The following is a 57671-nucleotide window of genomic DNA, read 5'->3' as shown; positions in this document are numbered from 1 at the left end:
TGACGCGAATGCGCTCGAGCACCCCGTTGACGAAGCGGACCATGTCGTCCTGCCCCTTGGGAATCCCGACGCCGTAGAACTCCTCGCCGAGGCTGGGACCGACGACCCGGACCCATGGGTCCTGCGCGGCGAGGCCCGCGAGGATCGCGTCGTCCGACGTCACCGCATCGATCTGGCCCTGCTGCATGAGCACCAGGCAGTCGGCCCAGGTGGTGGTGCTGACCATGCGCGCGCGTGGCTGGATCGACTGGATGCGACCGATCGAGGTCGTCCCGCGCGCCGCGCAGACGCGTTTGCCCGCGAGTTGATCCGGACCGGAGACGTTCGAGTTCCGGAAAGACAGAATCCGCTGCGAGGCAACGTAATAAGGGGCGGAGAAGCTGATGTCGCGCAATCGGTCGCAGGTGATGCTCATCGTCTTGATCACCACGTCGACGGTCATGTCCCGCAGCGCGTCGATGCGCTGCGCGGAACTCAGGACCTGGAATTCGATCCGGCGGTCGTCCCCGAAGATGGCCCCGGCGATCTCGTGCGCGATGTCGACGTCGAAACCCTGGATGTCGCCGGTGATCGGATCGCGGAAGCTGAACAGGTTGGAGCCGATGTCGAGGCCGACGATGAGCCGGCCGCGTTCCAGGATCCCGGCCATCGTCGAATTAGGTGGCATCTGACGGGCAAGCGGCATCTGGGCGGGTGGCCGCAGGGTCAGCGTCGCGTTGCATGCCTCGGAACTCGGTGGGGGTTCGACGGGCACGTCGACCTGCACGCCGGGCAGCACGGGCGACCCGGCGGTGGCGGTCGGCGGCGGTGATTCGGGTGCGGGAAAACGCACGCATCCCGTCGCGACCAGACCGGTGAGCGCGAGCACGACCACGACGGTCAGCAGGCGGCGAGCCGAGCGCGTGGTCGTCATCGGTACTCCCGGATCCGGGGGATGAGACCGCCCACGACCGCGACGCCGGCGAAGACGGTGAGCAGCAGGATGCCGGTACCGGTGAACCCGAGTACGCGCTGCGCGGTGTTGATGTCGTCCCGGAACGAGTTCCGGGCGGTGGTGATCGCATCGACCAGGGCGGTGTCGACCGCGGTGTAGGCGCGCGCGGAACTGTCCGGCCCGTCGCCGACGGTGTGCAGGCGCGCGAGCCCGAAGTTCCCGGTCTGGATGTAGCGGCGGACGGCGGCGTCGGTGCGCCGCCACTCCGTCAGCGCCGCGGTGACCGTGTCCAGCTGCTCGGGGGTGACGGCGCTGTCACCGTCCTCGGTTCCCTCGCGCACGTCGTCGACGATGGTGCCGATCTCGCTCGTCGCGACGGAGAAGCTGCGTTCCAGACCGCCCTGGTCGCCGCGGCGGATGAGGGACAGCGTCTCGGCCGACCGTGCCTGCTGGGTGAGGATGCGCGCAGCGGTCAGGTCGCGGAGCGGGTCGGCTCCCTCGGTGCGGGCGTCGCTGGTCGCGGCGACCGACATCAGGCCGGAGGCGAGCAGCCACAGGGTCCCGATGCCGAGGGCGAAGACGGCGGCGACGACCCCGACGTTGAACCGTCTGCGGGTCCGGCGCGCGAGATAGCGGGACGTCAGCACCAGCGCGGCGAGCAGGAACAACAGCGGTGCGTAGACGGTCCAGGGCGGACGGGTCAGCGTCTGCTGTGGATCGGCGATGGCCATCGAACGTCGTTCGTAGAGACGCTGCGCGGCCGGCAGGATCTGATCCTGCATCATCGACGACGCCTGTCCGAGATACGCCGACCCCACCGGATTGCCGAGCCGGTTGTTGGTCCGCGCCGTCTCGATGAGTCCGCTGTACACCGGGATCGACGTCGACAGCGTCTCCAGATCGGCGCTGACCGCCTGCTCCGACCGGTCCGACGTCATCCCGGAACCGGGCTCGCTGGAGGTACCGGTCGCCAGGATCAACGACGACGACGCCGTCGCCAACGCATCCGAGTAGCGCTGCCGCAGATCAGGGGTCTCGAGTCCGCCGGAGATGAACGCCGCGTTGGCCGAGGCGTCGGCGATCGACAGTGAGCTGTAGAGGACCTGGGCGGCCTCGGCGAGCGGCTCGGTCCGATCGATGAGGCGCTGCAGGGTCTGGGTGCGGTCTTCGAGAACCGTCGATGCGTACAGCCCGGTGCTCAGACAGCCCAGCGCCAGGATGCCGCAGATGATGATGAGTTTGCCAGGGGTCGTGACCGCGAAGTGGCGGATGGTCTGGAAGGGCGACTGGGCGCGTTCCCGGGCGGTGGCGACGAGTTCGCGACGGTCGGCGAGCACCTGGCGGATCGGGGGCGAGGCCTGCGCCGGCCGGATCGTGCGACCGCCACGCGTCAGCGCCGTCCGCACGGAGGACGCGTCGCCGGTCACCTACCTGATCCCTTCTCAAACGCTGGATCGTCTCCGGTGCGGTCGTACGGTCACCGGTTCCCCGTTCCGGATTCGCGTGGCCGGGCGATCAACGCCAGGTGTTGTGTCACTTGGGTCATCGTTCACCGGGTCGTGCGTGTTTCACCCTATGCCATCGGGCAGGGTTCCTCCGGGTTGACCGACGCCGCGTCGCCGACCTCGGTCGTTCGGCTCGCGCTGCGTGAAACCGGCGTCTCCGCACGGTTCTCGCCCCCGTGGTCGGCACCGGTTTGCGATGTTCCTGGCAGGTGGCGCGCGTCTCACTTACGGTGGAGGCACCCGGTCGAGGCGATCGGGATGCGAGGAGGCGTGGTGCGCGGCGACGGCGACGGCTGGGTGATCGATCCCGACGGTTCACGATATTGGGGAATCCACGGAGCGGCAGGCCTGTTGTTGCGGGCGCCGCTGCCGGAGGGAACGACCGGTGTACTCCTCCAGCACCGCGCCGCGTGGTCGCATCAGGGTGGCACCTGGGCGCTGCCCGGCGGCGCCCGCGACTCGCATGAGGGCGCCATCGACACGGCGATCCGCGAGGCCCAGGAGGAAGCCGGTATCACCGGGGACGACCTTCGCGTCGTCGCGGCGGTCGTCACCCACGAGTCGCCCGGCGGATGGACCTACACGACCGTCATCGCCGAGACCGACACGCCGGTCCGCACGGTCGCCAACTTCGAGTCCACCGAGCTGCGGTGGGTCGACGAGAAGCGGGTGGACCAGTTGCCGCTGCACCCCGCGTTCGGGCTCGCCTGGCCCACCCTCCGCGAGCGCATCGCGATGCTGGACCCCCAGAGCTGAGCTGAACTGACTGGGGCGGGACCCTTCGAGGCTCGTCGCTAGCGCTCCTCGCACCTCAGGGAGCGGAGGAGGTCACGCCCCGACCCCGTCCGCCGTCCAGGAGCCGGTTCGCGCCCGCGACCAGCGCGTGGACGTTCGCCTCGTCGCTGCTCGCACCCTCGCCGGCGGCCCAGGCATGGCGGCCGTCGTTTTCGCACAGCAGGAACGTCGTGACCACGCCGTCGACGACCCGCTGATGCAGACGGACGATCTGAACGGGGGCTCCGACGTCGTGGAGGATCGACGTCATCGCACCGACCGGGCCGGCGGCGACGGCGCTGCAGGATCTGATGCGGTCGGCGATCGCGAGCGTCGCCCGGCACTCGACCAGGTCGCCCGAACACGACGCGACCGACCATGACCCGAGCCGGATCGTGCCGCCGCGGGAGTACTCGTCGGTGAATTCCTGCCAGGTCATCCCGGTGGCCTCCTCGTGCATTCCAGGGGGAAGCGGACGGCCGTACCGCTCGGTGAACAGATCGCCACCGCGCCGGTCGTCGCGCTCATGCCACGAACAGGATCGATGAGTCAGATGAAGAGGGTGCATCTCGGTAACCGATTTCGGTCGAAGAACGGGTGACCGACACCAGAGCGCAACCGACCCGCAGCGGGGGGTCGGTCAGATTCAGACCCCGCTGCGGCGGGTTACGAGAATGCTCGTGATGCACAACATGATCGGTCCACCATAGACCCGCGACACCGACCGGGCAAACCTGTTTCGTCCCCGACGACGACTCGCTACAGCATCCCGGCGAGTTCCCGGGCCGCGGCGGTCGGGTCGGCGGCGGCGGTGATGGCGCGCACCACGACGATGCGCCGTGCCCCGAGCGCGGTGACCTCGCCGACGCGGCCGGCGTCGATCCCGCCGATGGCAAACCACGGTTTCGCCGATTGCGTTGCCCCCGAAAGCATTTTCGCAGTGGCGGACACGAGGTCGAGGCCGGCGGCGGCGCGGCCGGGTTTGGTGGGCGTGGTCCAGCACGGGCCGACGCAGAAGTAGTCGACGTCTTCGTCGGAGATCGCGGCGGCAGCCTGCTCGGGGTCGTGGGTCGAGGCGCCGATGACGACGTCGCGGCCGACGATCCGGCGGGCCGCCGACGGCGACAGGTCGCCCTGTCCCACGTGCAGGACGTCGGCGCCGGCGAGCGCCGCGATGTCGGCGCGATCGTTGACCGCCAGCAGCGCACCGTGCGCGTCGGTGATCGCCCGCAGTCCCGCGAGGATCTCGAGCTCCTCCCGCGCCTCCAGCGTCCCGAACTCGCGTTCACCCGGCGAGTTCTTGTCGCGGAGCTGCACGATGTCGACGCCGCCCGCCAGCGCGGCGCCGACGAAATCGAGGAGGTCGCCGCGCTCGCGTCGGGCGTCGGTGCACAGGTAGAGGCGGGCCGAGGAGAGCCGACGACGACGGTCTGTCGCGTGGCCGGAATCCGCGGACCCTGACCTGGTGTGGTTCGGGGTCGTCACGCCGACCAGGCTAACCGGACACCTGACGCCCCCGCGTAGGGTGGACCGCACGAACACACGGGAGCCCGGACCGGCCGGGCTGAGAGTGCGGACCGATCCGCTGACCGTCGAACCTGATCCGGGTCATTCCGGCGAAGGAAGGTGATTCCAGCGTGAATTCCCCTCGGAAGACTGCTCACCGCACTCTGACGGTGGTGGGCGGCGGCGTCATCGGGCTGACGTGCGCACTGGCCGCGGCCGACGCCGGGTGGCGGGTTCGCGTACTCGACGCCGGAACCGACGAGCGCGCCTCGTGGGTCGCGGGTGGCATGCTCGGCTCGCTCGGCGAGGGACATCCCGGCGAAGAGGCGTCGCTCGCCCTGTCGGTGGAGTCGGTCCGGCTCTGGCCCGCGCTCGTGAAGCGGCTCGACGACCCCGCCGTCGTCACCGCCACCGACTCGCTGTTCGTCGCGGCCTCGGCCACGGACATCGAGTACCTGCGGCACCTCGCCGACTTCGTCTGGGCCGGCCAGCCCCGCACCGACTCGGCGCTGCAGCCGGTGACCGGCCGCGACATCCGGGCACTCGAACCGTCGCTGAGTTCTCGTCTGGTCGGTGGCTACCGCGCGGTCGGGGAGTGGTCCGTGGACAACCGGCGCCTCCTCGAGGCGTTGCGTGCCGCGGTCACGACGGCCGGCGTGGAACTGGCCACCGCCCGCGTCGGGTCCCTGGCCGATCTCGACGACCCGGGCTCCGACGGGCAGATCCTGCTCGCCGCCGGGCTCGGCACCACGGCCCTCTGGTCCGGCGCCGACCTGCATCCGGCCAAGGGCGAGATCCTCCGGCTTCGTCGTACCCGCTGGTCCGTGCCCCCGCCCGCCCACGTCGTCCGGGCACGCCTGCACGGCCGGGCCGTCTACCTGGTGCCACGCGACGACGGGGTCGTCGTCGGCGCCACCCAGTACGAGGCCGAGGGGATGACCGACCGGGCGCCGCAGGCCGGTGGCGTCGCCGACCTGCTCGCCGACGCGATCGAGGTCCTGCCCGGACTGCGGACGTATGAACTGACCGAAGCGGCCGCGGGTCTGCGGCCGTGCACCGCCGACGGGTTGCCGCTCGTCGCCCGCGTGGACGCACGCACGGTCGTGGCGACCGGGCACGGGCGCAATGGGATCGTCCTCGCCCCGGGTACCGCCGAGCGCGTGCTGTCGATCCTGGAAGGAGTCGAGGAATGAGTATCACGGTGAACGGCGAGAGCATGGATGTCGACGACGACGCCTCGGTGCGCGACGTGGTCGCCGGGCTCGGGATGCCGGACCGCGGGATCGCGGTCGCGGTGGACGGCGCGGTCGTCCCGCGCGGTCGCTGGGACCGGTACACCATGACCGACGGCGCCGTCGTCGAGATCGTCACGGCGGTGCAGGGTGGCTGACCAGTCGACACCGGACCCGTTGCGGATCGCGGGCCGCGACTTCTCGTCCCGGCTCATCACCGGCACCGGCGGCGCGTCGAATCTCGCGACCCTGGAACGCGCACTGGTCGCCTCGGGCACCGAACTCACCACCGTCGCGGTCCGCCGCGTCGACGCCGCCTCGGGCACCGGGGTCTTCGATCTGCTGCGCCGGCTCGACATCGCCGTGCTGCCCAACACGGCCGGCTGCCACACCACCGCCGAGGCGGTCCTGACCGCACAGCTGGCGCGCGAGGCGTTCGAGACCGACTGGGTCAAGCTCGAGGTGGTCGCCGACGAACGCACCCTGATGCCCGATGCCATCGAACTCGTCGACGCGGCCGCCGCCCTGGTCGGCGACGGGTTCGTCGTGCTGGCCTACACCAACGACGACCCGGTTCTGGCCGCGCGACTCGCCGATCTCGGGGTGGCCGCGGTGATGCCGCTCGGGTCACCCATCGGGACCGGTCTCGGAATCCTCAACCCGCACAACATCGAGATGATCGTCGACGACTGCCATACCCGCTTCGACGACCCGCTGCCGGTCATCCTCGACGCCGGCATCGGCACCGCGAGCGACGCGGCGCTGGCGATGGAACTCGGTTGCGACGGAGTGCTTCTGGCGACCGCGGTGACCCGCGCGGAGAATCCCGAACTGATGGCGACGGCGATGCGGCACGCGGTGATCGCGGGCCGGCTGGCCGGGCGGGCCGGCCGAATTCCCAAGCGCTTCTGGGCCCACGCGTCCTCGCCCGGCCGCGATCCGGGCTGACGGGCGCCTGCGACAGGCCGTACGAATGACAGACCGGGCCGCTCCGGATTCGACGGTTATGGTCGAGGCGTGTTGCGGGTAGCGAATCTGACGAAGGACTTCAGCGGTCAACGCGCGGTCGACGACCTCACCTTCGAGGTCGGGCCGGGACGGGTGACCGGCTTCCTGGGACCCAACGGTGCGGGCAAGTCGACGACCATGCGCATGATGCTCGGTCTCGATCGTCCGACCTCGGGCACGGCGACGATCAACGGTCAGCGCTACCGGGACCTCGACCATCCGCTGCGTCAGGTCGGTGCGCTGCTCGACGCTCGGTGGGTGCATCCGAACCGCAGTGCGCGCTCACATCTGCGGTGGCTGGCGGCGAGCAACCAGATCCCGGCCGCCCGCGTCGACGAGGTGCTCGAGACGGTCGGGCTCACCTCGGTGGCCAAGAAGCGCGCCGGCGGCTTCTCGCTCGGCATGTCGCAGCGGCTCGGGCTGGCGGGTGCCCTGATCGGCGATCCGCACACGCTGTTGTTCGACGAACCGGTCAACGGCCTCGACCCGGAGGGCATCGTGTGGATCCGCGGGTTCATGCGCAAGCTCGCCGCCGAGGGTCGGACGGTGCTGGTGTCGAGTCACCTGCTCACCGAGATGTCGCTCACCGCAGATCATCTCGTCGTCATCGGGCGGGGCCGCCTGATCGCCGACTGTTCGGTCGCGGAGTTCACCGGGCGGGCACGACAATCGGTCCGGGTGCGCGGCCCGCAGCTTGAGCAGCTGCACGCCGCGCTCGCGGCGGCGGGGTTGAACCCCGCCCCGGGTGACCCGGACGGTCAGGGGCGTCCGGTGATGCGCGTTCCGGACACCACGACCGATCACGTCGGCGATCTCGCTGCCGCCGCGGGCATCACCCTGCATGAACTCTCCGCCGAGTCGGCGTCGCTGGAAGAGGTGTTCATGTCGATGACGGCCCACGCCGTCGACTACAGCGCCGTGGACAACCGCGCCGTTGACAAGCACGCCGTTGACAACCACAGGGGAGTGAACCGGTGATCGCCGCGATCGACGCCGAGCGGATCAAACTCGCCAGCACCCGATCGCCGTACTGGTGCCTCGGGGTCGTCGTCGTGCTGGGACTGGGCCTCGCGGTGCTGCTCGGTGCCGTCGCCGGAACCTCGTACGGAAGTCCCGGGGAGGCCGACACCCTCACCGACGACTTCCTGATCGGCGTCGACCAGTTCGGGGTCGCGGTTCTCGCGATCATGGCGATCCTGGGTGTCACCACGGAGTATCGCTTCGGCACGATCCGCCCGACCTTTGCCGCAATCCCGCGCCGCCCGCGGGTTCTCATCGCGAAAGCGGTCGTGTTCGGCGGACTCTCCTTCGCGGTGGTGGCGATCCTGTGCGTCGTCGCGGTGGTGGTCGCACAGGTGCTGTCCGGCGTCGGGGTCTCGCTGACCGGCCCGGAGACCGTCCGGCATCTCTGGGGCACACCGGTTTTCGCGATGCTGTGTGCACTGATCGGTCTCGCCGTGGGTGCGCTCGTGCGGCATTCGGCCGGCGCGGTGGCGATCATGCTCGTCTGGATGCTGGCGCTGGAACGCATCGTGTCGGTGCTCCCGCGCGTCGGTGAGCACATCGTGTCGTTCCTGCCGTTCCTCAACGGCTGGAACTTCCTCGCCGGCGGCAGTGACACCTTCCACTGGAACGCCTACGGTTCGTTGCTCTACTTCGCGGGTTTCACACTCGTCCTGCTGGCGGCCGCCGTGGCGGTCACCAACGCCCGAGATGCGTAGTTCGCGTGGTTTTCCTCCGTTGGAGCTGCACGCGGAATCCGCTGAGAGCCGGTCGTTGCCATCCGGTCGGACCACATTGATGCGTCGGCGCGGCCCATTGTAGGGCCCGGCAGACTAAAATTCGCGAATATGTCCACGAATTGGCCGCTTGTCGAGCGCGATCGGGAGTTCCGCACGATCCAAGCGGCGCTCAGGGGTGAGACGACCGGTTGTGGTGTGGTGCTGACCGGTGACTCCGGCGTGGGCAAGACGACCCTCGCCCGCCACGTCACCGCGGAGTTGCCGACGGGGGTGCGCTGGGTGGCGGGCACGGAGTCCGCGCGGTCCATCCCGCTCGGAGTGTTCGCCCACCTCGTCGGCCCGGCGACGTCGAGCGATCCCGTCACCTACCTTGCGGCAGCGCGTGAATCGCTGCTCGCCGACGGCGATGTCGTCATCGGTGTCGACGACGCCCACCTCCTCGACGAGCTGTCGGCGACCCTCCTGCACCAGCTCGCGATCGACCGCGCGGTGCACATCGTGGCGACCGTGCGCAGCGGCGAGACCGTCCCGGACGCCGTGACGTCGTTGTGGAAGGACAATCACCTCACCCGGATCACATTGTCCCCGTTCACCAAAGATCAGAGCGTCGAGCTCGTCGAATCGGTGCTCGGCGGTCAGCTCGAGGAGCACTCCGCGAATCTCATGTGGGAGGCCTCCGGTGGGAACGCGCTGTTCCTCCGGCATCTCGTGGACGGCGCCCGCCAGGCCGACACACTGCGCCAGGTCAACGGCGTCTGGCAACTCCGCGGCCGCGCCGCCATCACCTCGGAGCTGGCGTCGTTGCTGGAAGGACGGATCGAGCAACTCGACGGCCCGGTCCTGGGTGCGCTGAAGTACCTCAGTCTGTGCGAGCCGCTCGACATCGACGTCCTCTCCGAGCTCGCCGGCGAAGAAGCCGTCGAGGAGGCCGAGATCGCCGGGTTGGTGCGTATCACCCGCGACGGACGCCGCCTCGACGTCGCGTTCCACCATCCGCTGTTCGGCGAGGTGATCCGACGCCGCCTCGGTCAGGTCTCGTCGCGACGGCTGCGCGGCCGGCTCGTCGAGGCCCTGCAGTCGCGGCCCACGAACACTCCGGCCGAGCGGATTCGTCTCGCCGACCTGGCGATCGAGAGCGACGTCGAGATCGATCTGACGCTGGTGCGGACAGCTGCCCGCGACGCGCTGAATCTCGCGCAGACGCCGCTCGGCGAACGATTCGCGCGGGCGGCGCTCGACGAGGGCGGGGGACTCGAGGAGGCCGAGCTGCTCGCGCGGGCGGTCATGTGGCAGGGCCATCCCGACGAGGCGCGGGACATCCTGGCGCGATTCTCGCCGGACGACCTCGACGAGGGCCGACTCGTGCTGTGGGGCAACTCGATCATCGGCAACACCTTCTGGGCCCTCGGCGACGCCGACCGGGCCGACGAGATCCTGCAACTGCTGACCGAGCGCGTCACCCACCCCGCGCTCAAGCCCATCGTCACCGGCATCGCCTCGGCCTGTGCTCTTTTCGAGAACCGGATAGACGAGGCGATCACGCTGTCCGACACCGTGTTGGCCGAGTCCAAAGTGCTGCCGTGGGCGGTGGAATGGGCGGTGTTCGGCGGCAGCCTCGCCCGTGCGGTGGCCGGCCGCGGCGCGGAGGTCCGGGCGTTGGCCGAACACTCGCGGGAGGTCGAGGTCGACGGGCTGCTCCGGTTCCCCACCGGCTTCGGGGAGACGCTCGCATTGACCCTCACCGGCCGGCTCGACGACGCGGATGTCGCCTCCGGGCGTTTCGTGTCGGCCGCGCAGACCGCCCAGTACCTGGGCTGGGCGATGTCCGGAATCCTGGTCGCCGCAGTCGAACTCGCACGTGGATCGTGCGGGTCGGTGACCCGGCGGATGGAACAGACGCTCGCGATCCTCGACAGCGGCCGGTTCTCCGACTCCTGGAACTTCCCGGCGCACATCTTCCTGGTGCAGGCGCTCAGTGCGCTGGGGCAGGCCGAACGCGCCGCCGACGCGCTGGCCAAGGCGCGGGAGAAGTCCGGCAAGCATGTGGCGGTGTTCGGCCCGATGCTCGCCATCGCGGCGGCGTGGCAGGCGGCGGCGGCCGGAACCGTCACGCCCGCCGTCGAACTCGCCCACTCCGCGGCGTCGGCCGCCCGTGCCGCCGGTCAGTTCGCGGTGGAGGCCGAGGCGCTGCACACCGCTGCGCGCTTCGGTGACGAGGGCGTCGCCGATCGGCTCGCCGAACTGGCGGAACGCATCGACGGTCCGCTGTCGGATCTGTACGCGCGGCACGCCGCAGCCCTCCGCGACGGTGACGCGGTCGAACTGGATCTGTGTTCGGCAGCCTTCGAGGACTCCGGGGTGCGTCTGTCCGCCGCCGACTCCGCGGCGCAGGCCAGTGTCCTGCACGACGCGGCGGACAAGCGGTCGGCGACCGTGGCGTCGGCCGCGGTGGCCAACCGCCTGGCGTCCGAAAGCGGTGGCCTGCGGACACCGGCGCTGATCTCGGCCGCGCAGCCGTTGCCGTTGACCTCGCGCGAGCGCGAGATCGCCAACCTCGCGGCGGCCGGCCTGTCCAACAAGGACATCGCGCAACGCCTGACCGTGTCGGTGCGCACCGTCGAAGGGCATCTGTTCCGCGCCTACACCAAGCTCGATGTGGGTGACCGCACCGAGCTGGCCGCCCTTCTACTCAAAGACGCACGGCCGCAGGCCCACTGAGAACCGCCCGGAGGAAACGGGCAGTCGACGATATGTCGGCGGTGTCGCCCGGACGGGTCGTTTTCGGGTGCGGTTCTCGGCTCAACCGCCCGGCCGGTCGAGGGCGGCGATCACCTCGTCGTCGTCGACCTGGGTGAAATCCTCGTACGACAGTCCGACGGCGCGGAACGGTTCCGGCATCACGAGGACGACGACCTCGTCGACGCCCCGATCCTGGAGTCGGCGAACCGAATCCGACGGGGCTGTCGGTGCGGCCACCACCAGGTGCGCGGCGCCGGCGGCCCGGACGGAGTCGACCGCCACGGCCATGCTCGAGCCGGTGGCGAGACCGTCGTCGACGAGAATGACCGTCCGGTGGGAGAGTTCGGCTTCCGGACGGTCACCGCGGTAGCGTCGCTCGCGTTCGCGGAGGACCCGCCGCTCGCGGTCGGCCGACTCCTCGAAGCCGGTGCGGGACACCCCGAGCCGACGGGGTACATCGTCGTTGACGACCAGGTGGTGGGCGGTGAGTGCGCCCATCGCGAACTCCTCGTGGCCCGGCGCCCCGATCTTGCGGACCACCAGGACGTCCAGCCCGCACCTGCCCGTCGCCCGGGAGATCGCGTCGGCGACCTCCCGCGCGACGGGGACCCCGCCGCGGGCGAGGCCGAGGACAACCGGTGCCGACACCGGTGTGGCCGCGGTGTTCAGGACCGCGACGACCCGCGCACCCAGCAGGCGACCCGCCTCGCGGCGGTCGGCGAAAGTGCGCGGGCGCATCGTCAGACCTCAGACCCGCACTGCGGGACCGACCTTCAGAGCGAAACTCGGCAGGTCGGCGAGACCGATGGTCGCCTCGTATGTCCGGTCGTAGCCGGTGCTGCTGATGCGCCAGCCGTCCGCGGTGCGGCGGTAGGTGTCGTCGTAGAACGCGGCGCCGATGAGCATGAACGAGAACTCGGCGACGATGACGCGGTCCTGGAGGTACCAGCGTCCGCGTGCGGTGTCGCCGTCGATCTCGATCTCCGGATGCGCGACGCGATGTTCGGTGATCACTGCGGGACCGACGTTCTCCCGCATGTATCCGACCAGCTCGTCCCGGTTGGAAAAAGCCAGTCCCTCACCGTAGTTGCCGGTGACTTCGGCGGTGAGAGTCGACGAGAACGTCGCCCAGTCCTTGGTGTCGAGGGATCTCAGATAGCGGTACTTGAGGTTCTCGATCGCCCGTAGGTCCTCGAACCGTCCGTCGGGTGCGCTCACTTCGATCTCGTTCCCGGCAGTATCCCTGCGTCGATGACAGCTTTCACGACGGGCCTCGTGCGCTCCAGCAGATCATCGGTGCCGACCCAGATGGACTCTCCCACAGCGTCGGTGGTGGCCTCGATGTCGTCGTAGGTCGCCGCTCCGGAGGGGGTGAGCCGGTGCCCGTCCTCGACACGCTCGACCAGCCCGGCGTCGACGAGGCGGTCCACGCTGTCCTCCCACTCCTCTTCCGACCACCCCCGGGTCAGCAGCAGGATGCGCTTGCCCAGGGTGCGGCGGCGGACGGTGGGATCGGGGAGTTGCGACTCGTGGAAGACGGCCGCGTCGAATCCGTTCAGGCCGTGGAGTGCGAGAGCGGCGATGTGGTTGTCGCCGCGCCATTCTCGCAGAATCGCGACGGCGTGCCACAGGCGGAGCCGCGCGGTGTCCGGCTTCGGGGCGGTCGACCAGGCGGCGGCGAGCGGGCGGCCGCCGAGCGGTAGGCCGGCCGCGAGATCGTAGTAGGCAGAGGCGAGTTCGTCGAGGCTCGCGTCGTCGACGGAGTCGCCGAGGATGTCGCGGAGCGAATCGTCGAGCATTTGGTTGCGCCGCTCATGGACGCGGTCGAGCCCGGCGTCGACGGCTGCGGCCCAGCTCTTCGCGATGAGTTCGACGTTGAAGTTGTAGAAGGCAGAGGCGATGACCGACGACGTGCACGGGCCGAACGGGGCACCGCGCGCACCGACGTAGAAGGAGTATCCGTTCAGCCCGGTGTCCTGCTGCGCGCTCTTCAGGCCCGGATTGAAGTAGGCGATGATGTGGAAGGGTTCGAGGGTCTCGTAGGCGAGCCGTGCCGCGGAGCCCGTGCTGGTCGATGTCATCAACCCACCCTCGTCACCCGAAACGCGGGTGTCAACCACCTGGTGAGCAGGGGAAGCGGTCAGTTGCGGCGCGAGTCGCGAGCGTCGAAAACGGAGTTGTCGTCGACCTGCCATGAGTCGGCATCGGGCGCCGTATCGACGTCTCGCCGGGCGTCGTCGGCCTCGCCGCGGAACCCGTCGGTCTCCGCGGGGGAGTCCGCCCGCGGCTCCTCGGACTCGGGCTCCTCGCGGCCACGGCGCCACCCGCCTTTCATCGGCGGGGCCTCACCCAGGTGATCCGGGTCCACCGAGCCGTACCAGGCCACCAGCACGGCGCCGATCACCGCGCCGACGAAACCGAGGATCGCCAGCCACCCGAGTCCGGGTTTGGCCGTGTCCTCGAGGAACACGACCCCCACGAGGCTCGGGCCGGCCGTCTCGCCGACGACGAGCACGGCCGTCACCCCGTTCACCGCGCCGAGCTGCAGGGCAACGGTCTGGACGTAGAAGCCCACCGCGCCCGCGGCGGCGATGGTCCAGGCCGCCGGATCGGTCAGGAGGGCGACGGGATCGAACGGCTGCACTCCGTCGAGGATGCGGACGGCGATGGCGATGATGCCGAACAGCAGACCGGCCGCCGCCCCGCCGACGATGGCACCCGCCGGGCCGAGGTTGTACACGCCAACCAGGGCCAGGGCGCACAGGGCGAGGGTCGCGACGAACAGGCCCCAGTGGAATCCGACCTCCTCGCCGCCGCCGGTGTGATGGGACGACGCCACGCCGAGCAGGCAGAGCGACATCACGACCAGCCAGATGGCGACCCATTCGCGGGTGTGCAGCGCGATGTTGAGGATGATCGTGCCGAGCAGCGCGGTGATGACGAGGTTCGCCGAGACGATGGTCTGGGAGAGGAACAGCGGCAGGAATCGGGCGGCGAGGGCGCCGCCGGCGAATCCGAGGACGACCAGCGTCGTGCCGAGGATGAAGGCCGGGTCGACCAGCGTCGACATGGTCGACGAGAGCGTCGGTGCGCCGTTCTCGTTGGTGATGCCCTCGCCCTCGTCGGCGGCGGCCTCGGCCACGCGGCGCGCGCCGAGTGCACGCAGGACCGTCGACATCCCGTAGGCGACTGCGGCGAGGCACGCGGCGATCACGCCGATGACGAACAGCTGCATGCCTCCTCCAACTCGGTCCGGATGAGCCCCACAGGCTCGGACCGCCGACCACCCCGACTGCGTACACGCGCGATCGGCCGCCGGCGCTCTGCTGCAATGGTGCTGGTCGCAGAACTGCAGACATCGACGTGCCTGCCGATCGTGGAGAAACTAACAGGACGAACCGACAGGACGGTATCGAATATTCCCGCCCCCGGCCGAATCACACCGGGAATCCTCGGCCCCGGCCGGCCGAACGCCTTTCGCCGTCGGCACTACACTCGCTCGGGTGAACAGCGCCGGACGAGCCCATGTCCTGATCACATTCGGCAGGTCCTTCCTGACCCTGGAACTCGCGCGGCTCATGGCCGCGGCCGGTCATCGTGTCAGCATCGTCGATTCGATCCCGGTCGGGATCGGTCGATTCTCCAACGCGGTGAGCGACTTTCATCGGGTGCCGCCGCCGAAGTTCGAACCCCTCGCGTACTGTCACGCGCTCGCGCGGATCGTGGCCGAGAACGATGTCGACATGGTCATCCCGGTGCACGAGGAGACCGACATCATCGCGATGCTCGCCGACGTGTTCCCACCCGGATGTCGGCTGTTCCTCTCCGATTTCGCCACCGAGAACCGGCTGCACAACAAATACGATTTCCAGGAACTGCTCGTCGAACTCGGTATTCCGACGCGCAAGTTCGCGCGGGTCACCGGACCCGAGGACGTCGGATCGCTCGATTTCACGCAGCCGTTCGCTCTCAAGCGTTGTTACTCGCGTGGTTCGCAGAAGGTCCACAAGGTGACGCCCGGTGATCCGCTCACCTGGCTCGAACACGACGAGCAGAACCCGTGGATCGCCCAGGAATGGGCCTCGGGAAGCAACTACTGCACCTATTCGGTCTGCCACGAGGGTCGCGTCTACGCGCACGCAACCTATCCCGTCGACTACGCCATCGACGGCAGCTCGTGCCTCAACTTCCGGTCCGTGGACCATCCGCGGATCGCCGAATGGGTCAGCGATTTCGTCCGCCGGGTGAACTTCACCGGGCAGATCGGCTTCGACTTCATCGAGGACCGGACCGGTTCCGGTGAGGCCACCGATCTGTTCTGCATCGAATGCAATCCGCGTGCCACGAGCGGGATCATGATGTTCACGCCCGACGACGGGGTCGACCGCGCGTTCCTCGGGACCTGGAACCCCGACGACGGGCCGATCACGCCCGGCTCGGGCGTCGACAAGATGATCGGACTGGGCATGCTGCTCTACGGGTGGCGCTCCTCGTCCCGCAAGGATCGGACCCTGCGTGACTTCGTCCGCGATTTCCGGGGCGCATCCGACGTCGTCAAGAGCCCTGGCGACCCGAAGCCCGCGCTGATGCTGCCCTTCGCCTATGCCGGAATCCTGCGCAGTTGCTTCAAATACCGGGTCGGGCTCGCCGAGGGGTTCATGCACGATCACGAGTGGGACGGGCTTCGCATCAGCCTGTGACGTGCAGCGCCCGGGGCGTAGACTCTCCAGTCACCATCACCTGCGTGTTTGCCCCATCCGCAGGGTTGTCCGGGGGGACTCGAGCTCGAGGAGAGCTGCTCATGAACATGTACAGAATCATGCGTCGTACGTCTGTCGGGGTGGCCGCGGTCGGTGCCGCCTGCGCGATCGGTCTGGCCACCGCGCCGGCTGCCTCGGCCGCTCCGGCGGTGCAACCGGTGCAGCCCGTCCAGGCCGTCGGTTCGGTGTCGATCTGCTTCGGCATCCCCATCGGGCCGGTCACCATCAGCGTCTGTCTCTGATCGGACCGCGCGACCATCTTGTGCCCTGACCGGCGCGATCCCCGGCCGAATGGCGCTCGCGCACGTACGATTCCCCGATGACGTCGACAACGGCCGAGGTCGAGGCGGGGACGGCCCCGAAGCGGGCGAAGGCGATCCTGGTCGCGCTGATCCTGGTCGCCGGGGTGGCCAACATCAATCTCGCGGTGGCGAACGTGGCACTGCCCGACATCGGCAAGGCACTCGACGCGAGTTCGACGCAGCTGAACCTGGTCGCGGTCGGCTACTCGCTGGGTCTGGCGGCGTCGGTGCTCTACTTCGGCGCGCTGGGAGATCGCCACGGCCGCAAGCGAATGCTCATCATCGGCATGTGCCTGTCGATCCCGGCGTCGCTCGTCGCCGGGTTCGCGCCCAACGTCGAGGTCCTGTTCGGCGCTCGTCTGGTGGGTGGAATCGCTGCCGGCCTGGCCTTTCCGACGACCCTGGCGGTGATCACCGCCCTGTGGTCGGGACCCAAGCGCGTCCGGGCGATCGCCGCGTGGTCGGCGTTCGGCGGTGCGATCTCGGCGCTGGGCCCGGTGCTGTCCGGAGCCCTTCTCGAGGTCTTGTCGTGGCACTCGGTGTTCCTGGTGACCCTGCCGCTCGCCGTCGTCGCGCTGGTCACCGCGTGGCGGCTGGTGCCCGCCGACACCGGTGACGAGGCGGCGGTCGTCGACAACCTGGGCGGCGTCGTGTCCATCGTGATGGTGGGCTCGCTCGTCCTCGCGATCAACTTCGCGCCGAATTCCGATCAGCGACTCCAGGTCTACATCCTGGCGGCGATCGCGGTGCTGACCGGAGCGGGCTTCGTCTGGCGGCAGCTACGCGTTCGGGTTCCGCTGTTCGACCTCCGCATCGCCTCCCGACGCACCTTCTGGGTCGCGGCGGTGGGCGGGCTCATCGTGTTCGGCACGCTCATGGGAGCGATGTTCATCGGTCAGCAGTACATGCAGAACGTGCTGGGGTACTCCACACTCGCGGCCGGCGCCACGATCCTCCCGGCCGCGGCGGCCATGATCGTCGTGGCACCGCGGTCGGCGAAGCTGGTGCAGAACATGGGTTCGCGGTTCACCTTGCTGTCCGGTTACGCCTTCATCGTCGTCGGCCTGGTGCTCGCGATGCTCACCTGGGACGAGGACGCTCAGTTCTGGCATGTCGGCCTCGTGTACGTCCTCGTCGGGGTGGGTGTCGGCCTCGCGGGGACACCGGCGTCGCAGTCGCTGACCGGCTCGGTACCCGTTCAGCGTGCCGGAATGGCGTCGAGCATGTCCGATCTGCAGCGCGACCTGGGCGGCGCGATCCTGCAGTCCACCCTCGGTGCGATCTTGACCGCGGGTTACGCGAATCAGCTGCGGGAGACCATCTCCGATTCTCCGCAGGCCGATGAGGTCACCGAACAGACCGAAGCCGCGCTGACGAAGTCGTTCTCGAGCGCGGAGGTCTTGGCCGAACGCTATCCGCAGTACGCCGATCAGATCATCGCTGCGGCCCGCGACGCGTTCGTACAGGGCGACAAGTACGCCTACGGCGCGGCGGCCGGCATCGTCGTGCTGGGTGCGGCGGTGGTGTTCTTCTTCTATCCCAAACACGACGCGGAGCGAACGGCGATGGCGGAGTACGTGAAGCAACGCAGCCTGTGATCCCCGGGAACGCTCAGCCCTCGAAGCGGCTGGCGGCGGTGACGTCCTCGGTCAGGCAGTAACCGACCGAGAGAGGCTGTGTGAAGGACCATTTCGTCTCGTCCTCGGTACAGGTGAGGGAGTCGCCGCCCCGGCTGACGGTCTTGGCGAGGATGGTGCTCTCTGCCGGGGAGGCGTCGCATTCGACCTCACGGTAGTCGGCGAGCTTGCCGCCGCCGACCGGGATCTGGTAGCACGTGTCGACGGCGAAGTTGGGTGTGAGGCAGAGCTTCTGGTCGCCTTCGCCGAACGTGAGCGCCGAGGTGTTGGGTGTTCCGCACTCCGCCGAGGTGCCGACCTTGTCGGCGGCGTAGAAGGTGAGGCCCTCGGTCCCTTCGCAGTCGGCCTTGGTCGCCTCGACCTTGCCCTCGCCGGCCTCGGCACCGATCTGCAGGCACTCGCCCACGTCGATGTCGGAGGCCTCTTCGACGGATTGCGTGCCGACGCTGACACTGCAGGCCGCCAGCGCCGAGAAGCCCACACAGGCCGCGATCACGGCGGCCCGCCGGCCGAGCTGCCAGAAGGGCTTGTCCACGGACGGAACGCCGATGCCGGGCCCGGCAATCCGATCGTCGGTGGCCTGCGAATGGCTGTGGGTGCTGCGCGACATCGTGGTTCCTATCGTCTGGAGTGGGCGGATGCCCCGTCTCGGCGTTCATCGTGGTGATCAGGTGATGAACAACAGGATGTCTGCGCGCGCTTGGCGCGAACTTGGGGTCGACTTGTCCGGCCCTTGAGGGACCTGTCCAAGTCGCCCCCAGAAGTCGCGCCTGCGAGAGGAGAGCCGATGTCCGTCGCGTCCGGCGGTGTTGTCCGCGTGGTGTTGCCACATCAGTTGTTCGAATCGCACCTCGACGCCGAGCCCGGCACCCGCTTCGTCCTCGTCGAGCACGATCTGATGTTCCGGCAGTACCGGTTCCACGTGCAAAAACTCATCCTGCACCGGGCGAGTATCCGCAGGTTCGCGGAGCGATTGCGCGCCCGGGACTTCGAGGTCGACGTCCTGGAAACCGACGCGGACGAGTCCAGTCACGACCAACTCGTCGGATACCTCTCCCGTCGGAAGCCGGCGTCCGTCCACCTGTACGACGTCGTCGACGACTGGCTGATCGGGGACCTGCTGGCGGCCTTCGAGCACGCCGGGTGCCCACTCGCGGTCGACGACATCGCCGAGAGCCCGAACTTCCTCACCACCCGACGCCAGATCCGCGAGTTCTTCACCGGGAAGCGGCCGCGGATGCAACAGTTCTACACCTGGCAGCTCCGGCGACTCGGTGTCCTCGTCGACGCCGACGGCAAGCCGGAGGGCGGCCGGTGGAGCTTCGACACCGAGAACCGGAAGAAGCTGCCGAAGGGCCGCGAGGTTCCGCAACCGACACCGCCGGAGCGCCATCCCGAGGTCGACGCCGCGATCGCCTGGGTGTCGGACGAGTTTCCCGACAACCCGGGTGACGCCGACGGCTTCGGCTGGGCGACGTCTCACGACGAGGCGCGCGCGATGCTCGAGCAGTTCCTCGCCGACCGGTTCGCGGAGTTCGGGCCGTACGAGGATGCGATCAGCACCGAGCACCCGTTCGTCTTCCATTCGCTGCTGACGCCCGGCCTGAACATCGGGCTGGTGAGTCCGCGGACGGTGTTGACCAGGGCCCTGGAGGTCGGGGATCGCAACCGCGTTCCGCTGGCCGGTGTCGAGGGCTTCGTGCGGCAGCTGATCGGGTGGCGGGAGTACATGCGGGCGTCCTATGAGATCCGCGGCCGTGGTCTCCGGAGCCGGAACCACCTGGGCCACGACCGGAAGCTGGCGGACGGATGGTGGACCGCGGAGACCGGCCTCGAACCGGTCGATCTCGTCATCCGGCGGGTCCTCGCACACGGGTATGCCCATCATATCGAGAGATTGATGGTCCTGGGCAACGCGATGTGTCTGCTCCGCATCGACCCCGAGGAGATCTACGAGTGGTTCATGGAGATGTTCGTCGATGCCTACGACTGGGTGATGGTCCCGAACGTGTACGCCATGAGTCAGTTCGCGGCGGGAGAGGCGATCACCACCAAGCCCTACGTCTCGGGTAGCAACTATCTGCGAAAGATGTCCGACATCCCGCCCGGGGAGTGGGCCGAGGAGTGGGACGGTCTCTACTGGACGTTCGTCCGCGACCACCGGGACGTCTTCGAGGCCAACGCCCGCTCGAACTTCCTCGCGCGGGCCTACGACCGGCTGCCGGCGGGTACGAAGGCGGCGCACAGCCGACGGGCCGGCCGCTGGCTGAGTTGACGACCGCGCGGCTCAGCGCTGTTCGAGCGAGGCGTCGAGTGCCTCGAGTTGTTCGGGCCGCACGTCGCGGAGCACGGCGAGGGTCGCGGTGATCGCGAGGTCGCAGGCCTCGTCGACGCCCGCGCCGTCGACGATGAGGGCGCGGTGCGCGACGTCCAGGCTCATGCCGAGCAGGAGTGAGGCGAGGGTGTCCGCGCTGGCGGCGATGCCCGCGCCGCGTTCGGCGTAGTTGTCCCGCAGGCGTGCGGCGATCCGCGGTTCGAGCGCGGCGTAGAGCCGACGGTCGCCACCGCCCTCACGATGGCCGATGAGGACGCGCAAACCGGCCGGGTGGCGTCGGGCGTAGTCGAACAGCGCCTGCACCGAGTAGCGGGCGCGGGCACCGTAGGGCATGTCCTCACTCGCGTCGTACACCTCGAACATGAACGAGGTGAACGTGTCCAGCTCGCGTGTCATCACGCGATTGACCAGCTCGTCCCGGGACCCGAAGTGCGCGTACAGCGTCACCCGGGTGGTGCCGCCGCGTTCGGCGATGGCGGTCATCGTAGTGCGCTCGGCACCGACCTCGGCGATGACCGCGCACGCGGCGTCGAGCAACTCGTCGTCGGTGGGCCGGTTGCGCGTGTTGCGTGTCGGTCGTGCGGTACCGGCGTCGGTTGGTACCGGATGGTTCTCTGCTCCGGTGGCCACGTCGCTCCCGGTCCCCGTTCGTCTCGTCCGTGCGCCTGCTGACCGTCGCGGCCTACGAGGCGAGATCCCCGACGGTGCGGCCGAAGTAGGCCGCCTCGACCATGTCTCGGCGACTGCGGAGTTCGCTCGCGGGTGCCGAGAGTGCGACACGACCATGATGGAGCACGATCGCGGCGTCGGCGATGCCGAGGGCCAGATCGATGTGCTGTTCGACGAGGACGACCGCCATCTGGTGTTCGTCGGCGATCGACCGCAAGCGGGGCAGCAGGTCCTGCACCGCGACCGGGGAGAGGCCGAGGCTCAGCTCGTCGATGAGCAGGACCTTCGGGTTCGCGAGCAGCGCCTTCGCGAGCGCCAGCATCTGCTGTTCGCCGCCGGACAGGTTGCCGCAGCGCCGCCCCCGCATCGTCTTGAGCTTGGGGAAGTACTGATAGACGGTGTCGAGGTCGGGTCCGTTGCGACGCTTCGCGAGGCGGAGGTTGTCCGACACCGACAGGCGGTGGAACACGCCTCGCGTGTCGGGCACCAGGGTGACACCCCGACGCGCGTTTCGTTCGACCCGGCGGTCGATCGGGACCCCCAGGGCGGTCACCGTGCCCGACATCACGCCGAGGGCGCCGACCGCGGCGAGCAGGCTCGTCGTCTTTCCCGCCCCGTTCGGGCCGAGCAGGGCCAGGATCTCGCCGGGGCGTACGGACGCGCTGAGGCCACGCACCGCCGGCACCCCGCCGTAACCGACGGTGATCTGGTCGATCTCCAGCACCGGTGCCGTCGGGTCCGTCGTGCTCATCTCGTCTCCTTCGGGGCGTGCCCGGTCGGGCCGTTGTCTGACGGTCGTTCGGTGTCGATGCCGCCGTCGGACGGGCCGGCCGCCGGAACAGGTGCCTCGACGACGGCGTCCGGATCCACCTCGGGACTGCCGAGGTAGGCCGAGATCACCGCGGGGTCGTCCTGGATGGCGGCGGGTGGTCCGCTGGCGATCACGCGACCGAAGTCGAGCACGTACAGGCGGTCGCACACGTCGAGCACCAGGGACATGTCGTGGTCGATCAGCAGGATGCCGATGCCGGTCGCCGCGATCCGGCGTAGTTCGGTACCGAACTCACGGCTCTCATGGGTGTCGAGTCCAGCGGCCGGCTCGTCGAGCAGGACGAGTTGCGTCCCACCGACCAGCGCGCGGGCCACACCCACGAGCTTCTGCTGTCCGAGGGCCAACTCGCCGGGGAGCTGATCGGCGGCACCGGCGAGGCCGACGAGTTCGAGCGCCGACGAGATGACGTCGGCGGGCGGCCGGGAACCGTTGACGACGTCGGCGAACATGGCCCGCAGACCGACGGGTTGCACTGCCACCGCGAGGTTCTGGGCGACGGTCAGGTCGGTGAACAGTTCGCCTGCCTGCCACGTACGGGCCATGCCCGCCCGGCGGCGGCGATGTGAGCTCGCCTTGTCGAGTCGCTCCCCGCGCAGCGACACCGTGCCGGTGGCTTTCGTGAACCCGGTGACGGCGTCGACGAACGTGGTCTTGCCTGCACCGTTGGGGCCGATCAGCCCGACGATCTCGCCTGCCGAGACCGTGATGTCGATGTCGGTGTTAGCGCTGACGCCGCCGTACCGGACCGACAGTCCGCCGGTCTCGAGGAGCGTCGTCGGCGCGGTGTGCGGTTCGGCTGTCGACTCAGACATGTGCACCCTCCTGTTCGTTCTGGGCCGCGCCCGGTGCTTCCGGATGGGGTAATGGCCGGTGCCTCTGGGCGCGTATCCGGTCGCCGAACTCCGACACCGCGCCCGCGACCCCGACCGGGTTCAGCACCGCCATCAGCAGCAGGCTGCCGGCGGCGAAGAGTTCGTAGTACTCACCGAGATCGAGGGTTTGATTGAGGAACACATAACCCACGCCCAGCGGTCCGATGATGCCGGCGAGGACCGCGCCGGCGAACGACGTGATACCGCCGACGTAGGTCATCGCGAGCAGCGTCAGCCCGATCATGACCGTGAACGAGCCGGCGGACAGCTGACCGCGGCTGTACCCGATGAGGCAGCCGCCGATGCCGGCGAGGAAGGCCGACAGCGCGAAACCGAGCAATTTCGTTGCGGCCACGTTGATCCCGACCGACGACGCCGCGCGCTCGTTGGACCGCACGGCCAGGAAGGCCCGGCCGGTCGAGCCGCCCATGAAGCGCAGCACCACCAGGGTCGCGATGGCGACGACGATCAGGACCATCAGCGAGAAGCGGATCGTGACCAGGTTGGTGCCGTCACGCACGCCGAGGTCGAGGCCGAAGATCGTCGGGTCCTCGATGAGGTTGCCCTCGAAGGACGTGATCGCCGGATTGTTGAAGATGAAGCTCTGGATCGCCAGCGCCGCGGCCAGCGTCACGACGGCGAGCTGTGCACCCCGGATCCGGAGTGCGGGTACGCCGACCAGGACACCGAGACCGGTCGCGATCAGGGCCGCGAAGATCATGCTGAACGGGAAGGGTACGTCCCAGTTGGTCGTCAGCTTCGACAGAGCGAAGCCGGCCGCACCGGCAAAGGCCATGCTGGCCAGTGAGATCTGGCCGAGGTAACCGGTGAGGAGCACGAGGGACAGGGCGATGAGGCTGAGGATCACCGAGGTCACGACGCCGAATCGCCAGCTGCCCGAGGTGAGCAGGATGGCCGCGACGACGACGGCGATGCAGACGGTCGCCGGGATCACCCGGATGCGCGGGATCCGGACCGCGGGCATCCGCACCTCGCCGAGCGAACCGCGGGACGGGATGCGACCGCCCAGCAGGAAGAGGGCGATGACGACGATGATGAACGGGACGGCGTCGCCGAGGCCGGCCTGCGCCCATTCGGGCCACCAGTCCTTGGTCGTGAGCCACGTGATGACCGACTGGAATGCGCCGAGGACAAGCCCTGCGGCGCAGGCTATCCCGAAGGAGGTGAGCCGGCCGACGAGCGCGACGGCCAGCGCCGGGATGACGAAGAAGGTGTAACTGGTCTCGGTGAGTCCGATGGTGTACGACGCGAGCACGACGATGAGTCCGGTTGCCGCTCCGGTCAGCGCCCAGACGATCCCGGCGAGGCGGTCGGGGGAGTAGCCGGACAGTCGCGCGGCCAGTTCGTCTTCGGAGCCGGCGCGGGTCGCGACACCCAGGGTGGTGAGGCGGAAGTAGGCCCAGAGCACCAGCGAGACGGCGATGGCGACACCGGCCAGGATCAGGTCCGAGACGTTGACGATCGCACCGGCGACGTCGACCGTGCTCTCCGGCAGGATCGCCTCGGCGAACAGGTTCTCGGTCTCGAAGCGCAAGTGCACCAGTGCCTGGATGAACAGCATGAGACCCACCGAGGCGACCACCTGCGCGAGCACCGGGGCCGAGCGCAGCGGACGGAAGACGAGCACATGCGCGAGCAGGGCCCAGACCACCGCGCTGAGCACACCCAGGACGACCGCCAGTTCCATCGACGTGGGATCGGATTCACTGCCGAGACTCAGGGTGCCGATCGGCAGGACGAGACTGCCGTCGGTGCGTAGTGCGGCAACCAGATAGACCGAGTACAGGCCGATGGCGCCCTGCGCGAAGTTGATGATCCCGGTGGCGGCGTAGATGCCCACGAGCGACGACGCGAGCACCGAGTAGATGGCACCGGCGGATAGTCCGAGGAAGACGAACTGGAGGAACTGGCCCATGTGGTGTACTCATTCGTTCGGCGCGTAGGGATCTCACGCGCGTGGGGGTAGAAAAGAAGGGTCGGGGTCGCGACGCAGAGTCGGATGTGGCGGGGTGGGTGTCCACCCCGCCACATCAAGACCTGTCTCAGTAGGCGCCCGGGATGCGCTGCAGCGCAGCCGGGAGCGGGGTGATGAAGCCGCCGGTGGCGGGTTCGGTCTTTTTGTCGGCGACGACGTCGAAGAGCAGCATCTCGGTGGTGCAGTTCGGCGTGGTCGGCTTACCGCAGTTGAGCTTCGGGCCGATGAAGGACTGGTAGTCCGTGACGGCCTTCAGCGCACCGAGCACGTTGGGTCCGGTGTAGTCGGTCACCTTGGCGTTGTTGAGCGTGATCGCGAAGTCCGCGAGGGTCGCGAACGTGCCGTAGGCGTAGAAGCCCCCGGTGCCGCCCTGCTCGTCGATGAACGTCTGCGCGATCTCGAGGTTCGCCTTGGCCGGTTCCGGAGCGGAGTCCTTGGCCGGGGGTTGCCAGATCGGCGAGTACGTTTGTGCGCCAACTGCTTGCGGTCCCAGGGGGTCGATGAAGTCGGTGCAGGCCGCCATGAACATGGTGCCCTCGTACTTCACCGACCGCAGCGACTGGGCGAGCTTGGTGCACACGTTGTCGTTCTGTGAGGTCATCAGTCCGGCGGCAGCGGGGTTGCCCTCGGCCAGCGTCGTGGCGAGCGAGGTGAAGTTCGGGCCGGTCGGCGGGTAGTAGACCGACTTGACGTCGATGCCGAGCTGCGCACCGAGCGGCTTCATCAGCCCGTCGAACACCTGATGTGCCTGCGGCAGATCGGCATTCGCCAGGGTCAGCGACGTCTTGTTCGCCGCCTTGAGCTGCTGCATGAAGCCGACGAGGAACGCGGCGGGCGGCGGGCCGAAGTAGACACGGTTCTCGGCCGAGGCGCCGGTGGAGGTGTTGAACGGGATCTGACCGACCAGCGGGATGCCCGCCGAGGTGAGAATGGGTACGGCGGAGGCGGATTCGGCGTTGTAACCGTCGATCGCGGCGACGACGCCGGCCTCGACGAACTGATTCGCGCAGGACACCGTCGATTCGGGTGCGGTCTGGTCGATTCCGCAATCCACGATCTCGACGGGACGGCCACCGATGCCGCCGATCTGGTTGTTGATGTAGTCCAGGGCGGCGTCCTTGCCGGTGGTGACGCCGCCTTGGGTCGCGGGACCCTTGGTGGGGTTGAACAACCCCACCTTGATCGCCTCGCCCGAGGCCTTGGTGCCACTGGCATCCGCGGCTGAGCCGTCCGACGATCCGCCGTCTTCGCTGCTACACGACACGACCGAGAAGATGCAGGCCGCGGCGACGGCGACCGCCGCCAACCGTCCGGCTCTCCTGCGTGAATTCGACCAACGCATGTTTCGACTGCCTTTCCCGATGAACTCCGGGCACGACGACATCGCCCTGCGAGAGGGCATGGCGACATCGCCCCGGCGGGGCTGAGAAGGAATGAGTTCATCGACCCAGCGCTGTGTCTGGGTCTGTGATTCCGGCACCGTCCGCCCAGGTCACGGCGGTGAGTCCACGTCGGATGTGATGTGGGCCACTCGAAAAGTAGCCACATCCTTACGTTGGTGTCAAGCTGTTGCGACAAACTGGACACACACTGCACCAGACCGATACGGAACTGCCGGTTGCGAACGAGTTCGCAACCGGCAGTGGGACAAACGATTAAGTCATCGCGAGGTCGGGGCGGTCGTCAGCGAACGGTCACCCGGCCGTCGGGGCCGACGGCGACATCGGCGGTGTAAGCCCGCACGAGGTCGAGGCGCTGCCAGGAGGTGCGGCCGGGGCGCTGGTCGTCGAGCGGGTACCCGGCGGGTGCCGCCGTCTGTGCCAGGACCTGGCGTCGCTGCTCGTCGGTGAGTCGCGGGTACGCCGAGGCGATCAGGTCGACGGCCTGGGGCGGTACCGCCATCGGATGCGTCGACGACGCGACGCGACCGAAGCCGTAGGTCATCCGCTGCGCGTAGATCGTGCGGGCCTCGGCGTCGGTGACATAGGGCGTGTCGCGCGCGATGCACACCGACAGGGCTGCACCGCAACGCCATTCGAGTTCCTTGCGGATCTCGGTGGCGGAGGCGGTGAGGAGTCGGCGGAATTCGGGGTCGTTCCAGCGATCGGCGGCGGCGGCCTGCCCGACCATCGCCCCGCCGATCACGTCGAGCGGGTAGTGCACGCCCAGCACGATGCGGTGATACCCGCCCTCGGAGGCGCGGGCGAGGAACTGCGGCGCGAGCTCGGGCAGCATCGACGCGAACAGCGTGCCCCGCCAGAAGAACAGGCTGCTGTGACCGGACGGGAACGACGGGTTGCTGCCCAGGGCGTCGTACTCGCTGGCGCCGGGGCGCATGTACTTGCGGATCCGCTGGGGTGCCACGATGAACGGTCGCTCGTAGCCGAAGGCGTACTTCTCGACCAGCGTCGCGTTCGCCAACCCGCCCGCGCGGGCGAGGTAGTCACTGAAGAGGGCGGTCGTCTTCGGCAGCCGGCCGGCGGCGAGGGCATCGGAGAAGTGGCGTCCGAGTCGTGCGCCGAAAGCGTCGGACATCGTCTGCAGCGGATCGTCGTGTGCGTCGGCGAGCGCTCGACGCTGCAACGCCGGGTCGTCGGCCGCGGACTGGTTGATCGCGACCGCGGTCTCGAGGTTGCGGGCCATGACCTCCGGGTGATCCCGGCGCAGCGCGGTGAAGGTCTCGACGGGCGGCAGGTAGACGCCGCCGGGGTAGGACGAGACATCCGAGGCGTAGAGCCGCGCCAGGTCGGTGACGGGGAACGGCGACGGCGCGGGCTTGGCCGGCGCGGCCTGGGCCGGTGCCGCGAGCGAGAGGGTCGCGGCGATGGCTGCCGCGGTACCGACCAAGGATGCGGCAAACCGTGACCAGCGGGCCGAACCCCCTGCTGCCTGAGCCGGCGACGAGCGCAGCGAGGAGACTGGACCCCCCTGCTGCCTGAGCCGGCGACGAGCGCAGCGAGGAGCCGAGTCGAAGGCCGGTCGTCGTTCGCGGTCGGGCGGCGCTGTCCGAGATCACGCCCTCGATCCTAGAGGGGGAATGTTCGCGGGGCGAACGGGCGCGTGCATCGTGCCCAGCCGGCCGACTCACCCGAGCGGCAATCCCTGCTCGAGCAGGTCGATGGCGCGCAGGGTTGTCTCGAGCTGCGGCATCTCCCGGTTCTCGTCGATCTCGGTGGCCAGGTGGAAGGTGACCCCGGCGACCGCGTCGAGGAAGACCTTGAGCCGGAAGTCGTCGGGCGCGATCCGCAGATAGTCGGCGATGAGCTGGGTCATGTCCGAGATCATGCGCTCGGACTCGACCTGAAAAGTCTTCTGCAGCAACGGTTCGTTGCGGATGAGCTGCATGCGTAGCGGATTGCCCACCCACGGGTCGTCGACCGTCAGGCGGTGCAGCTCGGTCATCAGGCGTCGGATGAGGTCGAAGTGGTTGAGCCCGGGCGGCATCGACTCGACGATCGCCCGCGCCTCGGCGTGCAGGTGCTCGTCACCGATGACCACCCGTTCCTTCGACGGGAAGTAGCGGAAGAAGGTCGTGTGCGAGACGCCCGCGGCTTCGGCGATCTGCTCGACGGTGGTCTTCGCGTACCCCTGTTCGGCGATCAACGTGATCGCGGCCTGCCGGATCGCGTTGCGGGTGCGTAGTTTGTTCTGTTCGCGCAGGCCCATCCGACGCCCCGGGGTCGATCCCGGGGCGTCGGAGGTGTCGTGCACCGTCAGGCAATCGCCCATGCGTGCTCACTCATTGTCGAAAGGCATGTCCAGCTGGTCAGTTCGCCGGGACCGGAGTCCTGGTGTCGTCCGGTTCCTCGAGCCCGCGATGGCGGACTGCTTCGCCCTCGATGTCGAAGTTGATCACGAAGCGGTCCAGCCAGCGCGGCAGCCCCCAGGCGCGGTCGCCGAGCAGCGCGATCACTGCGGGAACCACCAGCATGCGGATCACGAAGGCGTCGAAGAAGACTGCCGCGGCCAGGGCGAAGCCCATCATCTTGGCGGTCGTCTCCGGGGAGAGCATGAACGCGGCGAAGACGCTGATCATGATGATCGCCGCCGAGGTCACGACCCGCGCGCCGTGCCGGTAGCCGGCCACGATCGCCTCCTTGGCCGACATGCCGTGGATGTACTCCTCGCGCATTCGCGTCACGAGGAACACCTGATAGTCCATCGCGAGCCCGAACACCACGCCGATCAGGAAGATCGGCAGGAACGAGATGATCGGCTGGGTCTGGGTGATCAGTCCGAGCCAGCCCTCCTGGAAGATCGCGACGGTGATGCCGAAGGTCGCGAGCACGGAGAAGATGAAGCCGACGGTGCCGACGAGCGGAACCCACAGCGAGCGGAACACGCCGATCATGATCAGGAACGCCAGACCGACGACCACGATCAGGTAGGGGATGAGCGCGTCGTCGAGCTTCTGCGACAGGTCCGACATGATCGCGGTCTGGCCGCCGACGTGCAGTTCGGCGCCCCGCTCTTCGACGGTCGGCGCGAATGCGCGGATCTGCTCCATCAGTTCGTGGGTCGCCTGCGACGACGGTGAACTCTCCGGCGTCACGATGATGAGCGCGGTGTTGCCGTTCTGCCCGCCCTCGTTGCCCGTCCAGGTGAGCGCCGCGGCATTGGCGACGTCGCCGAGCCCGGCGATGTGGCGGACGGTTTCGTCGGCGGCGGCCTTGATCTGACCGTCGTCGTCATGCACGACGACGAGCAGCGGGCCGTTGATGCCCTCGCCGAATCCGCGGCTGAGCAGTTCTTGCGCGGGCGCCTCGGCCTCGCTTGTCAGCGACAGGCCCAACTCCATCTTGGTGGCCGGGATCGCCGCCACCGTCAGCGCCAGAAGGCCCAGGACGATGAACGGGATCGGCCACTTCACCACTGTGCGGCCGACTCGGATCCCGAGGGTGTCGTCGGATTCGGACTCCTCGGCATGCTTGATCCACGGGATCTTGGGCACGAAGGCGAACCGCCCGAAGGCGCCGAGGAGGGCGGGGATCAGCGTCAGAGCGGCGAGAACGGCGATCAGGACCGCGACGCCGGCACCGGCGCCCATCTGGGTGATGATCGGGATGCCGATGACCACGAGTGCGACCACAGCGATGATGACCGTCAGGCCGGCGAACACCACCGCGGACCCGGCGGTGCCGACGGCCCGGCCCGCCGCGTCTTCGGGCGCACCACCTCGCCGGAGTTCGGCTCGATAGCGCGACACGATGAACAGGGCGTAGTCGATGGACACCGCGATGCCGAGCATCGTGACGATGGCCGTCGCCGACTCGTTGATCGACAGGACCTCGGCCGACAGGTTGAGCAGCATGATCGTGATCGAGACGCCGACGATGGCGGTCACGAGTGGGATGAACGCCGCGATCAACGCACCGAACGCCACGATCATGACGACGAAAGCGACTGCGAAGCCGATCAATTCGGCGGCTCCACCCGGTTCCATCACCTGCATGAGGGACCCGGTGGCCTCCACCTGCAGGCCGTCTCGGCTGTTCTCCTCGAGGATATTGACCAGCTCGTCCTTGTTCTCGACGGTGAGGTCGAGCATCTCGATGTTCTGGCGGACCTGGATCAGCCCGACCCGGCCGTTGTCACCGACGACCGTCGGGGCGAGCGCCGGCTGGGCCGCCGCGACGGCGAGCGGGTTCGCGACGGTCTGGGGATCGATGACATCCGGCAGGGTCCGGAGATCTTCGGCCAGCGCCTCCAGTTGCGCGGTGTGATTCTGCAGGCCACCCTCGGCGGCGACCAGGATGCTGGTGGAAGCCCGCTCCTGCTGCTGCATCACCTGCGGGAAGTAGTCCTGGACCTGTTCGGTGGCGATGCCGGAGTCGGTGCCGGGGAGGCTGAAGTCCTTCGCGAACTTCGGTTGCAGAGTGCCGACGAGGCCGGCGACCGCGATCAGCGCGACCAGCCAGGCCGCGATCACCACCCATTTGTGCCGGAAGGAGAACCTCCCGAGTGCGAACAAGTACGACGCCATGACGTGGAAACCCTCCGGTGCTTCGCGGGACCGGCCCCCGACGGGCGCGGCAGGTGATCGACAAAATGATAGCCACTCACACTCGGCACTGAGTACCACTTTTGTCGATGTGCTCTGTCACACTGCGCGCGTCGATGTGGGGCAGATCGCCACTCGCGGTGGTTTGGGGTCGCGACGCGCCGCCGGAGGGCCGTCTCGAAGGGTCTCGTCAGCGCGCGTTCGGCGGCGCCTGGTCTCCACGGGGATCGACGTCGGGACGGTGACGCGGATCGATCGGATTGTTCGAATGCCGACCGGACTGCTGGCCGGCACCGGCCGCGATGCCCCATCCGTCGGAGTCCTGTCCGTCCGTACTCCGCCCGTCTGCATTACGTCCGTCTGCGTTCCGTCCGTCTATGTTTCGTCCCTCTGCGTTCCGTCGCACGTCGGGGTCCAGCCGATCCGCGCGAGCGAACTCACTCTCGACCTCTTGCCGTGACTCCGCGGCATGTCCCTGGTGGTGTCGTGCCTGCTCCTGGAGGCGCTTGGCCTCCGCCGCCTTCGCATCCGCCTCGGCCTTGGCCTGGCGTGCACGGGCGTCCGCCTCCTCGGCGACGGCCTCACGATGGCGGACCGACGAGACCTGCTGGGCGGCGTTCTGCCGGATCTCCTCGGCTTGTACACGTCGGCGCGCCTTTCGCTGGCGCAGCAGCAACAGCACGAGCGCAAGGACGACGATCACGACGACGACGGCGATGATGATCCAGATGGCGGTGTCCACGGCTCACTCTTTTCCTCGATGATGGTGGTGTCGGGTACCCCGCCCCGGGGTTGCCTAACCCACGCCGGACCTCGCGCTGAGCTGCGGCCGCGTGGCGGTCACCGCGGTGCGCCCACGCGTTCCGGCGGCCTCCGCCGATCGGCGGAGGCGGTGATGCGGTCGTAACTCCGGTGCCACAACCACTCCAGGGGGCCGCGTTCGAAGCGGCTGAGCCAGACGTGGGAGAACAGCATGAGCACTGCGGTGATGGCGAAATAGAGTGTCACCGTGGCGGGCACCAGCGTCGTGCCGTCGAGATGCCGAGCGAGTCCAGCGCCCCAGCCGTAGCAGACCGCGCCGGCGATGGCGTTCTGAAGCACGTAGCAGGACAACGCCATTCGTCCGATCGGCGTCAGGGCGCGACCGCATCGCCCGGGGGTGTAACCGTCGGCATAATGGCCGGCGACCCAGGCGAGCAGACCGAGTGCGACCACTGGCGCCAGGCCGTATCGCCCCACGACGAGTCCGGCGTCCCCGCCGGCCAGCCCGATGGCGAGATCGAGGGGAAGTGCCACTGCCAGTCCGGCGACCATCAGGCGGCGGCGCAACCTGGCTCCGCGCGCTTCGAGAACTCCGGCACGCAGAAGCGCGGCGCCGACGAGGAACAGCGCGATCGACATCGGCAGGATGAAGATGACCTCGGCGCGGAACATCAGCAGGTTCTCGGCGCGGAACGCGACGAGATCGATGAAACTGCCGTCCGCGTAGGGATTGGGGGACAGTTCGCCACCGGAGCCGGCCGGTGCCGGGGCGGCGAGGAGAGCCCAGGTCACCAGGCCCAGCAACACCACGTGCGTCGACGCAGCGACTGCGATGGCGACGTACTGGCGTCGAAGTCGCATCGACAGGAGGTAGGCGACGACGAGCCCGGTGACCGCGTAACCCATGAGGACGTCGAACTCGGTGAAGAGGAAGTAGTTGATCACGCCGTCGACGAACAGCAACGCGGCGCGCCAGAAGTACCGACCGGGCCAGCGGTGGCTTCGTCGAACGGCCGATCGCTGCTGGATGGCGAGTCCGATTCCGAACATGATCGTGAGCAGCCCCAGGAACTTGCCCTGGGCGAGTTGCTGCAGGAGGTCTTCGGCCACCGCCCAGGAGCCGGTGGCGCGGTGTGTGCCCTGGATGTAGCCGATGAGCCCGTCCGGGTTGGTGAAGATCCAGATGTTGGTGGCGAGGGTGCCCAAGATCGCGATACCGCGCAGGACGTCGAGTGCCGCGTGTCGGGTCGCCATCATGTCTCCGTCCTTTGCTGGCACAGTCGTGCTATCAAAACACGGGATCAACGTAGCACGGGTGTACTACCATGAGTCAATGCCCAAGTTGATCGACCGAGACGAGCGACGCGCTGAGATAGCCGAGGCCCTGTGGCGGATCGTGTTGCGCGAAGGGGCGTCTGGGATCTCGGTCCGCGAGGTGGCGGCGGAGGCCGACATCTCGGTGGGTTCGCTACGCCACGTCTTCGCAGACAAGGAAGAGCTGCTCGAATTCTCGATGCGACTGATCTACGAGCGGGTCGAGCTTCGTCTGCGCCGGCACGAGCGGATTCGCAATCCGCTGCGTTGGGCCGAGGCCGTCTTGTCTGAGGCCCTACCGCTCGACGACGAGCGGCGCGTCGAGATGCACGTCAACATGGCCATGATCTCCGAGTCGGTGGCACATCCCGGACTCGCGACGGCTGCGCGCGAAGCCCACGACGGCCTGCGCTCGCTGTGCCGGACGGTACTGAGTGTCCTCGACGAGCACGGGCTGATCGGCTCGGGCCGCGATCTCGACTCTCAGGCGATCGCGTTGCATGCCCTCGTCGACGGCCTGGCGATGCACCTGCTCCTCGCCGACACCGATTCGCCGGCTCGGGTCAGGCGCGTACTCGGCGACTACCTGACGGGGTTGGCGGTCGAGTCCGGAGAGATGTCGCAGTGACGCATGGTCGGTTGTCGGCGGGAATGGTTGCGCTGCCGCGATCTGCCGCCGGCGCTAGGCCTCCGGGTCCGACTCGCCCTCGTCGCGGGCGCGTCGCTTGTCGGCGTGGAGGGACTTGACGCGCCGTTCCTCGCGACGGACCTCGATCTGGGTGGCGCGTTCGGCGGCAAGCCAGTCCGGCATCTCGCTGAGGAGCTCGTCGATCTGGGCCGTCGTGAGTGCCTCGGTGATGCCGCCACGGACCAGGCCCGAGTTGGAGATCCCGAGTCTGGCGGCGACCAGGTTCTTCGGATGGGGTCCCTCGGCACGCAGCGTGCGAAGCCACTCCGGCGGGTCGGCCTGGAGGGCGGCGAGTTCGGCCCGGGTGATCGGGCCCTGCTGGAACTCCGCAGGAGTGGCCGGCAGGTACACGTCCAGCTTCTTGGCGGCGGTGGCCGGCTTCATCGACTGCGAGCTCATTCGTCGAGGGTATCGGGCGGTAGCCTTTGTGCGTGACCACACCCGACGTTCACACAGCCGGCGAGGCCCCCGTCTTCCGGCTGGCGTACGTCCCGGGGGTCACGCCGAGCAAATGGGTCCGGATCTGGGCGGAGCGACGGCCCGACGTGCCGCTGGAACTCATCGCACTCGACGTCGCGGACTGTGCCGACGCGGTCGGGGAGGGGCGCGTGCACATGGCGCTCACGCGGCTGCCCGAGGCGCTCCGGCACGGCGATGCGCGGCAGCATCACACCATCGAACTGTACGAGGAGAGCACCGTCGTCGTCGTGCCGAAGGACCACGTCCTGACCGCGGGTGAGGAGATGACGCTGGCCGATCTCGCCGACGAACAGTTCCTGTGGCCGCTGGACGAGCCGTTGACGGTGCCGGAACCCCCTGGCGCGGCGGTGGAGCACCGGCCCGAGACCACCGGTGACGCAATCGAACTCGTCGCGGTCGGCGTCGGCGTGTTGCTCGTGCCGCAGTCGCTGGCGCGTCTGCATCATCGCAAGGATCTCGTCTACCGCCCGGTGACCGATGCCCCGACTTCGGCCGTCGGACTCCTGTGGCCCGCTCCGACAACGGAATCGGCGGACGAGTTCGTCGGGATCGTGCGCGGCCGCAAGGCGACGTCGTCACGTGGACGCACCGACGAGGTGCCCAAACGGTCGGCCCGGGAGAAGGCGGCGGCGAAGAGGGCGGCACGCGAGGCTGCCGGGAAGATCCCCGGCAAGGGTGCGCGTCGAGGGCCCGGACGTCCGAAGCGTCGGTGACCTCACGCAGTGGCGTGCCGCCCCCTGAGAGCCTCTGTCAGGCGCGCCATTCCGCGGTGCGTTCCGGTGATGCCTCGGCGAGTGCCTTGAGGGTGTCCTCGACGCCGAAGTCCTTGCCGTACACCGGGGTACCCGGCTGCTGACGCCACGATTCGGCGAGCGGGCCGGCGTCGACCGGGTCGAATCCGAGTTCGTCGACGACCCGGAACACGATCTCCTTGCCGGCCGCGTCGTCGCCGGCGATCGGCAGCGCGATGCGTCCCTCGGTGCCCGCGGGTACGCCCTTGTTCAGCAGGTGCTTCCAGAAGATGCCGTTGAACACCTTGTACACCGGTACGCCGAGCAGCTCCGACACCCAGACGCTCTCGGGTGTGCCGTTCTCGATCGCCTCGATCTTCCCGTCGCGCTGCTGCGGGTAGTAGTTGTTCGTCTCGATGACCGGCGCGCCGGCCTTGCGGGAGTCGAGGATGCCCGGCGCGAGATCGGGGGTGTTCTTCTGCGGGATGCTGACGATCACCAGGTCCGCGTTCGCAGCGGCGTCGGCCGCCCACACCGCCGTGGCCCCGGTCTCGGAGGCCAGCTCGGCCAGCGTCTCCGGGTCGCGCGAGTTCGCCACCTGCACCTCATGCCCGAGCGACGTCAGCCGACGCGTGAGCGTCCCGCCGATGAATCCCGCACCGATGATTCCGATCTTCACAACCGCACCTCTTGCCTCTTGTTGGACGATGTCGATGACCATTCGCGCAACGAGGGCGTGTGCCGCGTCATTCCCGGGCGAGACGAAGGGTGACGAGCGACTCGGTCGGGTGCGTGGGACCGGCGCGCCGTGCTCGGCTGCTGCTGGACCCAGACATCGATGTGCGTGCCTATGGGGTGGCCGACCAACCGTGCCACGTCAGAGACTTTACGACGATCACCGGTCCGTCGGGCCGTCGGAGGCGATACTGCGGGTACTTCGCGGCCAGCACGTCGATGCCGTGACTGCCGACGGGTTCACCGGCGTCGACGACGTGTGCCCGGCCGTCGACCCGCACCCACCAGAGTTCATCCCAGCTGTCGGAGTACAGATCAGCCAAGAGCGACACCGCGGGATTGTCCGCGATGTTGGCGAGACGACGTAGTGCGGTGGTTCGTTTGGGCTTGTGATCCACGCACGTGTAGATGACGTCGTCATCGATTGCGAATACGACTGGGACCAGGTGCGGTTTGTTGCCGGGTGACACGGTGGCGAGCTTGACCGACCGGGCGGCGGCGAAACGTTCGCGAGTCAGGCGCGGGTCCATCTCACGAGGATGACATGCGCCCACGTGCCGAACTGGGCGCCGGAAGGGTCGGAACGCCGCGCCTGCCAGGAGATGAGGCTCGACGTGGTGACCGATGAGCACGGGCACCGGTTCGGGTCCACCTCTGTGTCCACCCCCGTTCCGGGGAACCCGACCAGAAAGGGTCTGCAGCATGACTCACGACAACGTTGCCGTCAGCCTCACGATCTCCGCCACGCCCGACGAGGTGTTCGCGACGCTCGCTGACCCCCGCACCCACCAGGCGATCGACGGCACCGGCTGGGTTCGGGACGCAGTCGACACGACACCGCTGCGGGAGGTGGGTCAGGTCTTCCGGATGAACATGTACCACCCGAACCATCCGGACGGTGACTACCTGATGGAGAACCGGGTCGAGGTGATCGAACCGCTGTCGGCGATAGCGTGGCAACCAGGGCAGCGCAACGATTCGGGGGAGCTCGAGTTCGGCGGCTGGACATGGCGGTACGATCTGGTGCCCGTGGGGGAGTCGTCCACCGAGCTCACCTTGACCTACGACTGGTCGGCCGTACCCACCCACATCCGCAAGTACATCCAGTTCCCGCCGTTTGCCGACGACCATCTGCGTAACTCGTTGAACCACATCGCCGAGCTCGTCGGCTGATCGGCGACGTCAGCACACAGAGTTCGAGACCCGGTGCCCCACCCCGCGATCGCCCGACGAGCCGGTCAGCCGACGAGGTCCGGATCCGGGTCGCGATGCGCCGACGCGGCCGATGCGGGTGACAGATCGGCGGTGAGCAGGTCCACGGTCGGACTGCGCGTGATCACCTTGTGGCCCCACCACAGAGCGAGGAACACGAACAGCGCGCCGTAGGCGGTGAGCCACAGTTCGAGATTCCCTGCGGATCCGTCGCGGATCGCCGGGAGATTCTGCCCGGCGATCACTGCAACACACATGAGCAACGCGATGATCGGGCCGGCCGGATAGAGCCACGCCTTGTACGGGAGTATGCCGAGGTCCAGACCTTGCGCCTGCCACGCGCGTCGGAACCGATAGTGAGCCCAGGCGATACCCATCCAGGTGATGAAGCCGGCCACCGATGAGGCGGTGACAAGCCAGACGTAAGCGCGACCGTCGCCCACCCGGCTCGCCAGGAAGCAGAGGGCACCGATGGCCGTCGTCGCGGCCACGGCGAGGAGTGGCACACCTGATCGCGTGACCCAGGCGAACACACGTGGCGCGTTGCCCTGAACCGACAGGCCGTACAACGCGCGGGTTGCCGCGAACAGGCTTGCGTTGCCCGCCGACAGAATCGCGATCAGGATCACGGCGTTCATGATCGATGCCGCCATCGCGATCCCCGCCTCGGAGAACACGAGGGTGAACGGGGCGATGGCGATGTTCTCCTCGGACGCATTCAGCAGATTGGGATCGGTGTACGGGATCAGGAACGCGATGATGGTCAGGGTGCCGATGTAGAACAACAGGATGCGCACGAAAACGGTGCGCACGGCGCGCGGAATCGCGGTCTTCGGTTCGACTGCCTCGCCGGCGGCGACCGCAATCATCTCGGTGCCCTGGAATGCGAAGCCGGCGATGAGGAAGACCGACAGCATGCCGAGCGGGAAGTCCACGAACGGAGCGTCGTCGATCGTCCAGTTGCTGAATCCCGGCGACGGGCCGTCGCCGACGACACCGAGAATCAACAGAACGCCGACGATGAGAAAGACGACCACCGCGATCACCTTGATCGTCGCGAACCAGAACTCGGCCTCGCCGAACGCCTTGACCGCGAACAGGTTCAGCGCGAGCAGACCCGCCAGGAACACGACCGACCAGATCCACGACGGCACGTCGGGTGCCCAGTACTTCATGATCAGCCCGGCGGCCACCAACTCGGCGGCCAGGGTGACCGACCAGTTGAGCCAGTAGTTCCACCCCGCCGCGAAACCGAAGGACTTGCTCACGAAGCGTTTGCCGTATTCCTCGAACGGGTTGCTGCACGGGATGTATGCCGACATCTCGCCGAGGCTCTGCATGAGGAAGAAGACCATGCAGCCCATCAGCAGATACGCCACGATGGCGCCACCCGGGCCCGCGTCGGAGATGGTGGCGCCGGAGGCGACGAACAAGCCGGTGCCTATGGCGCCGCCGAGCGCGAGCATGCTGATGTGACGACTCTGCAGTCCCTTGCGCAGAGTTTCGTCGGGGGTGATTCCCAGAGGACTGGACATCGGCAGAGTCTAACGGCCGGTCGGCGCGTCGGCCGAGTGTTGCAGCGCGGCCCGAGTACCGAGCCTCAGTCGAGGCTGGTCAGTTCGGCGACCAGGTCATACACCGGGTCGTCGGGGCCGATGTCGTAGGTGCACATGCTGTGCCGCGGGTCCGGGACGAACGCCCAGAACAGTGCGGTTGCCGTCCCGGCCGCCCGCTGACCGGCCACCTTGGTCCGGAAGTCGTCGACGCGCCCGGACCGCGAACCGCACGAGCCGGCAAACTGGCCGATCTCGTTCACCGCGAGGGGTTTTCCGACTGCGCGCGCCTGCCGAAGACGTTCGGCCAGTCCGTTCCACTGATCCCCGGGGAGCGCGACACCATCCGCACCGTAGTCGTGATAGTCCAGGACATCCACGTACGGGGAGCCGGCGACGTATTGGTAGTCGGGCCCGGCGGTGCCGCACTGACCACCGCCGGTGAAGCCGGACCAGATCACCGCACCGCCGTGCAGCCGGGTGAGCACAGCACCGGCGGTGTCGAAGAACGACCGCAATACCAGCTCGGCGTCGGCCGGGCACGACCGCTGCTGCCAGGCACACGTCTGATCGCCACAGACGGACGGCTCGGGTTCACCCACCAATTCCCATCCCGCCAGTGCCGGGCTGCCCTTCCAGCGTCCCACTGCCGTCTGCACCCATTCCTCGAACGTGAGTCCGCCCGCTCCGGCGGCTGTTCGCCAGCCCGATCGGTACCAGTCTCGTTCCTTGAAATCTCCGCTCTCGCAGGCACCATCGGCGGCGGCCAGTACCGGCAGGACCATCTGACCGTGCCGTGCCGCAGCGTCGAAGACGGCGTCCATCGGCCTGAAATCCAACTGCTGTGTGTACTTGTTCACCGCCAGTCGAGCGAACAGATTGAAGCGGGTGAGCGAATGCGGGGGTAGGACAGAGAAATAGTCGTCCAGATCCACCATCGCCCCGCACCCGGCGTTCACCGACCAGTCGGTGGCGAGCTGGTAGGCGTCGAACCCGGATGGCCACCACTGGCGTCCATCGAGCGTCAGTCCAGCCGGCGTGGCATCCACCCGATCGGGCGCCGCATGTGCGGGCGGAGGAAGCAGCCAGCACATGAGGAATACGATGCCAAGCACCAGGATCGGTCTTCTCACCACGTGTAGGTACATATGTGCGTCCCGTATGGATCTCGATCGCCGGCGCGGTCTTCTGAACCGCGTGACCGTACCGTACTCGTGGCTTGAGGTCTCGACTGCGGAGAATGCGTGGACAAATCCGGCAAATGGTGGAGCCGATGACGGGAATCGAACCCGCGTATTCAGCTTGGGAAGCTGATGTTCTGCCATTGAACTACATCGGCGAGCGAGTGCTGGACTCGCGACCGACAGCCTAGCAAACAGGCCGCCGGGACGCGCAGATGTCGCGGATCGTGGCGCTGGGCGCTACGAAGTGCTACATCTGGCCGGCGATGGGTTGGTGCGCCGGAGAAGCGGCGCCAACCGACACCGGCGCAGATCCTCCCCGACCATTCGATAGCCTCGACACCGTGCTGCTCTCCGACCGCGACATCCGCGCCGAGATCGCCGACGGGCGCCTCGCCATCGATCCGTTCGATCCTGCCCTCGTCCAGCCCTCCAGCGTCGACGTCCGGCTCGACCGCCTGTTCCGGGTGTTCAACAACACCCGCTACACGCACATCGACCCCGCACAGCGCCAAGACGAACTCACCTCGCTGGTCGAACCGGCCGCCGGTGAGCCCTTCGTGCTGCACCCGGGGGAATTCGTGCTGGGTTCCACCCTCGAGGTGTGTTCACTGCCCGACGACCTCGCCGGCCGCCTCGAAGGAAAGTCCTCACTCGGCCGCCTCGGCCTCCTCACCCATTCGACGGCGGGCTTCATCGACCCGGGCTTCTCCGGCCACATCACCCTCGAACTCTCCAACGTGGCCAACCTGCCGATCACACTCTGGCCCGGCATGAAGATCGGCCAGCTCTGCCTCATCCGCCTCAGCAGTCCGGCGGCGGAACCGTACGGCAGCGCGTCGGTCGGGTCGAAGTATCAGGGACAACGCGGACCGACCCCGTCGAAGGCGTACCTGAACTTCCAGAAGGACTGACCCCGCCGCCGGAAGTTCACCCTGCCGATCACCACCCGCCACGGCGTCGATGGTTACCGGCAGTCCCGGCTGGGTAAGCGTTGCGGTCATGAAGCTCACGGTGACCGGATGCGGCTACCTCGGTGCCACCCACGCGGCCTGTATGGCCGAACTCGGGCACGACGTCGTCGGTATCGACGTCGACGCGTCCAAGATCGAACGGCTCCAGGCCGGGGAGGTCCCGTTCTTCGAACCCGGTCTGTCCGACATCCTGCGCCGTAACATCGACGCCGGACGACTCCGGTTCACGACCGACCACCTCGCGGCCGCCGACCACGCCTCCGTCCATTTCCTCGGCGTCGGGACACCGCAGGAACCCCGTGGACACCGAGCCGACCTCTCGCACGTGTACGCCGCGATCGACGCGCTCGTCCCGACACTGCGGGGCGCACACTTGATCATCGGCAAATCGACCGTCCCGGTCGGCACCTGCGCCGAACTCGCGCAGCGGATCTCCGTGCTGTCGCACTCCGGAGCCGACGTCGAACTGTCGTGGAGTCCGGAATTCCTGCGCGAGGGGTTCGCCGTCGAGGACACCCTCGAACCGGATCGCCTCGTCCTCGGCACGGGCTCGCTCGACCCCGACGGCGTGAACACCGCAGTCCACGACCCCGGCGCCGGGTCGTCGGCGGGTGAGGTCGTCCGCGAGATCTACCGCGAGATCCTCGAGACGGGCGTCCCGCTCATCGAGACCGATTGGGCCACCGCCGAACTCGTCAAGGTCTCGGCGAACGCCTTTCTCGCCACCAAGATCTCGTTCATCAACGCGATCAGCGAACTGTGCGAGATCGCCGGGGCGGACATCAACACCCTCGCCGACGCCATCGGGCACGACCCGCGCATCGGACGCAAGTTCCTCAACGCCGGGCTAGGTTTCGGTGGGGGCTGCCTGCCCAAGGACATCCGCGCGCTGACCGCCCGCGCCGAGGACATGGGCGCACCGCGGGCCGTCGGATTCCTGCGAGAGGTCGACGCCATCAACATGCGTCGCCGCGGTGCGGCAGTGGAACTCGTCTTCGAGGCCCTCGGTGGTGAGGTCCTCGGGCGCAACATCGCCGTGCTGGGGGCCGCGTTCAAGCCGGAGAGCGACGACGTCCGCGACTCGCCCGCATTGACGGTGGCCAGCAGGCTGGCACTCGAAGGGGCGTCGGTCACCGTCTTCGACCCGAAGGCCATGGACAACTCGCGACGCGTCCACCCGAGCCTCGACTACGCCACCTCGGCGCACGATGCATGCGACCGTGCCGACGTCGTCGTCATCGCCACGGAATGGGCGGAGTTCGTCCACATCACGCCCGAGGAGCTCGAGGGCGTCGTCCGCGCCAGACGCATCGTCGACGGCCGTCGCTGCCTCGACCCGCAGATGTGGCGCGACGCAGGGTGGGATTACCGTGCGCTGGGCGGTCCGGCACCCACGCGCCCCGCACCGCGAAACAACCCGTCCGAGCAGGTGAGCGGACTCGCGCCGGGGGCCTCGGTCCGCTGAGTCGTGCTAGGTTGAGATTCGCGACTGTCCAAGGGGCACGTTCTCGCCGGGGGGCCTGGGGCGAGGTGCACGTGAGGTGCAGGAATCAATCACATGACCGACACGGTGGCCGATCCGGCCGTGACGCCGACGTCTGCGCAGGCAGAGGTCACGGTCAGTGCTGCCGTGGTCGACGCCGCGCGCGCCCAGCTCGCCGGCCGCGGAATCCCTGAGACAGCCGAGGTCGTTCTGTTCGATCTCGATCCGCGCGCGGGTGTCACGGTGGGGCGCATGGACCCCGCCCGCGGGACAACCGCCGATCCCTATACCGATTCCGGCCTCACCCTCGACGCCCTCGATCAGGTGACCGCCGACCATCTCGTGCGCGTGGGACGCGTGGCGGCGCCGACCTCGCGCGAGTGGCACGAGGAGGTCCTCGACCTCGTGAGGCGCGGCCGCGAACGACTCCGCGAGTCCGACGGCACGTTCCTGATGGGCCGCGACCACATCCGTTTGTTCCGGATGGCACGTCGTGACATCGCCGAAGCGGGCGCGCCGCTCACCGCCCGCGCCGAGGACCTCGCCCGCGCGGCCGTGTCCGGTGCCGCTGCCCCCGCAGTCGTCATCACCGACCGCGTCAGCGCCTGGCCGGGCCTCCGGGACGCCGTCGCGCGAGCAGTTCCCGTGCCCGTCGTCGACGTCGAGCCCTCGGGGAACGGGACCCGGCCCGTGATGATCGGCGGGCACGCTGCCGAGCCCGACGAGCCAGAGGCCGGAGTGGTCCCCGACCGATCTGTTCCCGACGACCCCACGACGGAACGCCGGGAGGTGACCGCACCGGAACCCACCCCGATCTTCGAGGCAGTCAACCAGTCACCGCCGACGCCGCCACCGACGATCGCGACGGCGTTCGCGGCGCTGGCCCCATCGGGCGCCACGCCCCACGATCCGTCCTCTTCTCACGGTGCCGGACAACGTCTTCCGGACCCACCTCCCGCCGACCGCCCGGCTCCCGATGGGAATGTGCCCCACGCCGGGGTGGGCCCCGAGCAGCACCCGACGGCCGATTCGGCACTCGCCGGGTCCCCACTCACCGGCGGTCGACGTCGACGAGGCACACGCGTTCTCGCCGTGATCGGGGTGCTGTGCGCGGTGGCCGTCGTGGCGGTGGCCACCGCCTTGGCCGTCACGCACGACGAACCGTCACCGGCCGTCGCCGCGCCGCTTCCCCAGCGCACGATCTCCTCACCCGAACCCGAATTCGCCGACCCCGCAATCCTTGCCGAGGCCCGGCAACCCGCGCGTCGATACACGCCGCCGCCTCCGCCGGAGACGTCGGCCTCGGTCGAGTCCGCGCCGCGGCCGCGCCCACGACCGCGAGCCCCTCGTCCGCAGCGCGGGGTGACGATCCCGAACCCGATCCCCGGTCTGCCGCCGATCGTTCTGCCCTGAGCCGGCGTCGTCGACACCTGTGGGAGAGGCCCCGGCTCGTCAGCTACCGGGCCGCGGTGCGAGCGCGCGCGCGACGAAGTCGAGGACGTTGTCGTAGTAGGCCGACGCATCGACGTCGGGTTGATAGGCGCGGGCGAGTTCCAGGCTGACCGCGCCGTGGACGGCGGACCACGTCTGCATGGCCAGGTCGCGCGGGTCGGCGGACATGACCACCCCGGCGACCTGGCCATACCGGATGATGTCGACGAGGACTGCGAATGCGTGTGCGGCGACCTCGATCTCGGGTGCGCACTGCGCCGAGAACATCAGACGGTAGATCACCGGATTGGCGAGCGCGAACCTCCGGTAGGCCAGCCCGGCGTTGCGTAGACGTGCCACCGGATCGTCGTCGGTCGCTGCGATCGCGTCTCCGAACTCTGCATAACCGTCCGTGACCAGCGCATCCAGTAGGCCGTCGCGACCGTCGAAGTGGTTGTAGACCCCCATCGGGGCCACCTGCGCCTCGGCCGCGACGGCACGGACCGTCAGGCCGGCCTCGCCGTCGCGCTCGAGGATCGTGCGGCCGGCTCGGAGCAGGGCGGAACGCACCTCGGCGGCCGAGGTGCGGGTGCGGGGCTTCGCGGGGGACATATTGACAACCTACTAGAACAGTGTTCTTCTTGAATAGAACACTGTTCTACAACACTGGAACGATGTTCTACCGACTCTCTGTCCGGCTGTCAGCACATGCGCCTCGAGCGGCCCCACTGATCAGGAGAATCCGATGCCAACAGAACGCACACACACCCGTTGGTGGGCGCTCGGCGCCCTCAGCTTCGCCGAACTACTCGTCATGATCGACAACACGATCGTCAACGTGGCCCTCCCGACACTCGCTCGCGACCTCGGCGCGGGGATCTCGGGCCTGCAGTGGATCGTCGACGCCTACACCCTCGTCTTCGCGGGCCTGCTGCTGACCGGCGGCTACCTCGGTGACCGCTTCGGGCATCGCCGGATGCTCCTCACCGGCATCGCGGGGTTCATGATCGTGTCGGTCCTGGCGGCGTCGTCGCAGGACATCGGTCAGCTCATCGCCAGCCGCGCCGGTCTCGGAGTCTTTGCCGCGCTGGTCTTCCCGGCCACGCTGGCGATCATCACGACCATCTTCGTCGACGCCCGGGAACGGGCGATGGCGGTGGGGATCTGGGCGGCGGTGTCCGGGGTGGCGGTGGCCATCGGCCCGGTTCTCGGTGGCTGGCTGCTCGAACACTTCTCGTGGACATCGGTCTTCTGGGTGAACATCCCGTTCGGTGTCCTGGCCCTGGTGTTGGTCCTGGCCGTCGTCCCCGGTACCCGCCCGCTGGCGGTGCCGCGGTTCGACGCCATCGGGGTCGTCCTCTCGGTCGCCGGTCTGGGCTTGCTCACCTTCACTCTCATCGAGGCGCCCCATGTCGGCTGGACCGAGGCGCGGACCATTCTCGGCGTCGTTGCCGCACTGATGATCTTGGCGATCTTCGTCGCGACGCAGCTGCGGATCGCACATCCCATCCTCGACGTGCGGCTCTTCGCCAACCGGCGCTTCGCGACCGCTGCCGGCATGATCAGCGTGGCCTTCTTCGCGCTGTTCGGCTTCATCTTCCTGATCACCCAGTTCTTCCAGGCGGTGAAGGGATACGGCCCGCTGGCCGCCGGGATTCGGACCCTTCCGTTCGCGATCGTGATGGCGGCGCTCTCCCCGGTCGCGATGGCGCTCTCGCACCGTTTCGGGCCCAGAATCGTGTCGGTGATCGGCGCATTCCTGATGTCCGGCGGGTTCGCGCTCGTCGAGATCGCCTCGCGCGCTTCCGGTTACTGGGAACTCATCATCTGGTCGATGGCACTGATGGCGGCGGGTCTGGCGTTCATCTCCGGTCCGTGCACGCAGCTCATCATGGACGCCCTGCGCCCGGAGCAGGCCGGTGCGGGTAGCGCGGTCAACGACACCACGCGCGAGCTCGGCGGGACGCTGGGAGTGGCCGTGCTCGGCTCGATCCTGACGTCCGCCTATGTCGCCGGTGTCGGAGAACGGTTGTCGGGCAACGGGGTACCGACCGAAGCGGTCGACGCCGCGAAGCAGTCGGTGATGGCCGGGGTCGAGGTGGCGGATCAGTTGCCTGGTGCGCTGGGAGACGCGGTGCGGGTCGCGGTTCAGGAGGTCTTCATGGACGGGTTGCACAACGCGGTCTGGGCTGCCGTCGCCGTGACCGCGACCGCCGGTGTCGCGGCGGCATTCTTGTTGCGCGGCAGCGGGACTGCGCCGCAGGTGGCACCTCCGGTGGCAGCGGACGAGGTCGACGGTGGGAGGCCCTTCGTGGCTCGTCGCTAGCGCTCCTCGCACCTCAGGGAGCGGAGGGTTGTCGCCGGCGCTCCTCGCACCTCAGGGAGCGGAAAAGCTCAGAGATCGAGGGTGAGGTTCCCGCCGGGACTGCGTGAGACGCAGGTGAGCATGGTTCCGGCCTCGCGCTCGGGCTCGGTCAGGATGTTGTCGCGGTGGTCGATCTCGCCGGACAACGTCCTGACCTTGCAGGTACCGCAGAACCCCTGCCGGCACGAGTACGGCACCGACGGCACCACCCGGCGGATCGCGGCGAGCGCGGATTCGTCTGCGGCGACGGGGATCTTCTGGCCGGTCGAGGCCAAGGTCACCGTGAAATCGGTCCCGTTCTCCACCGGTGGCGGGCTGAAGCGTTCGTAGTGCAGTTCGATGTCGGGGCGGTCGGCGAGATGTCGCCGCAGTCCCTCGAGCATCGGAACCGGCCCGCAGCAGTAGACGGCGAGGTCGGCGCGACCGTCGTCGACGGGGCCCACCAGCTCGTCCATGGTGGGCAGGCCGTCTTCGTCGTCGGTTCGGATGGTGATCCGATCCCCGAACCGGGCGACCTCGTCGAGGAAAGGGATGGAGTCGGCGCTGCGGCCGGTGTAGATCATCGACCAGTCCAGACCGAATCGTTCGGCGGTGGCCAGCATCGGCAGGATCGGGGTGATCCCGATACCGGCGGCGATGAACCGGAGCCTGCGTGCCGGTGAGCCGTGACCGGGGACGGCGAGCGGAAACGCGTTGCGCGGACCCCTGATCGAGATGACGTCGCCGACGGAGAGCGTGTCGTGGATCTCGATGGACCCGCCACCCCCGTCGGGTATGCGGCGGACGGCGATCCGGTAGTGCTCCCGGTCGGCCGTGTCGCCGCACAGCGAGTACTCACGCATGCGGCCCGACGGGAGCAGCACATCGATGTGGGCGCCGGCATGCCACGCCGGCAGGCGCCCGCCCTCGGCCGCCACGACCGTGAGGGCGATGACGTTCTCGTCCTGCGCGACGACCTCCCGGTCGACGACCCGCACCTGCGTGATGCCGTTGTTGGGCGGGCCGGGCTGCAGGGGTGACACGGGCCGCCACATCGGCCACCACGCCCGGAACACCATCGTGCCGAGCGTGATGACCGGGTCGTGCCGCCACCGGCCGTGCAGGTGCGGCGGGGGCGCCGTGAGCGTCGTCGAATGTGGGTGTGCGCGTTGGTTCATGACGTTTCTGGGTGGTGGTCGGTGGATGATCAGGCCGCGTTGCGGGCGGCCGGGGAACTCGCGAGGTAGGCGACGGCCTGCGCGGTGCTCCCGATGTCCTCGGGCCGGAAACCCGGTCGGAAGTAACTGAAGGTGGAGAAGATGATCGTGCGCATCTTCGGCAACGCACCTGCCCGCACACCCCGGTGGTAGTGCCAGGTCTTCTGGAAGTAGTTGTACGACAGCGTCGTGTCCTGTCTCATGATGAAGCGGTAGCCGCGCTGCACGAGGAACAGCAGGATCGGCAGCACCGCGAACATCGCGCGACCGCGCCGCAGATATCCGTCGCCGAAGTACGCGGCGACGTCGTGGGCCACGGCGCGGTGCTCCACCTCTTCGGCGCCGTGCCACATGAAGAGGTCGGCCATCGTCGGATGCGCGCCGAGCCGGGTCCAGGAGTTGTTCAGCGCGAAGTCCCCGAGGATGGCGGTGTAGTGCTCCAAAGCCGCGATGAGCCAGAGACGTTCGACGAGGTGCTTGTCGCGGGCTTCCTGGGTGCCACCCTCCAAGGGGCCGAGGACCTTGCGGAAGATCCACTCCATCTGCAACTGGTAGGGCCGTGGGTCGATGCCGTGGTGATCGAGGAACTCCCACAGGACATGATCGTGCGCCTCGGCGTGCATCGCCTCCTGACCGATGAACCCTCGCATCCGGGCGGCGAGTTCGTCGTCGGCGACCAGGGGCAGGGCCTCGTTGTAGGTCTGCACGAACCAGCGCTCACCCTCGGGCAGAAGGAGGTTGAGCACGCTGATGAAGTTCGACGCGACCGGGTGACCCGGAATCCAGTGGAGCGGGACGTCGTCCCAGTCGAACGCCACATTGCGGGCGTGCAGCTCGACGGGCCCCGGATCGGCCGATGCATCGTCCCGGTGCGCGGGAGTGTCGATGTGCGTCATATCCGTTCACCCCGCGACTTTCTGGCGGGCCCCGAGACGCGAGAGCCAGGGCGCGAAGCGGTAGATCCGGTATCCCACCTTGGCTTCCACGGTCACCGGCACCACCGCCTTGTCGTGCTCGATGGCCGCGACGATCTCGCTCGCCACCCTGTCGGGGGTGAATCCCCGGCGCCGGTAGAACCGATCCAGCCGATCTCGTTGTGAGTGCTCGGTTTCGGCGTCGAGTCCGGCGATCGGTGTCGAGGAGACGATGTTGGTGTCGACGAGTCCGGGGCAGATCGCGCTCACACCGATGCGGTGCTCGGCGAGTTCGGCGCGCAATGACTCCGAGAACAGCAGAACGCCCGCCTTCGACGCCGAGTACAGCCCGAGGCTGCGCGACGGGGTGAACGCCGCGGCCGACGCGATGTTGACGATGTGCCCGCCGACCCCGCGCTCGACCATCTGGCGGCCGAATTCACGACTGCCGGTGACGACTCCGCGCAGGTTGACGTCGAGGAGACGGTCGACCTGTTCGTCGGAGGCGGCCAACACCCCGCCGGCCAAGCCGATCCCCGCATTGTTGACCACGATGTCGGGGACTCCGTGGGTACGCCGGACCTTCTCGGCGAACGCGGCGAAGGCTGCGGTGTCGGCGACGTCGAGTTGGTAGGCCGTGGCCTGCCCGCCGAATCGTTTCGTCTCGCGCGCGGTTTCCTCGACCGAATCGAGGTCGAGGTCGGCGAGCACCGACTCGCAACCGCGTTCGGCCAGCGCGTACGCGGTCTCCCGGCCGATTCCGCTGCCTGCGCCGGTGATCACCACGAGCTTTCCCGTCAGCCGATTCGGCGGACCGACGACGCGTGACCGACCGAGTGGGGACGAGGGGTCGATGCCTGCGGTCTGGGCGGAGATGAAGTCACGGGCGACGTCGGCCACATAGTCGGGACGTGTCAGCGGGAGCCAGTGACCGGTCGGGGTGCGGTGCCGCCAGAGGCGATGGGCGTAGAGGTGTGTGTCGTCGAAAATGGCCGGGCGCAACGCGATGTCGCGCTCGTTGATCACCTCGAGCACCGGCACGGATGTGGGCCGGGGGTCGGGATTGCGCAGCTTGGGCCGGATGTTGGCGCGGTACAGGCGGAGTCCCGAGATCATGTCCTCGCGGAGATTCGGCTGGAAGGTGGCGTTCTCACGCGGCGTGCCCTCGACCCGGTACAGGAATTCGCGCCAGAGACGTTCGGACCCGGCCGCGCGGAAGAAGAGCTTCGGCAGGACCGGCAGTTGGAAGAATGCGGTGTAGGCCGACGAGCCGCCCTGCGCGAGGCTCTGCGCGAGCCGCCGGGGCGTCGGGCGAGACAGGTTGTTCCGCGCCCAGGTCCCCAGCTGGTCGAGGTTGGGGCCCGAAATGGACACGAAGGACGAAATACGGTTCTCGGCGCCGGGACGCACGACGGCCTCCCATGCGGTCACCGAACCCCAGTCGTGCGCGACGACGTGCGCCGGCTCGTCCGGACTCGTGGCCTCGAGGACCGCGAACAGGTCGTCGGCCATCGCACTGAGGCGATAGGCGTCGTCTCCGTCGGGATGGTCGCTGTCTCCGAAGCCGCGACAGTCGTACGCGACGACATGGTGGTCTTCGGCGAGTCGGGGCGCGACGTGGGTCCACAGGTGGTGACTGTCCGGCCAGCCGTGCACCAGCAGCACGGTGGGTTTGGACGAATCGCCCAGTTCGTAGGTGGCCAGCCGGATGCCGTCGTCGGTGACGGTTCCCCGCCGCCAGTCCGGTTGCTGTCGTGCCTTTTCGGACATGTGTGTCACCTCGCTGTGAATGGCCCCGACGCCGATCCTCGGCATGGCCTACGGGTTCATGCGGCGAGACGCGGAACGTTCGACGACGGACCCGATGGAGGTACACGTTACCAACGGTTACACAAATGTCCAGACCCTGGCGAAACAGCGAGGGCCCGGTCGCATGACCGGGCCCTCACCTGGGACTTTTCGCAGGATTCCGCGGAATCACTGCCGATACGACGACAGGAAGTTGCCGATACGTTCCACGGCCTCGGTCAGATCCCGCGACCACGGCAGGGTCACGATGCGGAAGTGGTTGTGGTCGTCGAGGTTGAAGCCGGTGCCCTGGACCACGAGGATCTTCTCCTGCAGCAGCAGGTCCTGGACGAACAGCTCGTCGTTGTGGATCTCGTAGACCTCGGGGTCGAGGCGGGGGAAGGCGTACAACGCGCCCTTGGGTTTCACGCAGCTGACCCCGGGGATCTCGTTGAGCTTCTCCCATGTGACGTTGCGTTGTTCGTACAGCCGGCCGCCAGGGGAGACCAGGGCCTCGATGGACTGGTATCCGCCGAGCGCCACCTGGATCGCGTGCTGGCCCGGCACGTTGGCGCACAGACGCGTCGATGCCAGGATGCCCATGCCCTCGATGAAGCCGCGGGCGTGGTCCTTCGGTCCGGTCATCACGACCCATCCGGCGCGGTAACCGCAGACGCGGTACGCCTTCGACAAGCCGTTGAACGTGAGGCACAACAGATCCGGCGCCAGTGACGCCACGTTCACGTGCTCGGCGTCGTCGTAGATGATCTTGTCGTAGATCTCGTCGGCCAGAATCAGCAGCGAATGCTGCCGTGCGAGTTCGACGAGCTGCTCGAGGACCTCACGCGAGTAGACCGCGCCGGTCGGGTTGTTCGGGTTGATGATGACGATCGCCTTGGTGCGGTCGGTGATCTTCGCGGCGATGTCGGCGACGTCGGGGTTCCACCCGTTCTCCTCGTCGCAGCGGTAATGCACGGGCTGCCCGCCGGACAGCGAGGTCATCGCGGTCCACAGCGGATAGTCCGGCGCGGGGATCAGGACCTCGTCGCCGTCGTTCAACAGCGCCTGCATCGTCATGGTGATGAGCTCGGAGACACCGTTGCCGAGGATCACGTCGTCGACGTCGAAGTACGGGAAGTCGGGGATGAGCTCGTAGCGGGTCACGACGGCACGACGCGCCGAGAGGACACCGGCGGACTCGGAGTAGCCCTGTGCGTAGGGGAGGGCGTGGATCATGTCGCGCATGATCACGTCGGGGGCCTCGAAACCGAACAACGCCGGGTTGCCGATGTTCAGCTTGAGGATCCGGTGGCCTTCTGCCTCGAGGCGCTGCGCGTGCGCGTGGACGGGACCACGGATCTCGTAGCACACGTTCTGCAACTTGAGCGACTGCTCGAGCGGCTTGAGGTTCTGGTTGAGGTGCGAAACATGGGGCCTACTCACGGGTACATTGTCGCAGCCGGTGGCAAATGCGTTTCTGCCAGTGGGGGCAAGGCCCCCTCGAAAAACAGATGTCGCCTGTCGTTGCGGTGAACGCAACGACAGGCGACATCTGTCGGGCCCTGGTGAGCGACTACTTGTGGCCGGGCCGCTTCTTCCCGGCCGCGATGCCGAAGCCCTTGGCCTTCGACGCCCCGGCCTCGGCGACCGTACGAGCCGCGGACGAGCCGTTGCTCGACGCATCGGGTGCCTCGGTCGCGGGTGTCTCCTCGACCGGGGTCTCGTCGGTCTGCGCGGCGTCGGGTTCCGGTGCCTGTTCCGGCTCGGGAGCCGCTTCCGGTGCCGGCTCGGGAGCCGGCGCGGCTGCCGCCGGGGCGGCCTTGCTCGCGCCGCCCGGACGCTTCTTGCCCGCTGCCATCCCGAAGCCCTTGGCCTTGGCCGGCTTCTCCTCGGTCAGCGCGGCAGCCGAACCACCCTGCGGTGCCTCGGGTTCCGGTGCCTCCGCCGTCTTTTCGGCCGGGGCGTCGACGGCCTCGGTGGCCGGTGCCGGCTCCGCCTCGGTCGGCGTGGGAGCCGCCTCGGCAGCTGCAGCGGTCGCAGCCGGCTTGGCTGCGGACTTCCCGATACCACCGGGCCGCTTCTTGCCCGCGGACATCCCGAAGCCCTTGGCCTTGCCCGGCTTCTCTTCCGTTGCGGCAGCGACAGATGTCTCGGTCGCAGTCTCGGTGGTCGCAGTCCCGGCGGTCGCCGATTCGGTGTCGACGGTCGGTGCGGCGTCCGGTGCCGATTCGCTCTCGTCGACCTTGCTCTCGGCTGGAGCGGTCACCCCGGCCGCCGGAGCTGCCGCGTTCGTGGTCTTCTGACCCGGCCGCTTCGCCTTGCCCATACCGAAGCCCTTGGATGCGGGCTTCTTCTCGGCCGCGGTCTCGGTGGCGGTCTCGGCGACCTCCTCCTTGACCGCTTCCGACGACTCGGTCTCGGCAGGCACCGGCTGCGCGGTCCCCCCGGCGGGCTTGCCGGCCGCGCCGGGACGCTTGGCGCCGCCCTTCATGCCGAAGCCCTTGGCGGCGGGCTTCTTCTCGGCGGGTGCCTCGGCAGGGGCCTCCGCGGGTGCGGAATCCGTGGCCGGAGCAGCGGACGATGCCGCGGCGCCGGGCTTCTTGCCGCCCTTCATCCCGAAGCCCTTGGAGGCCGGCTTCTTCTCGGCCGGTGCCTTCTCGGCGGGGGCTTCCGGCGCTGCGGTCTTGGCCGTCGCACCCGGCTTCTTGCCGCCCTTCATGCCCAGGCCGACCTTCGGCTTCGGCGCCGCCTCGGTGGTCGCCGAGGCAGATGCGGTCGCCGCGGCGGGAACCTTCTCGGGCTCGGGTTCGGGCTCCGGCTCCGCAACGGTCGGACGCGGTCCGAGGAACCGGCCGCCGAGCTTGACCTCGGTCCGGTCGCGCTTGACCGATTCGAGCAGCAGCTGCGCGACGTCGACGACCTCGACCTTGCCCTCGGACTCGGTGCCGCTGGTCCGTGCGGTCACACCGTCGGTCAGCATCACGCGGCAGAACGGGCAGCCGGTCGCGACCTTCTTGACCTGATCGCCGGTCGTGTCGCCCAGGGTGTCGAGTGCCTCGTCGACCCGGTCGAGGTTGATCCGCTTGCCGATCTGCTCTTCCATCCACATGCGGGCACCACCGGCACCACAGCACATGGACCGTTCGCCGTGACGCGGCATCTCGGTGAGGGTCGAGCCCGCGGCGCCCATCAGCTCACGCGGTGCGTCGTAGACCTTGTTGTGACGGCCCAGGTAGCACGGGTCGTGGTAGGTGACGCCCTCGCCGAGCGGTGCCACGGGGACGAGTCGCTTGTCGCGCACGAGGCGGTTGAGGAGCTGCGTGTGGTGGACGACCTCGTACTTCGCGCCCAGCTGCGGGTACTCGTTGCCCAGTGCGTTGAAGCAGTGCGCACAGGTGACGACGACCTTCTTGCGCTGGTCCGGCGCGGTCGCGAAGACCTCGCCGAGCATCTCGATGTTCTGCTGCGCGAGCATCTGGAAGAGGAATTCGTTGCCGGCGCGTCGCGCGGAGTCACCGGTACAGGTCTCGCCCTCGCCGAGGACCATGAAGTTCACGGCGGCCATGTCGAGCAATTCGGCGACGGCCTTGGTGGTCTTCTTCGCGCGGTCCTCGTAGGCGCCGGCACAGCCGACCCAGAACAGGTACTCGAAGCCCTCGAACGACTCGACGTCCTTGCCGAAGACCGGGATCTCGATGTCCATCTCGTCGATCCAGGCGGTACGCGCGGAGGCGTTCTGGCCCCACGGGTTGCCCTTGTTCTCGAGGTTCTTGAACATGCCGGCCAGCTCGGTCGGGAAGTCCGACTCGATCAGGACCTGGTAGCGGCGCATGTCGAGGATGTGGTCGACGTGCTCGATGTCGACGGGGCACTGCTCGACACAGGCACCACAGGTGGTGCAGCTCCACAGGGTCTCGGTGTCGATGACGGCGCCCAGGGCCTCCGGATCGAACTCGCCTTCCACGGCCTCGACGACCTGACCGCCACCGAGATCGCCCTTCGACTCGCCGACCAGCTTGCGGGCGGCCTCGGCGCGCGCCGCCTCGGGGATGGCGTTGAGCTTGTCCTCGTCGACGTTGCCGTCGGCGTCGACCAGGCCGACCTCGTCGCCGCCCATGTCCTTGCGGCCGCCGGCCAGCAGGTAGGGCGCCTTGGCGTTGCCGTGGTCGCGCAGCGACATGATGAGCAGTTTCGGGCTCAGCGGCTTGCCGGTGTTCCAGGCCGGACACTGCGACTGGCAGCGACCGCACTCGGTACAGGTGGTGAAGTCGAGCCAGCCCTTCCAGGAGAAGTCCTCGATCTTGCCCGCGCCGAACGCGTCGACGTCGGGGTCGGCGGTCTCCATGTCCAGGACCTTGCCCTGGCTCATCATCGGCTTGGCGGCGCCGAGGGCGACGCCGCCGTCCTGCTCACGCTTGAAGTAGATGTTGAAGAAGGCCGAGAACCTGTGCCAGGCAACGCCCCAGCTGATGTTCATGCCGACCATGGCCAGCCACACCATGCCGCTCATCAGCTTGATGACGGCGAAGATCGACACCAGCGTCGGGGAGGCCGGCAGGATCTTCGCCACCTGCATGGTGAAGAAGTCGGAGTAGACGTTCGCGTGACCGTAGGTCGCGATCTTCGACGCCTTCACCAGGATCATGCCCAGGCCCTCGAGCAGCACGACGCCCTCGACGAAGTACGCCGGACCGAAGCGCGAACCGCCGAAGCGGGACAGCCGTTCCGGGACGCGTGGGTGGTTCAGCTGCCGGATGACGATGAGGACGATGATGCCGACCACGGTCGCGATGCCGAGGAGCTCGTCCCACAGGTGCCACGCGAACGTGTCACCGAAGACCGGCCAGTGGAACTCGGGGTTGATGGACTGGCCATAGGCCTCGAACCACAGCAGGAAGCCGCCGAGGAAGCCGACCATCACGAGCCAGTGCGCCCAGCCGACGGTGCGGAACTTCACCATTCGCGTGTGGACGATGAACTCTTTGAGCATCGTCATCATGCGCGGCAGGATGGGCCAGAAGCGGGAACTGTCGACCTTGTGTCCGAGCTTGATGGTGCGGTAGATCCGCACCACGCCGCCGAGGAACAGGTACCAGCAGAACAGGCTGATCACCGCGGCTGTCGTGCCGATGGCAATCGTCGTGGTAGTCACGGGCGCGTACCGGCCTTTCGTCTAGGTCGTCCGCCGCCGGGTCGCGGAACGCGAGGCTGGGTACCACGGGGCGGTGTACTACAGATAACCGTAATTCCTTGCGCCACCGGCGCGCTGCCAAGGCTGGCCTAATTACGCAGGTCTACCTCATGACCGATGATACTCGCCAGTAACTTACTGTCGAGTCAGGGTGGGCGACACCACGTCTATACCGCGAGCCCCGCGGGGGTTCACCGCGTGTGCGCGACCTTCTCGAGCTCCTCGAGCGCGGTGTCGAGGTGTGTGAGCAGCCGTTGGAGGCTCGGGAGCTGGGCGCGAGCACCGATCAGGCCGAAGTTGATGTGATCGGCGGTGCTGGTCACGGTGATGTTGAGCGCCAGTCCCTGCGTCGGGATTGAGACGGGATACACACCGTCGAGTCGGGCGCCGTTCCAGTAGAGGTGCTTTGTCGGGCCAGGCACATTGCTGATGATGATGTTGAACTGCGGCGGGACGTACTGCACGAAGCCGGGGACGGTGGCGAAGGCCAGGGGCGCGAAGTTGGCCGCGCCGAGGGCAAGGGCCTGCAACGGCCGCAGACCGCGGACCACGGACTTGCTGTGTCGCGCCGAATCCACGAGCTTGTCGAGCCGGCGTTCGGCATCGGGTTCGTCGGTTGCCAGGCTCACCAGGATCGCGGTCACCGCATTTCCGTCGTCGTCGCCGTCGGTGTGCATCGACACCGGTACCGCGGCGATCAGCGGCGCGTCGGGCAACGCGTCCTGGTCGATGAGGTACGACCGCAGCGCGCCCGAGCACATCGCGACGATGACGTCGTTGAGGGTGATGCTGCGGGCGTCTGCCACCGCACGGAGACGGTCGAGTTCCCACTGCTGGGAGGCGAACCGGCGGGCGCTGCCGATCGCGACGTCGAGGATGGTGCGCGGTGCTCGTCCGAGGGGCGCCACGAAGTCCGGATCGCGCAGACCGGCGACGGCCACCTTGGCCGCGGCCGGTCCGAGGCCGGCGATCTGGCCGGCCACGTTCGCCAATCCCGACACCCGGCCGCGCAGACTCGGCGCGGGACGGGGACGGCGACGTTCGGCGAGCGCCGGGTCCCACGGTGCGGTGCCCGACCGGTCGCCGGGGTCCTCGGAGAGCGTGCGCTGCAGGAGTCGCAGGGCGGAGACGCCGTCGACCACCGAGTGGTGGATCTTGCTGTAGAGCGCCACCCGCCCGTCCGCGAGGCCCTCGATGACATGGATCTCCCACATCGGGCGGAACCGATCCAGCAGTGCCCCGTGGTTGAGTGAGACGTATCGCAACAGCTCGAGCACGCGTCCCGGGCGGGGGAGGACCGCACGACGCACGTGGTAGTCGAAGTCGATCTCGTCGTCGTACGACCACGCGACGTTGCCGAGTATCGTCACCGGCGAGGCCGGGCGTTTGCGGAAGAGCGGATGGATCTCGGTGCAGCCGCAGAACGCCTCGATGATCTCCTCGGCGAGCTCGCTGGACGACTGGCCCTCGCGTGGCACGAACAGCTGGAGTCCCCCGACGTGCATGGGTTGTTCACGTGTCTCGGCCAACAGGAACATCGACGAGGTGACCGGCATGTACGGCATCGCACCATCACTTTCAACACCGCGGGGTGGTGCGCACAGGCTGAGCGCGACCGGGTCCTCCAAGTATCACGGGGTGACCGCCGGGCCCGGGCTGGAATGGCCATGTTGGGGACGGGCTCCCTACGTTGTAGGGGTGAGATCGGGTGCTCGTCTGGTGGTGCCGGCACTGCTGGTGCTGGTCGAACTGTGGATCACCGTGGCCGTCACCTGGATGTACTTCGCGTCGGCGGGCAGGGTCGACGACGCGCCCGCGCCCGCTTCCCGTCCGACGCTGCTGGTGTTGGGTTCGCTCGTCCACGACGACGGGTCTCCCGGCGACTACGTGCGCGGTCGCCTCGACACCGCGGTGGAGCTGTATCGCGCCGGAGGTGTTGATCGGATCATCAACTCCGGCAACGGTTCCGAGGAAGCCGGGAACGAGCCGGCGGTGATGCGGAGCTATCTGGAGGATCGCGGGGTGGCGTCGCGGGTGATCGTCGGCGACCCGGCCGGTCTCGACACCGCCGCGAGCTGCCGGCGTGCGCGGGTGGTGTTCGGCGTCGACGAGGTGGTCATCGTGACGCAGGACTTCCACCTTCGCCGGGCCATCGCGTTGTGCCGGTACCAAGGTGTCGACGCGCGCGGCGTCGCGGCCCGATGTGACTGTCCCGCCTGGACTCTTGTGCGCAATCACATCCGCGAGACCGTGTTCGCCGGACCGCGTGCGGTGCTGACCGCGGTCAGCTGACCCTGCTGCTTCCCGAGGTGACTCACCACCACCGCAGCGACCGCTGCAGGTCGGCTTCGACGGCGGGGATGAGGCTGCGGACGAAGGTCGCCGACAGGTGGTGGAAGTCGTGCCACACCAGGATGTTCCCGACGACCGCGGGGCAGTAGGTGTCGTCGCACATGGCGTCGGTGTAGTCGAGGAAGCTCATGTTGGGGAACTCGCCGGCGAGCGGGGCCGCGGGGTCGGCCGGTGCCATCGCCTGGTCGCGGGGCACCCCGCACACCTCGGGTTTGCGGCCGCTGGCGAGACACTCCGGTGGCTTGAGTTGTCCGGTCGCCCAGGGGTTGTCGCGGACCGCGACGACGCGCTGGCCGCGGTCGCGGAACTCGGCGAAGATCTCCTCGTAGTCCTTGGGCACGTAGTCGCCGTCGCCCGACTCGACCGGACGGGTGCTGTTGGTGAACACGACGTCGGGTTTGTCGACGGCCAGACGTTCCATGACCCGGCGCGACCAGTCGTTGCACTGGTAGTACTTCTGGCCGAACCAGGTGAAGA

Annotated in this window: 51 protein-coding genes, 1 tRNA gene and 1 riboswitch (2 of these 53 cut by a window edge); of the genes, 19 read left to right on the top strand and 33 right to left on the bottom strand. The window is 68.3% G+C overall.

Going from position 1 to position 57671, the window contains the following annotated elements; all coding sequences use genetic code 11:
* Positions 1-913: the 5' portion of a glutamate ABC transporter substrate-binding protein gene (locus AC3B5T_RS04505; RefSeq protein WP_488358281.1), read on the bottom strand. Its footprint begins 86 nt before the window's first position; the window shows 913 of its 999 coding nt (coding positions 1-913); its start codon is at positions 911-913; its stop codon lies off the left edge, out of view.
* Positions 910-2361 (bottom strand): hypothetical protein, encoded by a 1452-nt coding sequence (locus AC3B5T_RS04500; protein WP_488358280.1) that lies wholly within the window; start codon positions 2359-2361, stop codon positions 910-912. The genes AC3B5T_RS04505 and AC3B5T_RS04500 overlap by 4 nt, the downstream gene beginning before the upstream one ends.
* 351 nt (positions 2362-2712) lie before the next feature.
* On the opposite strand from AC3B5T_RS04500, the gene AC3B5T_RS04495 reads away from it, so the two are divergent.
* Complete coding sequence (locus tag AC3B5T_RS04495) at positions 2713-3195, top strand: NUDIX hydrolase (protein WP_055476203.1); 483 nt, start codon at positions 2713-2715, stop codon at positions 3193-3195.
* A gap of 55 nt (positions 3196-3250) precedes the next feature.
* Here AC3B5T_RS04495 and AC3B5T_RS04490 read toward each other — a convergent pair whose 3' ends face one another.
* Both AC3B5T_RS04490 and thiE read right to left on the bottom strand, forming a co-directional pair.
* Entirely contained in the window at positions 3251-3652 is a 402-nt protein-coding gene (locus AC3B5T_RS04490; RefSeq protein ID WP_488358279.1) for a hypothetical protein, read from the bottom strand.
* 320 nt (positions 3653-3972) lie between these two features.
* Entirely contained in the window at positions 3973-4698 is a 726-nt protein-coding gene (gene thiE, locus AC3B5T_RS04485) for a thiamine phosphate synthase (RefSeq protein WP_488358278.1), read from the bottom strand.
* A 47-nt stretch (positions 4699-4745) separates the two neighbouring features.
* A riboswitch (TPP riboswitch) is annotated at positions 4746-4856 on the top strand.
* Between thiE and thiO the strand changes: the two genes are divergently transcribed.
* The 6 genes from thiO (at position 4851) to AC3B5T_RS04455 (ending at position 11419) form a co-directional block, all read left to right on the top strand.
* Positions 4851-5912 carry a glycine oxidase ThiO gene (thiO, locus tag AC3B5T_RS04480; protein ID WP_488358277.1) on the top strand — a complete coding sequence of 354 codons (1062 nt, stop codon included), beginning with the start codon at positions 4851-4853 and terminating at the stop codon, positions 5910-5912. Its footprint overlaps the riboswitch before it by 6 nt.
* Complete coding sequence (gene thiS, locus AC3B5T_RS04475; RefSeq protein ID WP_488358276.1) at positions 5909-6109, top strand: sulfur carrier protein ThiS; 201 nt, start codon at positions 5909-5911, stop codon at positions 6107-6109. Before thiO ends, thiS begins: the two co-directional genes overlap by 4 nt.
* Positions 6102-6899: a thiazole synthase gene (gene thiG / locus AC3B5T_RS04470; RefSeq protein WP_010843757.1), complete on the top strand. Its 798-nt coding sequence runs from the start codon at positions 6102-6104 to the stop codon at positions 6897-6899. The genes thiS and thiG overlap by 8 nt, the downstream gene beginning before the upstream one ends.
* Positions 6900-6968: 69 nt before the next feature.
* A complete protein-coding gene (locus AC3B5T_RS04465) occupies positions 6969-7937 on the top strand; it encodes an ABC transporter ATP-binding protein (protein WP_488358275.1) in 969 nt (322 codons plus the stop codon).
* Positions 7934-8680: an ABC transporter permease gene (locus AC3B5T_RS04460; RefSeq protein ID WP_488358274.1), complete on the top strand. Its 747-nt coding sequence runs from the start codon at positions 7934-7936 to the stop codon at positions 8678-8680. Before AC3B5T_RS04465 ends, AC3B5T_RS04460 begins: the two co-directional genes overlap by 4 nt.
* A 129-nt stretch (positions 8681-8809) precedes the next feature.
* Positions 8810-11419 carry a LuxR C-terminal-related transcriptional regulator gene (locus AC3B5T_RS04455; RefSeq protein ID WP_488358273.1) on the top strand — a complete coding sequence of 870 codons (2610 nt, stop codon included), beginning with the start codon at positions 8810-8812 and terminating at the stop codon, positions 11417-11419.
* Positions 11420-11500: 81 nt separating this feature from the next.
* Here the strand turns inward: AC3B5T_RS04455 and AC3B5T_RS04450 are convergent, their stop codons facing one another.
* The 4 genes from AC3B5T_RS04450 to AC3B5T_RS04435 are packed head-to-tail and all read right to left on the bottom strand — an operon-like array spanning position 11501 to position 14675.
* Complete coding sequence (locus AC3B5T_RS04450) at positions 11501-12178, bottom strand: phosphoribosyltransferase (RefSeq protein WP_488358272.1); 678 nt, start codon at positions 12176-12178, stop codon at positions 11501-11503.
* 9 nt (positions 12179-12187) lie between these two features.
* Entirely contained in the window at positions 12188-12658 is a 471-nt protein-coding gene (locus AC3B5T_RS04445) for a nuclear transport factor 2 family protein (RefSeq protein ID WP_488358271.1), read from the bottom strand.
* On the bottom strand, positions 12655-13521 hold the full coding sequence (locus AC3B5T_RS04440; protein WP_488358270.1) for an SCO6745 family protein: 867 nt from the start codon (positions 13519-13521) through the stop codon (positions 12655-12657). Before AC3B5T_RS04440 ends, AC3B5T_RS04445 begins: the two co-directional genes overlap by 4 nt.
* Before the next feature lie 59 nt (positions 13522-13580).
* Positions 13581-14675, bottom strand: a complete 1095-nt coding sequence (locus tag AC3B5T_RS04435) for an EamA/RhaT family transporter (protein ID WP_488358269.1) — start codon at positions 14673-14675, stop codon at positions 13581-13583.
* Positions 14676-14943: 268 nt separating this feature from the next.
* On the opposite strand from AC3B5T_RS04435, the gene AC3B5T_RS04430 reads away from it, so the two are divergent.
* From AC3B5T_RS04430 to AC3B5T_RS04420, 3 genes are all read left to right on the top strand, one after another.
* Positions 14944-16140, top strand: coding sequence for an ATP-grasp domain-containing protein (locus AC3B5T_RS04430; protein WP_488358268.1), 1197 nt, complete (start codon positions 14944-14946; stop codon positions 16138-16140).
* Between the two features lie 101 nt (positions 16141-16241).
* Positions 16242-16442 carry a hypothetical protein gene (locus AC3B5T_RS04425; RefSeq protein WP_488358267.1) on the top strand — a complete coding sequence of 67 codons (201 nt, stop codon included), beginning with the start codon at positions 16242-16244 and terminating at the stop codon, positions 16440-16442.
* 77 nt (positions 16443-16519) lie between these two features.
* Positions 16520-18100 carry an MFS transporter gene (locus AC3B5T_RS04420; RefSeq protein WP_055476186.1) on the top strand — a complete coding sequence of 527 codons (1581 nt, stop codon included), beginning with the start codon at positions 16520-16522 and terminating at the stop codon, positions 18098-18100.
* Between the two features lie 13 nt (positions 18101-18113).
* Here the strand turns inward: AC3B5T_RS04420 and AC3B5T_RS04415 are convergent, their stop codons facing one another.
* Complete coding sequence (locus AC3B5T_RS04415; RefSeq protein WP_055476185.1) at positions 18114-18749, bottom strand: hypothetical protein; 636 nt, start codon at positions 18747-18749, stop codon at positions 18114-18116.
* A 177-nt stretch (positions 18750-18926) separates the two neighbouring features.
* Between AC3B5T_RS04415 and AC3B5T_RS04410 the strand changes: the two genes are divergently transcribed.
* Positions 18927-20414 (top strand): cryptochrome/photolyase family protein, encoded by a 1488-nt coding sequence (locus AC3B5T_RS04410; protein WP_488358266.1) that lies wholly within the window; start codon positions 18927-18929, stop codon positions 20412-20414.
* A gap of 12 nt (positions 20415-20426) precedes the next feature.
* On the opposite strand, the gene AC3B5T_RS04405 is transcribed toward AC3B5T_RS04410, so the two are convergent.
* The 10 genes from AC3B5T_RS04405 to AC3B5T_RS04360 all read right to left on the bottom strand — a co-directional run bounded on the left by AC3B5T_RS04405 (position 20427) and on the right by AC3B5T_RS04360 (position 32860).
* Positions 20427-21104, bottom strand: coding sequence for a TetR/AcrR family transcriptional regulator (locus AC3B5T_RS04405; protein ID WP_010843744.1), 678 nt, complete (start codon positions 21102-21104; stop codon positions 20427-20429).
* Between the two features lie 52 nt (positions 21105-21156).
* Positions 21157-21894, bottom strand: coding sequence for an ABC transporter ATP-binding protein (locus AC3B5T_RS04400; protein ID WP_055476183.1), 738 nt, complete (start codon positions 21892-21894; stop codon positions 21157-21159).
* Positions 21891-22787 (bottom strand): ABC transporter ATP-binding protein, encoded by an 897-nt coding sequence (locus AC3B5T_RS04395; RefSeq protein ID WP_488358265.1) that lies wholly within the window; start codon positions 22785-22787, stop codon positions 21891-21893. Before AC3B5T_RS04395 ends, AC3B5T_RS04400 begins: the two co-directional genes overlap by 4 nt.
* Positions 22780-24783 carry an ABC transporter permease gene (locus AC3B5T_RS04390; protein ID WP_055476180.1) on the bottom strand — a complete coding sequence of 668 codons (2004 nt, stop codon included), beginning with the start codon at positions 24781-24783 and terminating at the stop codon, positions 22780-22782. Before AC3B5T_RS04390 ends, AC3B5T_RS04395 begins: the two co-directional genes overlap by 8 nt.
* A gap of 127 nt (positions 24784-24910) precedes the next feature.
* Complete coding sequence (locus AC3B5T_RS04385) at positions 24911-26185, bottom strand: ABC transporter substrate-binding protein (protein ID WP_488358264.1); 1275 nt, start codon at positions 26183-26185, stop codon at positions 24911-24913.
* Between the two features lie 341 nt (positions 26186-26526).
* A complete protein-coding gene (locus AC3B5T_RS04380; protein ID WP_055476178.1) occupies positions 26527-27690 on the bottom strand; it encodes a phosphatase PAP2 family protein in 1164 nt (387 codons plus the stop codon).
* 237 nt (positions 27691-27927) lie between these two features.
* Positions 27928-28572 carry a TetR family transcriptional regulator gene (locus AC3B5T_RS04375; protein ID WP_055476177.1) on the bottom strand — a complete coding sequence of 215 codons (645 nt, stop codon included), beginning with the start codon at positions 28570-28572 and terminating at the stop codon, positions 27928-27930.
* 37 nt (positions 28573-28609) lie between these two features.
* On the bottom strand, positions 28610-30826 hold the full coding sequence (locus tag AC3B5T_RS04370) for an MMPL family transporter (RefSeq protein WP_488358744.1): 2217 nt from the start codon (positions 30824-30826) through the stop codon (positions 28610-28612).
* Positions 30827-31034: 208 nt separating this feature from the next.
* A complete protein-coding gene (locus tag AC3B5T_RS04365) occupies positions 31035-31586 on the bottom strand; it encodes a hypothetical protein (RefSeq protein WP_055476175.1) in 552 nt (183 codons plus the stop codon).
* A 98-nt stretch (positions 31587-31684) separates the two neighbouring features.
* The gene (locus tag AC3B5T_RS04360; protein ID WP_488358743.1) at positions 31685-32860 is read right to left on the bottom strand and encodes a DUF418 domain-containing protein; all 1176 of its coding nucleotides are present in this window, start codon (positions 32858-32860) and stop codon (positions 31685-31687) included.
* A 79-nt stretch (positions 32861-32939) separates the two neighbouring features.
* Here AC3B5T_RS04360 and AC3B5T_RS04355 point away from each other — a divergent pair, with 79 nt between their 5' ends.
* A complete protein-coding gene (locus AC3B5T_RS04355) occupies positions 32940-33548 on the top strand; it encodes a TetR/AcrR family transcriptional regulator (protein ID WP_055476173.1) in 609 nt (202 codons plus the stop codon).
* 54 nt (positions 33549-33602) lie between these two features.
* On the opposite strand, the gene AC3B5T_RS04350 is transcribed toward AC3B5T_RS04355, so the two are convergent.
* Positions 33603-33992, bottom strand: a complete 390-nt coding sequence (locus tag AC3B5T_RS04350; protein ID WP_488358742.1) for a DUF5997 family protein — start codon at positions 33990-33992, stop codon at positions 33603-33605.
* Between the two features lie 41 nt (positions 33993-34033).
* Between AC3B5T_RS04350 and AC3B5T_RS04345 the strand changes: the two genes are divergently transcribed.
* Positions 34034-34801, top strand: a complete 768-nt coding sequence (locus AC3B5T_RS04345) for a substrate-binding domain-containing protein (RefSeq protein WP_488358263.1) — start codon at positions 34034-34036, stop codon at positions 34799-34801.
* A 37-nt stretch (positions 34802-34838) separates the two neighbouring features.
* Here the strand turns inward: AC3B5T_RS04345 and AC3B5T_RS04340 are convergent, their stop codons facing one another.
* Positions 34839-35540, bottom strand: coding sequence for an NADPH-dependent F420 reductase (locus tag AC3B5T_RS04340; protein WP_488358262.1), 702 nt, complete (start codon positions 35538-35540; stop codon positions 34839-34841).
* A gap of 127 nt (positions 35541-35667) precedes the next feature.
* On the bottom strand, positions 35668-36084 hold the full coding sequence (locus AC3B5T_RS04335) for a TIGR03668 family PPOX class F420-dependent oxidoreductase (RefSeq protein WP_488358261.1): 417 nt from the start codon (positions 36082-36084) through the stop codon (positions 35668-35670).
* A gap of 172 nt (positions 36085-36256) precedes the next feature.
* Between AC3B5T_RS04335 and AC3B5T_RS04330 the strand changes: the two genes are divergently transcribed.
* Positions 36257-36727 carry an SRPBCC domain-containing protein gene (locus AC3B5T_RS04330; RefSeq protein ID WP_055476169.1) on the top strand — a complete coding sequence of 157 codons (471 nt, stop codon included), beginning with the start codon at positions 36257-36259 and terminating at the stop codon, positions 36725-36727.
* Between the two features lie 65 nt (positions 36728-36792).
* On the opposite strand, the gene AC3B5T_RS04325 is transcribed toward AC3B5T_RS04330, so the two are convergent.
* From AC3B5T_RS04325 to AC3B5T_RS04315, 3 genes are all read right to left on the bottom strand, one after another.
* Positions 36793-38301, bottom strand: a complete 1509-nt coding sequence (locus AC3B5T_RS04325) for an amino acid permease (protein WP_055476168.1) — start codon at positions 38299-38301, stop codon at positions 36793-36795.
* A 65-nt stretch (positions 38302-38366) separates the two neighbouring features.
* Positions 38367-39434, bottom strand: coding sequence for a beta-mannosidase (locus AC3B5T_RS04320; protein ID WP_156354267.1), 1068 nt, complete (start codon positions 39432-39434; stop codon positions 38367-38369).
* A 150-nt stretch (positions 39435-39584) separates the two neighbouring features.
* A tRNA-Gly gene (locus AC3B5T_RS04315) sits at positions 39585-39658 on the bottom strand.
* A 186-nt stretch (positions 39659-39844) separates the two neighbouring features.
* Between AC3B5T_RS04315 and dcd the strand changes: the two genes are divergently transcribed.
* From dcd to AC3B5T_RS04300, 3 genes are all read left to right on the top strand, one after another.
* Positions 39845-40414, top strand: coding sequence for a dCTP deaminase (dcd, locus tag AC3B5T_RS04310; RefSeq protein WP_055476200.1), 570 nt, complete (start codon positions 39845-39847; stop codon positions 40412-40414).
* A gap of 88 nt (positions 40415-40502) precedes the next feature.
* On the top strand, positions 40503-41939 hold the full coding sequence (locus AC3B5T_RS04305) for a UDP-glucose dehydrogenase family protein (protein WP_488358260.1): 1437 nt from the start codon (positions 40503-40505) through the stop codon (positions 41937-41939).
* A gap of 93 nt (positions 41940-42032) precedes the next feature.
* Entirely contained in the window at positions 42033-43370 is a 1338-nt protein-coding gene (locus AC3B5T_RS04300; RefSeq protein ID WP_055476165.1) for a hypothetical protein, read from the top strand.
* 39 nt (positions 43371-43409) lie between these two features.
* Here AC3B5T_RS04300 and AC3B5T_RS04295 read toward each other — a convergent pair whose 3' ends face one another.
* A complete protein-coding gene (locus tag AC3B5T_RS04295; protein ID WP_055476164.1) occupies positions 43410-44000 on the bottom strand; it encodes a TetR/AcrR family transcriptional regulator in 591 nt (196 codons plus the stop codon).
* A 133-nt stretch (positions 44001-44133) separates the two neighbouring features.
* On the opposite strand from AC3B5T_RS04295, the gene AC3B5T_RS04290 reads away from it, so the two are divergent.
* Positions 44134-45714: a DHA2 family efflux MFS transporter permease subunit gene (locus AC3B5T_RS04290; RefSeq protein ID WP_055476163.1), complete on the top strand. Its 1581-nt coding sequence runs from the start codon at positions 44134-44136 to the stop codon at positions 45712-45714.
* Between the two features lie 68 nt (positions 45715-45782).
* Here AC3B5T_RS04290 and AC3B5T_RS04285 read toward each other — a convergent pair whose 3' ends face one another.
* The 6 genes from AC3B5T_RS04285 to AC3B5T_RS04260 form a co-directional block, all read right to left on the bottom strand.
* A complete protein-coding gene (locus AC3B5T_RS04285) occupies positions 45783-46910 on the bottom strand; it encodes a PDR/VanB family oxidoreductase (protein ID WP_055476162.1) in 1128 nt (375 codons plus the stop codon).
* Positions 46911-46939: 29 nt separating this feature from the next.
* The gene (locus AC3B5T_RS04280; protein WP_014928249.1) at positions 46940-47845 is read right to left on the bottom strand and encodes a metal-dependent hydrolase; all 906 of its coding nucleotides are present in this window, start codon (positions 47843-47845) and stop codon (positions 46940-46942) included.
* Positions 47846-47851: 6 nt separating this feature from the next.
* Positions 47852-49633, bottom strand: coding sequence for an SDR family oxidoreductase (locus tag AC3B5T_RS04275; RefSeq protein ID WP_055476199.1), 1782 nt, complete (start codon positions 49631-49633; stop codon positions 47852-47854).
* A 207-nt stretch (positions 49634-49840) separates the two neighbouring features.
* Entirely contained in the window at positions 49841-51094 is a 1254-nt protein-coding gene (locus AC3B5T_RS04270) for a pyridoxal phosphate-dependent aminotransferase (RefSeq protein WP_010843717.1), read from the bottom strand.
* A gap of 130 nt (positions 51095-51224) precedes the next feature.
* Positions 51225-54803: a (Fe-S)-binding protein gene (locus AC3B5T_RS04265; RefSeq protein WP_055476161.1), complete on the bottom strand. Its 3579-nt coding sequence runs from the start codon at positions 54801-54803 to the stop codon at positions 51225-51227.
* Between the two features lie 230 nt (positions 54804-55033).
* Positions 55034-56407, bottom strand: coding sequence for a WS/DGAT/MGAT family O-acyltransferase (locus AC3B5T_RS04260; protein ID WP_010843715.1), 1374 nt, complete (start codon positions 56405-56407; stop codon positions 55034-55036).
* 154 nt (positions 56408-56561) lie between these two features.
* On the opposite strand from AC3B5T_RS04260, the gene AC3B5T_RS04255 reads away from it, so the two are divergent.
* The gene (locus AC3B5T_RS04255) at positions 56562-57134 is read left to right on the top strand and encodes a SanA/YdcF family protein (protein ID WP_055476160.1); all 573 of its coding nucleotides are present in this window, start codon (positions 56562-56564) and stop codon (positions 57132-57134) included.
* 22 nt (positions 57135-57156) lie between these two features.
* Here the strand turns inward: AC3B5T_RS04255 and AC3B5T_RS04250 are convergent, their stop codons facing one another.
* Positions 57157-57671, bottom strand: the 3' portion of a protein-coding gene (locus tag AC3B5T_RS04250; protein ID WP_055476159.1) for an acyltransferase family protein. Its footprint extends 1678 nt past the window's final position; 515 of the gene's 2193 nt are visible here — the last part of the coding sequence; the start codon falls outside the window, past its right edge; it ends in the stop codon at positions 57157-57159.

Source organism: Gordonia sp. G4 (genome assembly GCF_057770005.1).
This window is presented reverse-complemented; position numbering and strand designations above follow the sequence as displayed.

What these genes read in the sequence shown, in the direction of transcription:
- AC3B5T_RS04335 (WP_488358261.1), bottom strand. Translation starts at nt 36,084, where the DNA reads ATGGACCCGCGCCTGACTCGCGAACGTTTCGCCGCCGCCCGGTCGGTC.
- AC3B5T_RS04420 (WP_055476186.1), top strand. Translation starts at nt 16,520, where the DNA reads ATGACGTCGACAACGGCCGAGGTCGAGGCGGGGACGGCCCCGAAGCGG.
- AC3B5T_RS04395 (WP_488358265.1), bottom strand. Translation starts at nt 22,787, where the DNA reads ATGTCTGAGTCGACAGCCGAACCGCACACCGCGCCGACGACGCTCCTC.
- AC3B5T_RS04400 (WP_055476183.1), bottom strand. Translation starts at nt 21,894, where the DNA reads ATGAGCACGACGGACCCGACGGCACCGGTGCTGGAGATCGACCAGATC.
- AC3B5T_RS04340 (WP_488358262.1), bottom strand. Translation starts at nt 35,540, where the DNA reads ATGGTCATCGACATCGTCCAACAAGAGGCAAGAGGTGCGGTTGTGAAG.
- AC3B5T_RS04295 (WP_055476164.1), bottom strand. Translation starts at nt 44,000, where the DNA reads ATGTCCCCCGCGAAGCCCCGCACCCGCACCTCGGCCGCCGAGGTGCGT.
- AC3B5T_RS04285 (WP_055476162.1), bottom strand. Translation starts at nt 46,910, where the DNA reads ATGAACCAACGCGCACACCCACATTCGACGACGCTCACGGCGCCCCCG.
- AC3B5T_RS04355 (WP_055476173.1), top strand. Translation starts at nt 32,940, where the DNA reads ATGCCCAAGTTGATCGACCGAGACGAGCGACGCGCTGAGATAGCCGAG.
- AC3B5T_RS04450 (WP_488358272.1), bottom strand. Translation starts at nt 12,178, where the DNA reads ATGCGCCCGCGCACTTTCGCCGACCGCCGCGAGGCGGGTCGCCTGCTG.
- AC3B5T_RS04260 (WP_010843715.1), bottom strand. Translation starts at nt 56,407, where the DNA reads ATGCCGTACATGCCGGTCACCTCGTCGATGTTCCTGTTGGCCGAGACA.
- AC3B5T_RS04385 (WP_488358264.1), bottom strand. Translation starts at nt 26,185, where the DNA reads ATGCGTTGGTCGAATTCACGCAGGAGAGCCGGACGGTTGGCGGCGGTC.
- AC3B5T_RS04490 (WP_488358279.1), bottom strand. Translation starts at nt 3,652, where the DNA reads ATGACCTGGCAGGAATTCACCGACGAGTACTCCCGCGGCGGCACGATC.
- AC3B5T_RS04435 (WP_488358269.1), bottom strand. Translation starts at nt 14,675, where the DNA reads ATGCAGCTGTTCGTCATCGGCGTGATCGCCGCGTGCCTCGCCGCAGTC.
- AC3B5T_RS04290 (WP_055476163.1), top strand. Translation starts at nt 44,134, where the DNA reads ATGCCAACAGAACGCACACACACCCGTTGGTGGGCGCTCGGCGCCCTC.
- AC3B5T_RS04375 (WP_055476177.1), bottom strand. Translation starts at nt 28,572, where the DNA reads ATGGGCGATTGCCTGACGGTGCACGACACCTCCGACGCCCCGGGATCG.
- AC3B5T_RS04370 (WP_488358744.1), bottom strand. Translation starts at nt 30,826, where the DNA reads ATGGCGTCGTACTTGTTCGCACTCGGGAGGTTCTCCTTCCGGCACAAA.
- AC3B5T_RS04280 (WP_014928249.1), bottom strand. Translation starts at nt 47,845, where the DNA reads ATGACGCACATCGACACTCCCGCGCACCGGGACGATGCATCGGCCGAT.
- AC3B5T_RS04360 (WP_488358743.1), bottom strand. Translation starts at nt 32,860, where the DNA reads ATGGCGACCCGACACGCGGCACTCGACGTCCTGCGCGGTATCGCGATC.
- AC3B5T_RS04305 (WP_488358260.1), top strand. Translation starts at nt 40,503, where the DNA reads ATGAAGCTCACGGTGACCGGATGCGGCTACCTCGGTGCCACCCACGCG.
- AC3B5T_RS04275 (WP_055476199.1), bottom strand. Translation starts at nt 49,633, where the DNA reads ATGTCCGAAAAGGCACGACAGCAACCGGACTGGCGGCGGGGAACCGTC.
- AC3B5T_RS04330 (WP_055476169.1), top strand. Translation starts at nt 36,257, where the DNA reads ATGACTCACGACAACGTTGCCGTCAGCCTCACGATCTCCGCCACGCCC.
- AC3B5T_RS04300 (WP_055476165.1), top strand. Translation starts at nt 42,033, where the DNA reads ATGACCGACACGGTGGCCGATCCGGCCGTGACGCCGACGTCTGCGCAG.
- thiS (WP_488358276.1), top strand. Translation starts at nt 5,909, where the DNA reads ATGAGTATCACGGTGAACGGCGAGAGCATGGATGTCGACGACGACGCC.
- AC3B5T_RS04455 (WP_488358273.1), top strand. Translation starts at nt 8,810, where the DNA reads ATGTCCACGAATTGGCCGCTTGTCGAGCGCGATCGGGAGTTCCGCACG.
- AC3B5T_RS04425 (WP_488358267.1), top strand. Translation starts at nt 16,242, where the DNA reads ATGAACATGTACAGAATCATGCGTCGTACGTCTGTCGGGGTGGCCGCG.
- AC3B5T_RS04440 (WP_488358270.1), bottom strand. Translation starts at nt 13,521, where the DNA reads ATGACATCGACCAGCACGGGCTCCGCGGCACGGCTCGCCTACGAGACC.
- AC3B5T_RS04410 (WP_488358266.1), top strand. Translation starts at nt 18,927, where the DNA reads ATGTCCGTCGCGTCCGGCGGTGTTGTCCGCGTGGTGTTGCCACATCAG.
- AC3B5T_RS04325 (WP_055476168.1), bottom strand. Translation starts at nt 38,301, where the DNA reads ATGTCCAGTCCTCTGGGAATCACCCCCGACGAAACTCTGCGCAAGGGA.
- AC3B5T_RS04415 (WP_055476185.1), bottom strand. Translation starts at nt 18,749, where the DNA reads ATGTCGCGCAGCACCCACAGCCATTCGCAGGCCACCGACGATCGGATT.
- AC3B5T_RS04350 (WP_488358742.1), bottom strand. Translation starts at nt 33,992, where the DNA reads ATGAAGCCGGCCACCGCCGCCAAGAAGCTGGACGTGTACCTGCCGGCC.
- AC3B5T_RS04390 (WP_055476180.1), bottom strand. Translation starts at nt 24,783, where the DNA reads ATGGGCCAGTTCCTCCAGTTCGTCTTCCTCGGACTATCCGCCGGTGCC.